Genomic DNA, 56,683 nt, shown 5'->3' with positions numbered 1-56,683 from the left:
TCGCGGCATTATTTTTGATCGTAACGGCGTGCCGCTGGCGTTAAATCGCACCATCTATCAGGCCGAACTGATGCCGGAAAAGGTCGAAAACCTGAAGCAGACCTTACAGGATCTGCGTCCAGTGCTGGATCTGACCGACGACGATATCGATGCGTTTGAAAAAGAGCGCAAACGCTCGCGCCGCTTTACCTCGATTCCGGTCAAAATCGGTTTAAACGAGGTGCAGGTAGCGCGTTTTGCCGTCAATCAATACCGTTTTCCTGGCGTGGAAGTAAAAGGCTATCAGCGCCGCTACTATCCTTACGGCCAGACGCTGACGCACGTGGTGGGCTACGTCTCCAAAATTAACGATCGCGATGTCACGCGCCTCGATCAAGAAGGCAAATGGCCGAACTATGCGGCTACCCATGATATCGGCAAGCTCGGCATCGAGAACTATTACGAAGATGTGCTGCACGGCAAAACCGGTTATGAAGAGGTTGAAGTTAACAACCGTGGCCGCGTCATCCGCCAGTTGCACGAGCAGTCTCCGCAAGCCGGACGCGATATCTATCTGACGGTTGACCTCAAGCTGCAGCAATACATCGAAACCTTACTGACCGGCAGCCGCGCGGCGGTGGTGGTGAGCGATCCGCGCACCGGCGAAATCCTTGCGCTGGTGTCAACGCCGAGCTACGACCCGAACCTGTTTGTCGACGGCATCTCCAGCAAAGATTACAAAGCGCTGTTGAGCGACGAAAACCGTCCGCTGTATAACCGTGCGCTGCAAGCTTCCTATCCACCGGCTTCAACGGTGAAACCTTACGTTGCCGTATCGGCGCTGAGCGCAGGCGTAATCAACCGCAACACTAGCCTGTTTGATCCCGGTTGGTGGCAACTGCCCGGCTCAGAAAAGCGCTATCGTGACTGGAAAAAATGGGGCCACGGCCGCCTGAACGTCACCAAATCGCTGGAAGAATCAGCGGATACCTTCTTCTATCAAGTCGCCTACGATATGGGCATCGATCGCCTGTCGGAGTGGATGACCAAGTTTGGTTACGGCCATCGCACCGGCATTGACCTGCCGCAGGAGAGCGCGGGCAACATGCCCACGCGCGAGTGGAAGCTGAAGCGCTTTAAGAAGCCGTGGTATCAGGGTGATACCATTCCGGTTGGTATCGGCCAGGGTTACTGGACCGCGACGCCGATTCAGATGAACAAAGCGATGATGATTCTGATCAACGACGGCGTGATCAAGGTGCCGCACTTGCTGCGCGCCACGCGTGAAGGCCAAACCATGGTGCCCTATCGCCAGCCGCCGGATGCACCGATTGGCGACATTCACTCAGGCTACTGGGAAATTGCTAAAGACGGCATGTTTGGCGTAGCGAACCGCGCCAACGGTACAGCACACAAGAGTTTTGCCGATGCGCCTTACAAAATCGCCGCTAAATCCGGTACCGCGCAGGTTTACGGTCTGAAAGAAAATGAAGTCTATAACGCGCACAAGATTGCAGAGCGTCTGCGCGACCATAAATTAATGACCGCTTACGCGCCGTACGATAAGCCGCGCGTGGCCGTCACCATGATTCTGGAAAACGGCGGCGCAGGTCCGGCTGTCGGCACCGTGATGCGCCAGATTCTCGACCACATTATGTTAGGCGACAATAATACCGTGCTGCCAGAAGCCGTACCAACGCCGCCCGGCTATGAAGGTGAATAACAATGTCCATGAACGATAGTCCGCAGAAAAGATCGATCTGGACGCGCATCCATATCGACCCGCTGTTTATGCTGATCATTCTCAGCTTGCTGACCTACAGCGCCATCGTCATCTGGAGCGCCAGCGGACAGGATCCCGGCATGACCGAGCGTAAGTTCGGGCAGATCGCTATGGGAATCGTCATCATGCTGGTGCTGGCGCAGGTACCGCCGCGCGTCTATGAAAGCTGGGCGCCCTATCTCTATATCGTCTGCGTGATATTACTGATCGCGGTGGATGCATTTGGCCACATCAGTAAAGGCGCGCAGCGCTGGCTCGATTTGGGTTTTGTGCGCTTCCAGCCCTCGGAGATCGCCAAGATTGCCGTGCCGCTGATGGTGGCGCGCTTTATTAACCGCGATGTCTGCCCGCCGACGCTGAAAAACACCGGCATCGCGCTGGTGCTGATTTTCATGCCAACGCTGCTGGTGGCTGCCCAGCCTGACTTGGGTACGTCGATTCTGATCGCCGCTTCCGGTCTGTTTGTGCTGTTTTTATCCGGTATGAGCTGGAAACTGATTGGTATCGCCGTGCTGCTGGTGGCGGCCTTTATCCCGATTTTGTGGTTCTTCCTGATGCACGATTATCAGCGCGACCGCGTGATGATGCTGCTGGACCCGGAAAGCGATCCGCTTGGCGCCGGTTATCACATCATCCAGTCGAAGATTGCTATCGGTTCCGGTGGCCTGCGCGGCAAAGGCTGGCTGCACGGCACCCAATCGCAGCTGGAATTCCTGCCAGAACGCCACACCGACTTTATTTTTGCCGTGCTGGCAGAAGAACTCGGCCTGGTTGGCGTGTTGTTATTACTGGTACTCTATTTGCTGCTGATCATGCGCGGACTGATTATTGCTGCGCGCGCGCAAACCACCTTTGGCCGCGTGATGGCGGGCGGTTTGATGCTGATTTTATTCGTTTATGTTTTCGTTAACATTGGCATGGTAAGTGGTATCTTACCGGTGGTTGGCGTACCGCTGCCGCTGGTGAGCTACGGCGGATCGGCATTGATTGTGTTAATGGCTGGATTTGGCATTGTGATGTCGATCCATACTCATCGAAAAATGTTATCTAAAAGCGTTTAAGAGGCTGCACATGCGTAAGGACTGGCTTGGGGTTGCACTGGCATCATTGGTACTGGCTGCCTGTTCCACACCGGAACCGCAGAATAATACTGCGCCACCGCAACCGGCCTATAACGGCCCGGTAGTGGAAATTCCTGGCGTGGAACCACGCTATGAACCGATCAACCCTTCCACCAGCCAGGATTACAGCGTCAACGGTAAAAACTACCGCGTGATCAAAGATCCTTCGAACTACAGCGAAGTGGGTTTAGCCACCTGGTACGGTGACGAAGCGCAGGGGAATCGCACTGCTATCGGTGAATCTTACGATCCGGAAGCCATGACCGCCGCGCATCCTACGCTGCCGCTGCCGAGCTATGTGCGCGTCACTAACCTCGCTAACGGTCGCCAGATTGTGGTGCGCGTTAACGATCGCGGTCCTTATACGCCAGGCCGCATTATCGACCTGTCGCGTGCGGCAGGCGATCGCCTGAATATCTCTAACAATACTCGCGTGCGCGTTGATTACATCAAAGTGGCGCCGGATGGCTCAGTTTCTGGTCCCGGCACCATCGGTACCACCGTCGCCAAACAGAGCTACGCCCTGCCTGCGCGTCCGGATCTCGGCGGCGGCATGGTGATGATGGGCGGCAGCGCCAATGCAGCGCCAGCGCCTGCACCGCAAGATGTGCGCGCGGTGGATAACAGCACCTTGCAAAGCAACGACAGCATGGGTGCGCCAGTTCAGAGCAGCGGCTTTCTCGGCGCACCGCAGCCGTTAGCCACGGGTGTGCTGGAAGGCAACGAGCCGGTTGCCGCGCCAGCGGCACCAACCTCTTCCGCGCCATCCGCAGCATCAGCGCCTGCCAGCAGCCAGAATGCCCATGCCGGCAGCGGTTATGTGGTGCAGGTTGGCGCGATTAACGATCCAGCGCGGGCGCGCCAGCTGGCGGAAAGCCTGGGTAAACGTTTTGGCGTACCGGGTGCCGTTGAAGCCAATGGCAACGTCTATCGCATTCAGTTAGGCGGCTATAAAAGCCGTGCCGAAGCCGCCGCCTTGCAGCAGCGTCTGAACACTGAAGCGCAAATGAGCTCATTTATTACCACTGCCCGTCCATCGATGTAACGGACAGTGACATTTCCTGCTGAAACTGATTTGCAAAGCAAGATGTCGCCCGATCGGGCGTTTGCTATAGTTAGGCACTTTTTTCACTCTAAACCCACGGATGTTGTAGTCCTGAACATGAATACGCTGAAACCTTCTCGTTTTCTGAAACGCCTGACAGTGGGATCACTGGTCGCCCTTTCTATCAGCCATGCCGCTTTTGCGGACGATGTTAACCTTAAGACTATGATTCCGGGCGTACCGGACATTGATGCTGAAGCTTATGTGCTGATCGACTATAACTCCGGCAAAGTGCTGGCCGAAAAGAACGCGGATGCACGCCGCGATCCGGCAAGTTTGACCAAAATGATGACCAGCTACGTGATTGGTCAGGCGGTCAAAGCGGGCAAAATCCATAACAATGACATCGTGACCGTGGGCAAAGATGCCTGGGCAACCGGTAATCCTGTATTCAAAGGTTCATCCCTGATGTTCCTGAAACCAGGCGATCGTGTACCGGTTTCTCAGCTGACGCGCGGCATCGTGCTGCAATCAGGTAATGATGCTTGTGTGGCGATGGCGGATTATGTTGCCGGCAGCCAGGACGCGTTCGTTAACCTGATGAACAACTACGTTGGCGCACTGGGCCTGAAAAACACCCATTTCCAGACCGTGCACGGTTTGGATGCGGAAGGCCAATACAGCTCGCCGCGCGATATGGCGTTGATCGGCCAGGCACTGATCCGTGACGTGCCAGATGAGTACGCGGTTTACCGTGAAAAAGATTTCACCTTTAACAACATAAAGCAGACTAACCGTAATGGTTTGCTGTGGGATACCAGCCTGAACGTGGATGGCATCAAAACCGGTCATACGGACGCAGCGGGCTACAACCTGGTTGCCTCTGCAACTGAAGGCCAGATGCGTTTGATCTCGGCGGTGATGGGCGGTCGTACTTATAAAGGCCGTGAAACCGAGAGCAAGAAATTGCTGACGTGGGGCTTCCGCTTCTTCGAAACCGTAGCACCGCTGAAAGCAGGCAAAGAGTTTGCGTCTGAGCCCGTGTGGTTCGGTGACAGCGATCGTGTTCAGTTGGGCGTGGAAAAAGATGCCTATCTGACCATCCCGCGTGGCCGCATGAAAGACCTTAAAGCCAGCTACGTGCTGAACAACACTGAACTGCACGCACCGCTGCAGAAAAATCAGGTGGTGGGCAGCATCAACTTCCAGTTGGATGGCAAAACAGTTGAACAGCGTCCGCTGGTGGTGCTGAACGAAGTGAAAGAAGGCGGTTTCTTCGGCCGCATCATCGATTACATCAAACTGATGTTCCACCACTGGTTTGGCTAAGGCGCGCTTGAAAAAACGCCAATTTGCCCCCAAATAAGCTACTATCTTTGCTCCCGCCTCGGCGGGAGCCTGTTTTTTTAAGCACCGGAGTCAATGTATGAAAACCAAATTGAATGAACTGCTCGAATTCCCTACGCCTTTCACCTACAAAGTGATGGGTTTGGCGCAACCGGAGCTGGTTGATCAAGTGGTTGAAGTGGTGCAGCGCCACGCGCCAGGCGATTACAAACCGGACGTTAAGCCAAGCAGCAAAGGCAACTATCACTCAGTTTCCATTACCATCATCGCTACCCACATTGAGCAGGTTGAAACCCTGTACGAAGAGCTGGGCAACATCGAAATCGTGCGGATGGTGCTGTAATTCTGGCGCTGGCAAAGTCCGCTTTGCCAGCGTTATACTCTGCCTTCCACTCTCTACCGGATCTCTGCTTTGTCAGCTAATACGCTTCTTGTTCGTCAACTCGGCCAGCGCGATTGGCAACCCATCTCCGATGCGATGCATCACTTTACCGATCAACGCGACAGCAACACCGCCGATGAAATCTGGCTGGTGGAACATCATCCAGTGTTTACCCAAGGTCAGGCAGGTAAAGCCGAACATCTGCTGATGCCGGGCGATATTCCAGTGGTGCAAAGCGATCGCGGCGGCCAGGTCACCTATCACGGCCCCGGCCAACAGGTGATGTATGTGCTGATCGACGTGAAACGTCGCAAGATGGGCGTACGCGAGTTAGTGACAGCACTGGAAGAAACGGTGATCGCCACGCTGGCCGACTATGACATCAGCGCGCGTGCGCGACCGGATGCGCCAGGCGTGTACGTGGACGATGACAAGATTTGCTCACTGGGGCTGCGTATCCGTAAAGGCTGCTCGTTTCACGGCCTGGCGCTGAATGTGGCGATGGATCTCGCGCCCTTTCTACGCATCAATCCGTGCGGATATGCCGGAATGCAGATGACGCAGCTCAGTCAGCTGCAGCCGGGCGTCACGCCCGCCGATGTGCGGCCGCGTCTGGTGCAGCATTTCGCCCGTTTAAGCGGATTTACCCAACTGGAATGGCAAAGTGATGCCGCAGTCTGACCTTGACTGTACGTGCGCATTTACAAAATTGTAACTTTTGCACTGGCTAATCGGCTGCTTATGAACAGACGAGATGATATAATTTTTGCCATATTTTCAAAAAAAGTTGAAAGCCTGGTTCTCAGTTTGAGTGAGGAAGCTTTCAAATCGCAATCCCGACCGGAACCTGCAGATTTATGAGTAAACCAATTCAGATGGAACGTGGCGTCAAGTATCGCGATGCCGACAAAATGGCGCTGATCCCGGTGAAAACCGTGATGGTTGAGCGTGAAGAAATTCTGCGTAAGCCGGAATGGATGAAGATCAAACTGCCTGCGGACTCCAGCCGCATTCAGGGCATCAAAGCCGCGATGCGCAAAAACGGTCTGCACTCGGTGTGTGAAGAAGCCTCATGTCCTAACCTTGCAGAGTGTTTTAACCACGGCACCGCGACCTTTATGATCCTCGGCGCGATTTGTACACGTCGCTGCCCATTCTGCGACGTGGCGCATGGTCGTCCGAATATGCCTGACGCTAACGAACCGCTGAAACTGGCACAAACCATCGCCGATATGGCGTTGCGTTATGTGGTGATTACTTCGGTGGACCGCGATGACCTGCGCGACGGCGGTGCTCAGCACTTTGCTGACTGCATCAGCGCTATTCGCGAAAAAAGCCCTACCATCAAAATTGAAACGCTGGTGCCGGACTTCCGTGGTCGTATGGATCGCGCCCTGGAAATTCTCACCGCAACGCCACCGGATGTGTTTAACCACAATCTGGAAAACGTGCCGCGCGTTTACCGTCAGGTTCGTCCGGGCGCTAACTACGATTGGTCACTGAAGCTGCTGGAGCGTTTCAAAGAAGCGCATCCGGATATCCCGACCAAATCGGGTTTGATGGTAGGCCTGGGCGAAACCAATGCCGAAATCGTTGAAGTGATGCGCGATCTGCGTCGCCACGGCGTCACCATGCTGACGCTGGGACAGTATCTGCAGCCGAGCCGTCACCACTTGCCGGTACAGCGCTATGTTAGCCCAGCCGAGTTTGATGAGATGAAAGAAGAAGCGATGGCGATGGGCTTCACCCATGCCGCCTGCGGCCCGTTTGTGCGCTCGTCTTATCATGCTGATATGCAGGCCAAAGGTCTGGAAGTTAAGTAATATTCCTCGCGATTGCGTTCTTAATAGGGCGCAATCGCAAAAATCTCCTTAAAAGTCTTAATCCTTGTCTTAAATCTGTCGCTTTAACCGCTGAGGGCATAAGAGCCTATTTCTTTTTCTCAGTGTATTTTTTTGAAGGTCAGATAATGCAAACATCCTTTCATATAGATGTGCTCGATGCTTCCCGAGTACCCGATGTGTCAGGTCAATCCTCGGGTTCGCGGCAATACAGTGCATCTGAAGAGAGTCTGGATGCGCTGAAAGCGCGTACCACTCCGATCGACAACACCAATCCGTATGTTTCACCCCATGCTTCATGTGCACATGCGTTTTTAGCAACCGCCATTAGCCTTGAACATCGCTATGATGAAATCCATCTGCAATTACCGGTTCGCCTTGACGCTTCTCTTGCTGCTGTTCCCTTAATTTCTCAGACAACACCGGAGAAATCAGAAGAGGTGTCTTATATTGCGGGTTTACAAATCGAATATCCGATATTTCATTCAGAGCCTGAAATCCACTGGAACTTCGATCTGCTTGACGGCGCAAACATTCCCCCCCTTTCTTCCTTTGAATTGTCTCACGTCAGTCTGCAAACATCTGAGATTGAAATAGCTGATTTAGCGGAACTCAATATCATAACCACCGAAATTGCTGCGGTTTTGCTTCCCCTCGCACAAAACGCAATGGAAATGGTCGATATGGAGCTGATGGACTTGGTGATGCAAGAGGATGCAGCGCCGATGGCAATGTTACCCATGTTATCTATCGAAGAGGTGCTTGAGGGTGGATCAATTCAAAACGAATTATCCGCACCTGAATCATGGCAGTATGCTGCGATTGAAGAAAGGGAGACGATCGAGGACGTTAATATCGTCTGGCATTAATTCCAAAACAAAAACCAGACTGGCGACAGTCTGGTTTTTTATCAACGTAATAAATATTTACACTTATTGACGTTCGGCGCAGAGATTACTCTTTGTGGCTGACACGTTCAGCAGGTGCTTCTTCAGCGCTGCTTTTGGATGCGCCGGATTCATCATCTTTCATGGCTTTCTTGAAGCCTTTGATTGCGGAACCCAGATCGCCACCCAGTGAACGTAACTTGTTGGTGCCAAAAAGCAGTACGATGAGCGCACCGATGATCAGCAGTTTGGCAATACTGATACCTTCCATAATTTACCTTTCAACCAATGTGAAAAACGGACCTGACTATTAACGCGCAGTTTATAAACGGCCTCAACTGCAATCTGTAACAGAGTGAGACCGCACGCTTAAATAAAGCGGCTGAGAAAAGCCTGCGTGCGCGGATGTTGCGGATTACCAATCACCTGCTCCGGACTGCCCTGCTCCACTACCACGCCACCATCCATAAACACCACGCGATCGGCCGCCTCACGCGCAAAACCAATTTCATGGGTCACCACAATCATAGTCAGACCTTGATCGGCTAAGGTGCGCATGGTGGCCAGCACTTCGCCGACTAACTCCGGATCGAGTGCCGAAGTCGGTTCATCGAACAGCATCAGCGCCGGTTTAATCGCCAGCGCACGCGCAATTGCTACACGCTGCTGCTGACCACCTGACAGATGACGCGGCCAGGCATCAGCTTTATCACTCAATCCCACAGTTGCCAGCAGTTCACGGGCATGCTGGAGCACGTCCTGCCGCGCAAATTTGTGCACACCAATCGGCGCTTCAATGATGTTTTGCAGCACCGTCATATGCGGATAGAGATTGAACTGCTGAAACACCATGCCGATTTTCTGACGCTGATGAGCAATTTTACGCGCCGACAGGCGATGCAAAATACCGCGCTTCAGCTCATAACCGATCTGGTCGTCACCCACCATAATCGAACCGGCATTCATGTCTTCCAGATGATTAATGCAGCGTAAAAAGGTGGATTTACCCGAACCCGATGGCCCGAGAATCACCACAACTTCTCCCGGAAATACATCGAGATCGATGCCTTTCAACACTTCGTTATCGCCATAACTCTTCTGCACATTACGCGCACGCACCAGCGGCTGAACTTCACTCATACATCCTCCTTCAGACGGTGTGCGACGGCTGGCGCGGCTTCGTTAGCAGCAACACGACGTTTGTTCACCACCGTGCGGGTGGTGCCGCGTGCGTAGTAACGCTCGATGGCGGACTGACCCACGTTGAGAATCGAGGTGATAAACAGGTACCAAATCACTGCAACCATCAGCATCGGAATAATTTCAAAGGTGCGGTTATACACGGCCTGCACCGAGTACAACAGATCGCCCATGGCGATCACACTCACCAGCGACGTCGCTTTGATCATACTGATCAACTGGTTACCGGTTGGCGGGATGATCGAACGCATCGCCTGTGGAATGATTACACGTCGCAGCGCACGGCTGCGGCTCATGCCAAATGCCTGCGTGGTTTCAACCTGACCGTTATCCACTGACAGCAAGCCAGCGCGAATGATCTCGGCCATATAGGCCGCTTCATTAAGCGCCAGTCCGGCAATCGCTGCGGTCAATGGCGTAATCAGATCGTTAGTGTTCCAGCTGGCAAAGGTGATATCCGTCCACGGAATAGTGATCGAGATCGTGGGAAACAGCGTCGACAGGTTGTACCAAAAGATCAGCTGCACCAGCAGCGGCGTACCACGGAAAAACCAGATGTAGAGCGACGACAAGCCGCTCAGCAATTTGTTTTCCGAAAGACGCCACACGCCCAGCAACAGCCCCAGCAGCGTGCCGAGAATCATCGACACCACCGTCAAGCCGAGCGTGACCTGCAGGCCTTTCATCACCGAACCTTCGGTAAACCACTGTAGCACCACGTTCCACTCAAAATTGGGGTTGGTCGCCACCAGCCAGAGGAAGTTTGCGGCAATAACCAGCACCAAAATCCATGAGATCCAGCGCCCATAAGTGGGCGCACTGCGGGCAAAAGCCACATCGCGCTGCTGCACGTCGGCCTTATCCCTGGCTCGCGAATTGTTGGTGACCGGACTCATTTTGCTGCCCCTTGCGCCAGGTTACGTCCCGGTTGCTGCAACACGTTGCCGTCTAACTTCCACTTCTTCATGATGGCCGCGTAGGTGCCGTTACTGAACAGCTCTTTGTAAGCATCCAGCACTACGTTGCCCAGCTCCGATCCTTTCGGTACCACGGTGCCCTGGAAAATGTCTCCAAAGCCGTTTTTCTTGCCTTTGCCCGCCAGCTCCAGCTGACCATTAGCCTGTTCGATGAAGTAAGTCAGCGGCGCCTGCGACGAGAAGAAGGCATCGGAACGTTTTGAGCGTACGGCTAAAATCGACGACGGCTGATCGGTGAAGGATTGCACCACCACCGCCGGTTTACCCGCCGCGACACAGGCATCGGACTGCTTGCGAATCACCTGTTCCGCTGAACCCGCCGCCATCACCGCAATGCGTTTGCCGCAGGTATCTTCCAGACCGTTGATTTTGGATGGATTGCCTTTCTGCACGCCAAACACCACGAACTCTTGCACAAAGTCGATAAAATCGACCTTCTGCTGACGATCCGGATAATCCCCAATCGGCCCAATCGCCATCTGGTAACGGCCGGAATTAATGCCGGTGAGCACGCCCGATAAACCGCTCACTGTGGCATGTTCAATCTTCACACCCAGCAGCTGTGCCAGCGCTTCGGTGAGATCGGCGGAGGCGCCGTCCATTGAGTGCGGACCGTTAACGATCTCGTACGGAGGAAAGGAACCGTTGTTTACCGAGACCATTTTGCCGCTGCTTTTAATCTCTGCTGGCAGACGGTCGTGCAGTGCCTGATCCACTTTTTGCGCCGGAATAGCGCCAGCTGCCTGAGCGAAACAGGCCGTCAGGCCCAATGAAAGCGCGATGGCGGTAGCAATAGTTTTCATCAGTCAGATTCCCCAGCGATCAAAGTGGTTTAAGTTCAGGACGGGCAAAACAGCGATTCTCCAGCACCGGCAGTACGCTGCGTGCATAGGCGATGCGCTGCGGATCGAGATCGGCAAACACCAGCGCGGCCGACTCCGGCGCTTTGGCAATCGCCACGCCCAACGGATCGATCACCAGACTGTTGCCGATATTGCGTGGACCGCATTCGCCCACCGCCACCATGTAGCAGGTGTTTTCCAGCGCACGCGCGGTGGTCAGCAATTCCCAGTGCATCTCTTTCAGCGGACCTTTTACCCACGCCGCTGGCAGCACCAGCACATCGGCGCCGTCAAGCACTAAGCGACGCGCCAGCTCCGGGAAGCGCACGTCGTAGCAGGTCATCAACCCGACTTTCATGCCTGCTACGTCAACCAGCGGCGGAATCTCGCGTCCTGGATTGACGCGCTGCGACTCCTGCATGGCGAAGGCATCGTACAGGTGCAATTTCACGTACTCAGCGATGATTTCGCCGTTGCGAATGGCGATCAGCACGTTGAGCGCCTTCTGCCCTTCGGTCGGCACGTGTACGCTCATCATGGTGGTCAGGTTGTTGCCTTTGCTAACCGCCAGCAACTGCGTGACGAAAGGACCATCCAGCGGCTGCGCCGCCTTCAGCACCAGATCCGGATCGGCGATATCACGCGCCAGCACGCCTTCCGGCAGCACCAGCAGATCCGCGCCGCCCGCCAGCGCCTGGTTCATGAGCCCGATGCAAATATCGGTGTTTTCCTGCCATTCGCGGCTGACGGCAAATTGTCCCATTGCTACTTTCATGGTTATTCTCCTTGCGCCGCAGCCGGGAAAATCGCTTCCGGCGTCAGCAATGTTTGGGTTAGGCCTTGCTGGAACAGCTCATTCGCAAAGTCGGCAATCATCTTTTTGTTAACCGAAAATCCGTTCTGATTCCAGTTGGCGGGTAATTCCTGCGCGGTGCGCCGCAAATCGTCCAGCAGCCACGGCGTGGTGTCGGCGTATTTCTCGCGCTTCTTCATCCACATCTGGTACGAACGATCGATGATGTCGCTCAGCGCCTGAGGCAGCCACGGATGCGCCTCGGCTAAGGCAGGCTTCAGCGCCAATAAATGAATGCCCGGCACATAGCCGACGCGATTAAAGTAGTCGCGCTCGGCTGCGGCAAAATCCACCTGCAGCTGGCGCAGACCTGAATCGGCGAGGAAGAAACCTTCCGGCATAAAGGGCGTAAAGACTGCATCCAACTCGCCCGCCTTCAGCAGTTCAATCAGTGGACGCTCGCCTGGCGCCGGTTCAATTCGGCCCGGGCGACCAAAACCGGCCAGACGATCAACAATCGGATGATCTTCGGTCAAACGACCGGCAAACCAGTACGCATCATCAATCTCCACGCCCGCTTCTCGCAGCACGGTGCGCGTCCAGGTGTTGCCTGAATCCTGCCAGCCGGTTACGCCGATCTTTTTGCCTTTAAGCTGCGCTGGCGTGGTAATCGGGCTGTCGCTGCGCGTGATGATGCAGCGTTGGCGGAAACCGCGCATCAGGAAGTGTGGCAGGCCCAGTAGCGAAGTGTCACCTTTGGCTCGTGCCTGAGCAAAGCGGCTAAATGACACTTCACCGGCGTCGTATTTCTCGCTGGTGGCGAGGTTATCCACCAACGTGCCAACGCGATCGATCTCAAGCGTGAACCCTTCCGGTTTGAGATCGCCGAGTGCCAGCGGTGTGAAGTAATCCCAGTCACGTACCGCCAGTCTGATGGTTACCATAGTTATGCCTTCCCCGTCTGTTCTGCCAGCCCTGCGGCTGTGATTATTTATGCAGCAAATAGTGCTTGAATTTGAGTCTAAAACGCGAATACTAATCTGAACAATCTATTATTTGTTACTGAACAAAGGATTTTCTTATGACGCAAAGTGTGGATTTGGAGTGGCTTAGCCAGCAGATCACGGATGCCTCAGTCAAAGGCATCACGCATGCGGCATCAACACTGATTCGCGATGGGCAGATTGCGGTAGGCATGCAAATGCCAGCGGTACGCGAGTTGGCTGAGCGACTGGGCGTGAGCCCGGCAACGGTTTCCGCTGCCTGGGCGCAACTGAAGAAGCAGAAAGTGCTGGCGGGGAAAGGTCGCAGCGGTGTGTGGGTGAGCGGCAACAGCGTAATGCCGCGTCCGATTCGTTTCGAGAAGATTGGTAATTACGGTGAGAATGTTCAGGCGTCATTGGCGATGGCCTCACCAGATCCAACGCTGTTGCCGGATCTGCGGCAGGCGATGCTGGCTGGCATTGCCTCACCGCAACTGAATAGCTATCAGCGCGAGGCGATTTCACCGCAATTGCAGGATGCCGTAACGCCGCGCTGGCCCTATCCCGCCGAAGCCTGGCTGGCGACCGACGGCGGTTTTGATGCCATGAACCTGATCGTGCAAACCTTGCTGTCACCGGGCGATCGTGTGGTAATTGAAGATCCTACTGCCACGCGATTACTGGATATTTTAGACAACATTGGCGCTGAAATTTTACCATTGCCATGTGATGAACAAGGGCCAATTCCCTCGGCGCTGAGCACGCTGATGCAGAAATCTCCGGCGATGTTTATCTATCAACCACGTACTCATTCAGCCACCGGACACAGCGTGAGTCAACGACGCAGTGCAGAGCTCGCACGCGTGCTGGCGAACAGTAGCACCATCATTGTGGAAGATGATGGCATTGGCGATCTGTCACGCTGGCCGGTGTTTAGCCTCGGCTTCCACTATCCTGAACGCGTGCTGCATGTGCACTCGTTTTCCAAAGCTTATGGACCAGATTTGCGTCTGGCGGTGTTATCAGGCACTGCGGAAATGGTGAAACGCCTGCAAGCGTGGCGCAACTTTGGCGTCAGCTGGACCAGCCGTATTTTGCAGGATGCCGTGGCGTGGATGCTCAACGACGAGCAGACTCAGCAGCGTATTCAGCAGGCCAAAGCCACTTACGCGCAGCGTCGCCAGCAGTTGCTGGCAGCGCTAGCGAAACGCGGTTTGGTGCTGGAGGAGCGCGATGGATTAAGCGTGTGGATTCCAGTGGAATCGGAGCAGTACGCGATGATCACGCTGGCTGCGCGGGGTATCGCCGTGCTGCCCGGTGAACGCTGCAGCATTAACAGCCGGCAATTTATTCGCGTCAGCGCGGCGCTGCTGCCTTTTGCACAACTCGACAGCATCGCCGATGCCATTGTGATTGCCAGCGGACGCGAGTTAAATCTTAACCCAGAGCTTTAATGTGATAGCGCGGGGATTCCACATAGCCTTCGCGCGCATAGAACTGGTTGGCTTTGAGGCGCGATGAGTGGCAATGCACTTCCATGCGATCGCAACCACGTGAACGCGCCAGCTGTTCGGCGTGATTCAAAAGCTGCTGTCCACTGCCCTTGCTGCGTTCGCCTTCGGCAATGCAGAAATAGCTGATGCGGGCAAAATCGCCGGCCAATGCCAGCTGTGGAATAAAGTGCAATGACAGAAAGCCCAGCACCTGATTGCCGTGTTCAGCGACCAACAACGTTTCATCGGGATGACCAATAAGCTGCGCCAAACGCGTATCAATAAATCCTTCCGTCGCGCTATAACCTAATTCGGTTAATAACGCGCTCAATGCAAAACTGTCTTTTGCCTGTGCCTGACGTATGTTCATCCTGCCTCCTCATTTTCCCTGAGCAGTTATATAGCGTTGCCGGATAAAAATCTGCAAGTAAGCATTGGTGTGGCTGTGTTACGGAAGTTATCTGTGAGATGTGCCGCAGAATGTATGTGCAGACAAAGCAGCGAGCTGATTTAAGCATAAAAAAAACCCGCCAGGAGGCGGGTTTTCAGAATTCGAACTGTTAAATTACAGTGCGATAACGTTAGCAGCTGATGGGCCTTTAGCACCGTCAGTGATTTCGAACTCAACGCGCTGACCTTCAGCCAGAGTTTTGAAACCGTTGCTGTTGATTGCAGAGAAGTGTACGAATACATCTTTACTGCCATCTTCTGGAGTAATGAAACCGAAGCCTTTCGACTCATTAAACCACTTTACGTTACCTTTGATCTTAGACATCTATATTACCTTTACATGAAAAAAGGACACTAAACTGTGTCGACGTCTAGTACAGCAATTGCGGTGACATTTGTCCAGTGCGATTTGATGAAAAAGTGATAAATATTGATTTTTTGCATGCCGATCACACTTTCTGCGCGCTGCTAACGCTTAAAACTCAAATCTCAGCCAGGCAAAATAGACATTCCCGTTATTGTAAGTGCCGGGAATATAAGTCATTTGGAAAGTGGCTGGACCATATCCAATTGATGCCAAAGGTAATATCAGTGGAACCGGAATGTATTTCCAGTTATCCCTCGCCGTTACGCCCGCCGTATATCCCGCACCCAAATGGAAGTTTTGATCGCGAAGCGGTCGCCATGTCGCTTCCCAACCGTAACCACCAATTGGCTCCCATTTGTTAAACGAGTCTTTAAACGCCATCAGGTACAGGCCGTGCCAGTTGCCTTTTTCATCCCAGCGTGAAACACCCGCACCCGCGCCCCACGGGCGTTCGTTGTACTTATCGATGTGTTCATCGTCGTAAGTCCAACGGTTATGCCAGGTAATCGCCGGCAGATAAAAATCGTAACTCTGCGGCTGCGACCAGGTTTGCGACACGTTGTCGCTAAAAGTGTTCCAGCCAGATTTGATGGCTTGTGAAGTTGTAACCGCTGATGCTGAAAATGAGACCGATAAGGTCAAAATGCAGCCTAACAAAGCTGCAGAAAAGTGCCGATTCACAACATAATTTCCTGTTAAGTCATGCTGAAAAATTTATTACCCAAAGGCGGATTTTTCAGGTTCCTTTACGACGAGTTTCTAACGTAATTGCCAGGATGATATTAAAAAATGAACTTAATCTCTCCAGGCAAATTCTTGGATGTTGGCGAATTTTACCTCAAGCAGGACGCGAAATTGAAACGTCAGATAAACGGATAGGCATTACCGCGGAATGTACATAAAGTGCAAACCTGCTGTAATGATAACGGCAAGCAACAAGATAGCTTTCAGAGACTTAGCGCAAACAATTCACTTACGGAATAAGTTAATAAAATTTATCAATTGAACTCATCAGACGAATAAGATAAATCTCGATACTCCAGGACGGAGATGGGGAAAAAACTGACATGACTATTCGTTGTAGCCGCTGCGGTTGCGCTAAATTTTTTTACACCTTATCGGACTGCGAAAAGGTCGATTCGACAAATCATCATGGCGCCTGCTGCGCACGATGTCAGAAACCGCTAAATCTGCACGATCTCATTCTGCCTGTCTCGTCCTGTAAAGACAGCGAAAAATCCTATGCTGAATAAAAATTCAGGCACCCGCAGGTGCCTGTCGTTGTCAGAAAATCAGTTTAAAGACGCCTGTAATTGTCAGTAATCCAACGATGAAGATGATGGCGATGACCCACAGAATTATTTTCATTGTTCGCTCCTTCAAGTATGAAAAATAACGTGTCTGTTAACCAGTATAGATGATCATTCTGCCTTCGCTGGGTGCTGCGAGCGTGGTCACAGCCCTATGTTCTCGTTTCGCCTGGCGCAGATTATTTTCTGCGAGACAGGTCGCAGCATTCGCTTTTCTTTCCCCTTATTACCGCACTCAGCGCCCGTCTACAGGCTAAACTTACTTCGCCTGAAGAGGCCTCAATTGTTATCAATGCCTACGTAACAAGGAGATTCTTATGAGCACGATTAATACCAGCATGGGGCGTTACAGCCTTAAGGCAAAGGATTACGGCAACCACATCAGCGGCAGTATTGCGATAAATGATGAAGGTGGCACGCAACTCACCATGCAGGAGTTTGAAGAGCATTATCTTGACGATGTCGTCAACAATGTCATTTATCCGGTCACCGGCGGGAATCGAGAAATTACCCGCGCGTTACGTGATCAAATGGTCAAAGCGGGTTTTGAACAGCCGCACTGAGTTTTTGGGCCACACGTTGTGGCCCTTTACTTCTTTATCGCTGACTTGCGGTTATTACTGGTTTCGTCGCAGGATGCAATATCGTTCATGATAAGGAGATTAACCGCGTGAGTACTCTGCATCTTATTCCCCCTTCCCGCCTTCATCAGTTTGTTCAAGCCATTTGGTTACATGCTGGCAGCAGCGCCGAAGAGGCGCGCCTGGTCGCCGACCACTTAGTGGCCGCAAATCTGGCTGGTCACGATTCACACGGCGTTGGCATGATTCCGAGCTACATGAATTCGCTGGCGCAGGGCTTTTTGCAACTCAACCAACATGCCAGCGTGGCAAAAGACGCCGGTGCGGTGTTGACGCTGCATGGCCATAACGGTTTTGGTCAGGTCGCGGCGTTTGAGGCGATGCAGCTTGGCATTGAGCGCGCAGCCAAACTCGGCATTGCAGCGGTTGGTTTACACCATTCGCACCACATTGGTCGCATCGGCCATTGGGCGGAACAGTGCGCAGCCGCCGGTTTTGTCTCGTTTCACTTCGTCAACGTGATGGGCGATCCCATGGTGGCGCCTTTCAACGGTAGCGATCGTCGTTTTGGTACCAATCCGTTCTGCGCCATTTTCCCGCGTCGCAATGCCAAACCGCTGCTGCTCGATTTCGCCACCAGCGGCATCGCCTTTGGTAAAACGCGGGTGGCGTGGAACAAAGAGCAGCAGGTCGCGCCAGGTTATCTGATTGATCATCAAGGCCAGCCGACCACCGAACCGGGCGTGATGCATCAGGCGCCGTATGGTTCGCTGATGCCGTTTGGTCTGCACAAAGGCTATGCGCTGGCGACCATGTGCGAAATCCTCGGCGGCGCGCTGTCGGGCGGCCGCACCACGCATGATGACACGCTGGTCACCAGTCACGATGCCATTTTCAACTGCATGACCACCATCATCGTTAATCCGGATGCGTTTGATGCGCCCGCAATGCAGGAAGAGGCAGAATCATTCCTCGATTGGGTGAAACAGTCGCCTCAAAGTGGCGATGCACCGATTCAGGTGCCCGGCGAGTGGGAAGAGCAAAACCGCGTGGCACGTGAACGCGATGGTATTCCACTGGATAGCAATAGCTGGGAGCAAATCTGTGACGCGGCGTTACAGGCAGGTATGCCGCAAGAGGAACTCGCGGCCTTCCGCGCCTTAACGCAGTAAACCGCAAGCGGCTGAGGCGTAATGCCTCAGCCTTGATACTTAAATGACGCTGGCAAGCAGTAAGCAACCCACCAAACCGCAAACTGAAATGATGGTTTCCAGCGCCGACCATGAACGGAAAGTTTCGCCGATGGTCAGGTTGAAATACTCCTTAAACAGCCAGAAGCCTGGATCGTTGACGTGAGAGAAAATCACGCTGCCGGAGCCGACCGCAATCACCATCAGTTCCGGGCTGGCGCCGCTGGTGACGATCAACGGTGCGACAATACCGCCAGCCGTAATCGCCGCCACGGTCGCGGAGCCCAGCGCAATACGCAGTACGGCTGCAATCGACCACGCCATGAAAATGGGCGACAGATTGGTTTCATGCATCATGCTGGCGATGTATTTATCGACTCCGCTATCCACCAGCACCTGTTTAAACGCTCCGCCACCGCCAATCACTAACAGCATCATCGCGATGATCTTGATCGAATCGGTGATGGTGCCCATCACTTCATCCATGCTGCGGCCACGGTTCAGACCGAAAGTGAAGATGGCGATCAGCACCGCTATCAAGGTTGCCATGATCGGGTCGCCAAAGAACTCGGCATACGGTAATAACACGTGACCTTTCGGCAGCAGCATTTCCGCCACTGCGCGCAATGCCATCAGCACCACCGGCACCAATGCCGTCCAAACGCTGACGCCAAAGCCAGGCATCTCAGCTTCAGTAAAGGTTTTTGGGTTCCACAAGCCTTCCGGGATCGGCTTATCAATGCCTTTCAGGAAGCGCGCATAAACCGGACCGGCAAGAATAACGGTTGGAATTCCCAGCAGCGTTCCGTACAGCAGCGTTTTACCCATATCGGCGTTGAACAGCGTAGCGATCGCGGTTGGTCCCGGATGCGGTGGCAGGAAACCGTGCGTTACGGAAAGTGCTGCCGCCATCGGTACACCGACGTACAGCAGCGGCACGCGCGCAGAGGCGGCGATACTGAATACCAGCGGCAACATCAGCACAAAGCCCACTTCATAGAACAGCGCAAAGCCGACGGTGAAGCCGGTCAGCACCAGCGCCCACTGAATATGCTTCTCGCCGAACTTAGCGATTAACGTGGTGGCGATGCGCTGCGCCCCGCCGCAATCTGCCAGCAGTTTACCCAGCATCGCGCCGAAGCCCATGATCAGCGCGAGGCTGCCCAAGGTGCCGCCGACACCGGTTTTAATCGAAACGATAACTTTATTGACCGGCATGCCCTGCATCATGCCAACGGCCAGCGCCACCAGAATCAGCGCAATAAATCCGTTCAGTTTGAAACGAATCATCAGCAGCAGCAGTAACGCTACGCCAATCGCCACATAGAGTAATGGCATAATTTTTCTCCACTTTTGCGCGCGGTGAATCACCGGCAGCGGTTTATTTTGGTTATCCCAGAGGACATGAGAATCAACAGCGTGCGCCGCAGGAAAACATCCTGCCGAGCAATGTTACGGGTATCATGTTAAGGGTAACATTGCGTACAAAGCACCTGCCGCAGCGGCGGAATTTCTGTTTTGCGAAGGTGATCAACTTTTTGCCAGCGCGTTATCAGAATGTTTGCAGCGGGAGTGTCACGGCTTTTGGTTACACTAAGGTCTTTACGCCAAACAAGAAGGACATGCAGGTGAGTGAGAATCTGATCGAGTTGTACAGTAATCAACAAACCCTGTTTGGTCGCGGCAGCATTGACCAGCTGATTCCGCTGCTGGCGGCCAATACCCAGCCGACGCTGCTGTTTTGCGGCCGCTCATTCCTTAACGGTCCAGCCTGGGCGCGCCTGGGCGCCGCGCTCAACGATCAGATCATCGGTTACGAGATCGTCAGCCATGAAGCCTCGCCCGATGAGATTGATGGTTGGGTACGACGCTGGCGCGGCCATATTGATCGCGTGGTGGCGATTGGCGGCGGCAGCGTGCTGGATGCGGCCAAAGCCTTCAGCGCGATGATGCAACATCCGCTGAATACCGCACGCTATCTGGAGAAAGTCGGTGATACGCCTGTGCAAGCGGTGACCTTGCCGCTGATCGCCATTCCCACCACGGCGGGCACCGGCAGCGAAGCCACGCAGAACGCGGTGGTGACCGATCAGCAGCACATTCAGGTCAAAGCGTCGCTGCGCCATCCGGTCTTTGTGCCGCAGGTCGCGATTCTCGATCCCGACCTGCTTAAAGGCGCGCCAGACAGCGTGCTGGCAACCTGCGCCATCGATGCCTTCACCCATTTATTCGAAGCCTATCTGTCGCGCAAAGGTAATCTGTTTACCCAACAAACCGCGCTCAATGGGCTGCGACTGTTCTTCAAAGCGTGGCCGGATTTAAACCGTGATGACGAACGTGGTGATGCCGCGCGAGAAGCGATGATGATGGCGTCGTGGTTGGGTGGCGTGTGTCTGAGCAGTGCCGGATTGGGCGTGATCCACGGTATTGCTGGAGAGCTGGGGGCGATCAAACCGTTCCATCACGGCGAAGTGTGCGGACGCTTACTGTTCCCGTTCCTCGATGTGCTGGCGGAAACCGAGCATGTTGAGCAGCAACGTTTGATGGCGCAGCTCGGTCAACAGCTGTTGCCGGACGATCCCGCGCCGCCAGCATTGGCGTTGAAAGCCTGGATCCAGCAGCAGGCGATCGTGCCGTTCTGGTTAGACGGCCCAACGCTGTCAGCCACCGACGTGGACTGGATTGTGTCGCGCGCCAATAGCAAAAACGGTTGGGTCAGCTACGATGCACCCACGTTAACCGAGATGATCGCCGCCGCCTGGCGCATCGTCTAAATGATAACGGGCAGCCAACGCTGCCCTCATGCTCGTCAGTTAAGCGTTTTTCGGTCACCATAAATGGCGACCCTACAATGAATTGGCGCATTTTTCGTAGGGTGCACATTCATGCGCACCTGCATGCATATGGAAATTATCGCTCAGCCACTTTAAACATCGCGATCTCTTGCGCCAACTGCGCCGCTTCATCACGCAGCGCCTGGGTATTTTCGGCGGTTTGCGTCACCAGCATCAGGTTCTGCTGAATACCGCGCTCCATCTGCGATACCGCCAGCGTCACCTCCGCGATACCTTTGCTCTGCTCATCACCTGCCACGCGCATCTCGCTTACCACTTGCTTCACTTTATGCACGTCGGTGACCAGTTGCGAAAGTTGCTGCCCCGCGCCTTCCACCAGCTTACTACCAGCCAATACGTTGCTGTCGGAATCAGCAATCAGCGCTTTAATTTCCTGCGCCGCCGTGGCGCTGCGCTGGGCTAAAGCCCGCACTTCCGATGCCACCACGGCAAAACCGCGTCCCTGCTCACCGGCGCGCGCCGCTTCCACCGCCGCATTCAGCGCAAGGATGTTGGTTTGAAACGCGATGCTATCGATCACCGTCAGAATTTCTGCCACACGGCGCGACGAGGATTGGATAGCGCCCATGGTGCTCACCACTTCGCCCATCACGTCGCTGCTGCTGCGGGCAATCTGCGCGGTCTGTTCGGCGGCAGCATCGGCCAGTCGGGTATTTTCGGCGTTTTGCTGCACGGTCGCGTTGAGCTGCTCCATCGCCGCAGCGCTCTGCTCAAGCGCTGCGGCCTGTTCGGCGATTTTCTCCGACAGCGCGGTGTTACTGTGCGCCAATCCTGATGCATTGGCCGCCACCGTTTCGCCGCTGCCCTGCACGCGAGTAATCACGCCCGCGATCTTATCGACAAAACTGTTGAACGCACCGGCGATATCCGCCAGCTCATCGCGCCCACTTTTGGTCAGGCGGCGGGTTAAATCGCCATCGCCATTGGCAATCTCATCCAGCGCAGCATGCGTGGCCTTCAGGCGCTGGCCAATACGTTTGGTAAACGCCCAGGTTAACAGCAGCAGCACGATCATCGCCGGAATCAGGAAGGTAAAGATGTCACGCATCATGGTACGTGCCAGACCGCTAACCGCACTTTCCGGTGTTACGAGGCCAATCACCCAACCGGTTCCGGGCATGCGGAACAGCGTGACCTGCGCGCTGGTGTGCAAGTAGTCGTCATTGAAATCCGACAGCTGCAACACCTTGCCATCGCCTTTTAACTGAGCGATACGTGCGGCCAACGGTGCCAGCCAGCTGGATTTTTCCGCCAGGCTGCTTAGGGTGGTGAGCGATTTCATATCCTGGCCTGGGTAATAGAGCAGATTGCCCGCGCTATCGAGCGCAAAGGCATAACCGCCAGTCACCTGCCCTTTCTGCTGCATAAAGCCCGCAAGATTGTCCAGTTGCACATCCAGCGTCGCGACACCGGCAAAACGATCTCCCGCCGCGTACGGCACGCTGCAGGTCACCATTTTCACGCCGGATACCGGATCCTGATAAACCTCAGACCAGCCGCAACGATCGCGTGGCCCGTTGCGCACCGCGCTGTACCAACTTTCCTGTTGATAGCCGTTGCCCGCAGGCAGGTTGTAGTCATCGGAGTAGGCCAGCGCGCCATCACTCTGCCGCGCCCAGAAGAAGCTGCGACGCTGCACACCGGCGCTAAAGGCATCCGGCTCCGGCCACACGCCGCCGCCGGCAATGGTTTTATTGCCGCTGCTATTGATGATTTGCGGGAAACTTTGCTGCCACAACGTGGCATCGTGCGGCAACACTTCGGCAAGGCGCGCCATGCTGACGGCTTCGCCTTCAATGCGCACCAGTTGCTGATTTAATTGGCTGACCAGATTGCTACCGGCCTGCTCAATCAGCGTATGGCTGGCCTCGATGACGCGCGGTTGGCCGCGCAACAACAGAACGGAGAACACCACTGCGGTTGTGACGCACAGTAATAGCAGGCCACCCAGCGTCATGCGGGTAGCCAAACGGGTTGGCAACATAATTTATCCTTTCTAACCGACTGCATTAACGATTGAGATAAGAAGTGCCGCTCAGCGGCGAATTGTGCGTTCCGTCACAATCGAATATCGGCAAAGCAAAGAATAAATTCAGCTATAAATGATGATTAGATGACAAACGGCGGTTTGCCGGCCAGCATCTGCTCAATCACCTGTAAAACGCCCTCGTCATTATTACTCGGTGCTTCAAAGCGCGCCGCCTCTTTGACCTTCTGCGGTGCATTCGCCATGGCAAAGCTGAAGCCAGACTGCTGCAGCATTTCGAGGTCGTTACCGCCATCGCCAAACACCAGAATTTCACTGCGTTTGATGCCCCAGCGTTTGCCCAGCAGATCAAGGCCATGACCTTTGTGGTTGCCAGGTACAATCAAATCCACCGATCCATGACCGCTGGATGTGGCGGCAGCCGCACCCTGATGCAGACGCTCAATGTCCGCCATCAGCGGTTCCACGTAATCATCAGACAGATTCAGCGCGAACTTGAACAGCTTATCGCCCGCCACGTCATCGAGGCTGCGAATCGCCTTCAGCCGATGACAATAGTGACGCATTTTCACCAGCCACTTTTCATCCAGGCCTTCGAAGTAGTACGCGCTGTCGCGTCCGCACAGGATGTAACGCAGTTCGGGATAATTACCGTTGTGTAGCGTATCCAGCACCGCATCAATATCCGGGCGGGAGAACTCGCCGCAGAATAACTCTTCATCACGATCGATAATCCACGCGCCGTTCTCCGCCACGAAAGCAATTTCGCTGGCGATCTCAGGGAAGAAGGATTTGAGTTGGTAATACTGGTTGCCGCTGGCTACCACAAACTTGATGCCGCGCTGCTTCATTTCCTGATAGCAGGCGTTAAAACGCGCGCGATTGTACTGTTTATTGTCGTCGAGAAAGGTGCCGTCTTTATCCACCGCCACCATTTTTACCACGGTCATCATCACTCCTTAACGTATCGAAAGGAAAAACGGGTCGCAGAGAGAATAACCTGGTGAGCGGATAAAGCGGAGAGAAACACGGATGGCCGAAGCCATCCGCTGGGGAAGATTAGTTGAAGGCGCCATTGAGCAGAATCGCGGTGATGATGCCGGTTGCTGCGGCCACCAGCACGTAATTACCATCGATATAAGCCCAATGCTCACCACGCGGTGGCTCATACAGACCACGGTCGCGCCAGTCATCTACGCGATAGTGCGGACCACGAAACTCCGGCGGTGCCGGATAGCCGCGGCGGAAGTCATGGCCGCCCCACGCGAAGCGATCGCCGCCACGATGCCCTTCCGGCATCCGATGGTCAGCGTAATGGTCGTGACGATCCGGGCCAGGTCCGCGATCGTGATCGTGGCCACGGTCGTGATTATCACCGCGATCTGGTCCGCGGTCGCCGCCATGATCCGGGCCACGTCCATGGTCCTGATGCTGGTCGCCGCCGTGCGACTGCCAGCGCTGGTCACCCGGGCCGTCTGCCCAAGAGACGCTTGAAAACAGTGTGCTGCATGCAATAAATGACGCAATAAGACTTAGTGTTGTTTTTTTCATGGTGTTGCCTCCAATGATAACGGCGGTTGCTGTACCGTTGAGCATTACTATTGATTAAATGGAGACAGAAAAGCATTTCCAAAACTCTTAAAAACCGGATACTTACAGGAAATTACGTCAACTTATCACTTTCTTAACGATTGTGTATTTTCTGACATTAGCTGGATCGAACGGACGCATGCGCGTTTATTGGGGAGAAAGCGGGGAATATAAAGAAAAACCCGATCGCAAGGATCGGGAGGATAATTCAATTTCCATAAATTGCATAAAGGGGTAAACCCTACAAAAGTGAGGGTAAAACTGAAGCACACAACGCCACATCACTAGCATTGCCGGTAAACAATACCATTTAAAATTGAAAAGTTCTTTTGAAAAGGGCTACTTTTCAGAAAAATACGTAAAAATTAACCGACAAGATGAAATAATATTTTGCGAAACGTTGTTTCAGCTTAAATAAGGTCTGTGCTCTGACCAGACTCAGCGTGACATAAACACGACCGCCGGAAAGCAACATTAACGTCATAATTAAAAAGAAAAATAATGCATAAAATCAATGAATTTTGACCAGGCACTCGCTTTTCATGCTGCATTATGCGATCAGAGTTCAATGTAATTCATCATTCACCCGCCATTATTACGATACAATCCCTTTCCTGCCCCATTAATTCACACCAGTGATTAATATCGCGCTTAATATATTCTCTGTTGCGCAACACGTTAATACTGTGATTTCGACAGCGTCGTTATTTAAGGAAAACGTTTACATGGAAAGAATATTAGTCAGTGCTTGCCTTATGGGATACGCGGTGCGCTATAACGGCAGCGATAAGAAACTTATCTCCGACACCTTAGCGCGCTGGCGCAGTGAACAACGTCTGGTCATCCATTGCCCTGAACTGGCTGCGGGCTTAAATACGCCACGTTTACCCGCAGAAATTCACGGCGGCAGCGCAGAACAGGTATTAACCGGCGCGGCGCGCATCCTTGAATCGGATGGCAGCGATGTCACACAACATTACGTGCTGGCGGCGTGGCTAGCGCTGCGTGCGGCGCAAGACGCGCGCTGTCGCTTTGCCCTGCTCACCGATGGCAGCCCAACCTGCGGCAGCCAGCGCATCTATGACGGCAGCTTTAGCGGCCAGCAGCGGTCCGGTCACGGCGTCGCAGCAGCATTACTGCGTCAGCACGGGATTGAAGTGTTTGCCGAATCACAGCTCACTGAGCTGATTCAGCGGGTCGCTGACGCCGATAAATGTCGCGTCGTCGATGCCGGATGACGCGCTAACGCCGCAGCAGGACGAATTGGTCGACGCACCAGTTCACCGCTGCAATTAGGGCAGCGCTGCGCCAACGATCCTTCCGCGCAGGCAACACAAAAGGTGCATTCAAACGAACAGATGCGTGCATCAAGCGACTCCGGCGGCAGATCTTTATCGCAGCATTCGCAGTTAGGACGTAGTTCCAGCATGATTTCCTCCGGTGAGTTTCAGCCACCATCATCACCGTAATAACACCGCTGCACCAGCCAGTGAACAGACATCAGGCGGACAAATCGGGACATCGTTTGTCTGCTCTCGTCAGGCGCTTAAGCGAACCATCTGACCTAAAAACATTACATTCCCCGAAAGGCGTTCTATAGTTCAATCGCCTTATCTACTAACGAGACACTGTAATGCGTATTAAAGGACTTAATTTAGGCTTCTTTATCGTAATTTTGGCGATTGTCACCTACGCCTTTTTTGATGTGCTGACACCGTATTTTTCTGCCATTTTCTGGGCCGCGATTCTGGCGGTGATCTTCCATCCGCTGAAGTCGCTGTTGCGTCGTAAAATGGGCGATCGTAACGGTCTGGCTGCGTTTGCCACACTGCTGATTATCTGCCTGATTGTGTTCACGCCGCTGGCGCTGATCACCTCTTCGATGGTCGTTGAAGTCAACACGGTATACACCAAGCTGCAGAACAACTCCGCGCAGTTCCCGACGGTGTTTGCCGATCTGCTGCAACATCTGCCTTCGTGGGCGCGTAACTATCTCGCCGATAACAACCTGAACAACGCGCAGGAGATTCAGCAGAAGCTCTCTGGTTTTGCGCTGAAAGGCGGCCAGTACATGGCGGGCAGCGTGTTCCTGATCGGCAAAGGGACCTTCACCTTTACCGTTGGCTTTGGCGTGATGCTCTATCTGCTGTTCTTCCTGCTGAAAGATGGCGCCTGGCTGGTGAATTTGATTCTGGAAGCGCTGCCACTTTCTACCTACGTGAAACATCATCTGATGATGAAGTTCGCAGCGGTGTCGCGCGCCACGGTCAAAGGCACGGTGGTGGTTGCAGTGGTGCAAGGTGTGTTGGGCGGCATCGCCTTCTGGATCACCGGCATTGACGGCAGCTTGCTGTGGGGCACCTTGATGGCGTTCCTGTCGCTGATTCCGGCGGTCGGTTCTGCGATTGTTTGGGTTCCGGCAACTATCTTCTTCTTCGCCACCAGCGCCATCTGGAAAGCCCTGTTCCTGATTGGCTTCTTCGTGGTGGTAGTTGGCTTGGTGGATAACATCCTGCGTCCGCTGCTGGTCGGTAAAGATACCAAAATGCCGGACTATCTGATCCTGATCTCCACGCTGGGCGGCATGGAAGTGTACGGCATCAACGGCTTTGTCATTGGTCCGCTGATCGCTGCGCTGTTCATTGCCTGCTGGAATCTGCTTTCCGGTCGCGATAACCGCGAGAATTCCGAAGAGATCGACGAAGAGTTTATCGAAGAGGGTAAAACCCGCGAGGAAGAGGGCAAAATCCGCGAGTAACTGTTTCAAACGGCTACCGTTTATCGGTAGCCGCATTCCCGCATGAGAATATCGTCCCGCCATTTGCTATCATCGTTGCATTGATTACGGCTTGCGACAAAAGAGAACAACATGTCCATGGAATCCTCCTTAGCGCGTGAAAATCAGGTTCTGTCAGTCTTCGATTTCGACGGCACGCTGACCATTCACGATAGCTTTATCCCCTTTCTACGCTTCAGCTTTGGCAAACGTGCTTTCGCACGCAAAATTGCCCGACTGGCACTGCCAACGCTGCGCTGCATGCGTAAAAAGCTAACGCGTGATGAGTTAAAAGAAGTGTTGATTCACACCTTTTTAACCGGCGTTGAGGAGAAATGGATTCGCCAGCAGGCACAACTTTTCTGCGCGGCCAACTGGAACAAGTTGATGCGTCCAGCCGGACTGTTAGCGGTTGCCGCTGAAGTGAACTCCAGCGCGGAAGTGACCATCTGTTCCGCCTCGCCTGCGATGGTATTAGAACCGTTCGCCGAGCGTCTGGGCATCAACCTGATCGGCACCCAATTAGAAGTCGTCGACGGCATTCTCACCGGAAAGATTACCGGCCACAACTGCCGCTGCGGTCAAAAGGTTAAGCGACTGGAAAGCGTTTACGGCCCGTTGCATAACTATCACCTGCGCGCCTGGGGCGATACGCGCGGTGATTTTGAATTACTGGCCGCCGCGCAGGATCCACACTGGCGTCATTTCCATCCAACGTGGAAAAAACGCCGCGTGCCAATGGAAAAACTGCGCATGCTGCGCCTGGATCCGTAGGGTCGCCATTCATGGCGACCGATTCAGACAGCAAAAAGCCCCGGACCAGCCGGGGCTTTGTTAGCAATGCTTTAAATCAGACGCTCACGCCATGCTGTGAGGCCAGCGCTGACAGGCCGCCTGCGAAGCCCTGACCTACCGCTTTGAATTTCCACTCGTTGCCATTGCGATACAGCTCACCGAACACCATCGCGGTTTCAGTAGACGCATCTTCAGACAGGTCGAAACGGGCGATTTCAGCGCCGTTGTCATTGTTGAAGATACGCATGAAGCTGTTGCTCACCATGCCGAAGTTCTGCTTACGCGCTTCTGCATCATAAATGGTAACCGCAAAGACCAGTTTCTTTACGTCAGCCGGTACTTTAGACAAGGTGATTTTAACCTGCTCGTCATCGCCGTCGCCTGCACCGGTGCGGTTATCGCCCTGATGCTCAACGGAACCACAAGCGCTCTGCTTGTTGTTGAAGAAGATGAAGCTGGCATCGCTCAGCACTTTACCGTCGTCACCGACCATAAACACTGACGCATCGAGGTCGAAGTCCTGACCATCTGTTACACGTGCATCCCAACCCAGACCCGCCATGGCAACATTCATGGTTGGTGCTTCTTTAGTCAGGGAAACGTTACCGCCTTTTACCAGAGAAACTGCCATTTTAAAGCTCCTGCTTTTAATTGGATGATGCGGGCAGCGCGTGGCTGCCCGTGTTAATTAAGATGCGTTAATGCCGTACTGAGCACACACCGAGGCGAGGCCGCCGGCATAACCCTGGCCTACCGCGCGGAATTTCCACTCGGCACCGTTACGGTACAGCTCACCAAACAGCATCGCGGTTTCGGTGGAAGCATCTTCGGTCAAATCGTAACGCGCCACTTCACTGCGATCGTCATCGTTAACCAGGCGGATAAACGCGCCGGAAACCTGGCCGAAGCTCTGACGACGGGTCTGCGCATCATGGATGGTGACCACAAACACGATCTTGTCGACGTCGGCTGGAATCAGATCCAGTTTGATTTTCAGCGATTCATCATCGCCATCGCCTGCACCGGTACGGTTATCACCAGTGTGCGAAACAGAACCGTCGGAAGAGACCAGGTTGTTATAGAAAATGAAGTCAGCATCGCCACGGACTTTGCCGCTGGCGGACAGCAAGAACGCTGACGCATCAAGGTCAAAGTCCTGACCATCGGTGGAACGTGCATCCCAGCCAAGGCCAACGAGGACGTTTTTCATGGTTGGTGCCGCTTTGCTCAGCGAAACGTTACCGCCTTTAGAAAGAGAAACGCTCATTGTAATTACCTCTTGGTTAATGATTTTTAAGACACATTACTGGCAGAAGATCAGCTCTCTTCTTTTTCCTCGGGTTTACCGGGGAACATCACGCTGAGTACGATACCAACCGCTAACACGCCGAGTACCACAAACAGGCTGGCGCTAGCAGAGATGCTGTAGCCGTGATGCCAGATATGATCGGTAGCATTCAGACCCAGTTTCACCGCGATGAAGAACAGCAGCACGATAACGGCTTTTTCGAGGTGAACCAGATACTGTTTCAATGCTTCAAGTACGAAGTACAGCGTACGCAAGCCGAGGATGGCGAACATCATGGCGCTATAAACGATCAGCGGTTCACGGCTTACCGCGATAATTGCCGGCACGGAGTCAAAGGCGAACATCACGTCAGAGAGTTCAACCACCGCCACACACAGCATCAACGGCGTGGCATACAGCGCCGCTTTCTTGCCGCGACCAATCGCTACGTCTTTGTTTTCTGGCTTCTGCAGTTCTTCATCGACTTCTTTCTGATTCAGCAGGAAGGCGTTGCCGCGCATTTTTGGCCAGATTGGGAAGAAGCGCTTCACCATGCGATAAGCAAGATGCTGCGAGTAATCTTCGATCTCGTCGCTGTCGTCGCCGCTTTTCAGCATCATCACTGCGGTCCAGGCTACGATCAGCGCAAACACGATCTCAACGTACGGACCGAGGCTCAGCAAGCCGGTACCAATCGCCACGAAGATGCCACGGAAGACGATGGCACCGATGATGCCCCAATAAAGCACGCGGTGACGGTAGCGGTCCGGAACAGCAAACCACGAGAAGATCGCCATCATGACGAACAGGTTATCGACGGAGAGTACTTTCTCCAGCGCGTAACCGGTGACGAACAGGCTGGCAACTTCTGCGCCGTGATGGATATAGAGGAAGCCGGCGAAACCCATCGCCACAGCCACCCAGAACACCGACCACAGCGCCGCGCTTTTCAGCGAAATCGGCTTGTCGCCGCGGTGCATGAACAGGTCGATAAAAATAGCTCCTACTGACAGCGCGATGAAAACCGCGACTGTTTCAGTTGGGAAGCCAATGTGCGTAGACACCATGATGAACCCTTAAAAGATAAAAAATTACAGACCAAATATTGCTGGATCAAAGCCCAAAGCGACGGCGATCTCGCGCACCGCTTTCTGCTCGTCAGCATCAAAATCACCATCACTCTTACCGACAGCAATACCTACGCGGATCGCCAACTGCGCGGCTTCCGGCTGATCTTTCAACGCCATGATGTACTTCATAGTTTCGCCCTTGCCGATTTCCAGATCGAAATCGAAGCTGCTCACCAGCTTGTTGAAGAACTCAATCACTTCATTGGTATCAAAAACTTTCAATTCTTCGGAGGCGCGCAGAAAACCGATCATCTTCTGCTTCTCTTCCGCGCTTACGCTGCCGTCTGCCACCGCAATGCGTGCGCAAACCGCTACCGTACCCTGCATAAATTTCTTGTTCTTAAAGCGGCTAACCTGTTTGGTTAATTCATCGCGGCCAGAATTAAATGCGCCTTTAACCTTGTTGAAAAAGCTCATAGTGAATCCTCTGTCTGAAATTATTTGGAACCGGCTCGCCAGTTGAATCCCCAACCGAAAGCTTTATCCATATCGGAATGCCCGTTAAAGAACTGATTGATACGCTCGACGCGGATACTGCCGTTCTCATTGACCAGGCGAGCAATCGCACACATGTTGCGGCGATTTTCCCCTTCAGTCATACGCGTTTCAATCGGTGGCTGGTCTGGAATGTGCAGCGTCACTACGCCATCTGTTTTGTCCCAGCTCGCCGCACCTTGATAGATGAAGGCGAAAACCAACACTTCGCGAATCTGACTCCATTCGCGACCGTTGATGTGCAGCCATTCGCCATCGGTCACTTCGCCGGTACGATCGTCGCCCTGCAAGTGTACGAAAGGTTTGGCATGCATGGCGCCAAAATTGCCGCCCAGCGCCTGGATCACACCGCGCGAACCATCTTGCAGCTCAACGAAGGCGCCGAGATCGAGATCCACGCCTTTGTTGCCGCCGAACAATCCGCGCAATCCGCCGCCACCGCTATTCGTTTCACGGTGCCAGTTTAGATTGATGCGGATCTCACCGAAGTTATCGCGCTTGGTCAGGCTAATGGCAGGCTTCTCTTTGGTGAGAGAAACTTTGCTCAGATTGATTTTTGCTGGCGCTGGCGTCGGAGCCGCCTGCGGTGCAGGAGCAGGAGCAGGCGTTGGTGCAGGCGCAGGTTCCGCTATATCCACACCAAAATGTTCCGCCAGCGGCTGCAAGCCGCCGTTGAAACCCTGCGCAATAAAGCGGAATTTCCACTCATTATTGCGACGGTAAAGTTCGCCGAGGATCAATGCCGCTTCCTGACGTCCCACCAGCTCCACGTTACCGCTCAGCAGCACGTTGCCGCCCTGCTCCACCTGAATCGCCAGACGTTGCAAGCCCGACACGTTGCGGCCGCCGTCACAGGTGACGGTGAAGGCCACTTTCTGCACGTCAGGACGCAAGCGGGTGAGATCGACGGAAAAGGCGGAGTTGTGCCCTTCGCTTTTCAGGCTGATGGTGCGGTCATCGTTATCCGGCTGGCCGTAGAACACCATATCGGCATCGCCATTAACTTTGCCGCTGGCGAACAAACGAAAGGCGGAAGCATCAACGGCGGCGCCAGCGAGCACGCGCACCGTCAGCAGATTTGCAGGAACGGGAGCATTGCTCCCCGGCGTCATATTCATTAGCGCACCACTGCGGCAACGATGTCGTTTTGCATCGCATCGATGGTACGACCGGCACTCGCGCGGCCATGCGCCGTGAAGTCCCACAGTCCGCCGTTGCGGTGCAGCGAAGCAATCACGATGCCGGTATGGCTGCCTTGCTCAGTCAGCTCATAGCGCGCCAGCTCTTTGCCGTTTTGATCGACCACGCGGCAGAAGGCATTTTCCACTTCGTTGAAGGTTTGGCCCTGGAAGCTGTTCACGGTGAACGCCAGATACTCAACGTTGGCCGGCAGACGTGACAACTCAACGTTGATCACTTCATCGTCGCCATCGCCTTCGCCGGTACGGTTATCACCGCTGTGTTTAACCGCACCACATTTGGAGGTTAATGCGCGGAACCAGATGGTATCAATGGCATTACCGGATTGATCCAATAATACGCAGCTGGCATCGAGATCGATGGAATCTCCGCCGCCGCCAAATAGCTTGCCTAACAAGCCTTTCTTTTTAATTGGATCCCAGCCTAAGCCGAAATGTAATTTATTCAGCGAAGCGGTTTGTTTGCTGAGTGAGACCGTCTGATTCTTGCTTAATGAAACCATGTCATAATTCCTTCAAACAGGTTTGAAAAGGGTTTTATATTTGCATCAAATTCCATGAGGGCAAAATCATATCATGAGGATATTCATGAACAGCATTAATTTTCACAGCAATTTCATGAAACACAATAAAGCGTTGCAGAAGAACAACTTAAGAGAATCCAACTCAATTAGGCAACGCACTAAACATGACAATTCTTTACATTAAAATTCATAAGGTTACGTTAGGGTAAAAAATCATATTATGATTGACTCGTTTCGAGGTGAGAAATAAACTCGCAAGCCATAACCCAGCCACCAGCCTCTTGCGGAAATAATTAGAAATGTCTCACAAAATTTGGCTAATGGAAGGTTTATCCTCCCAGCGCGATATAATTAATGGCATTACATCTACAGCTAAAAAACATAACTACAACGTGTCGATTTATGCATCACATCGCCAATCGCGTAATGAAATACTTTCTCTGGCGGATCATGCATTAATTGAACCTGGTGATATTAATCAGCGCCTCGAATTTATTCTTTCTACCGTAAAAAAATACGCCATTCAGGCGATCCATACCGGTCGACATGCGCATTGGTTTGAAGCCCATCGCGCCGCTATTGAAGCCAGCGGTGCGCGCTTAACCACCGGCGCACGCGACGTCGCCATGCTGAATCTGGCCGATGACAAAGTTGCTTTTGCCCACCATATGAAAAGCCTGAATTTGCCGGTGGTGCCTTCACTGCGCGTTGATTCACCCGTACAGTTGCGCGAGTTGATCGCTCGCAAGCCCTTTGGTGATCTGCCGCTGTGCGTTAAGCCGGTTACCGGTATTTATGGCATGGGATTCTGGCAGTTTGATGAAAGCGTCTCACCGATGGCGGCGTTCACCCATCCGGATGCGCGCCGGGTGAAAGCCGAATACTACTTACAGGCGCTGGAAGCCGTCGACAGCATGGAGCCGCTGGTCTTGATGCCGTATCTGCCGGGCCCGGAATATTCGGTTGATATGCTGGCGGAAAACGGCAAAGTGCTTGCCGCCGTGGCGCGCCGTAAAGAAGGTGCGCTGCAGTATCTGGAGAACAGCGGCGAAGCCTTTGAGCTGGCGCAAGCCTGCGCCGCCGCGATGGGCGCGGATGGTTTGATCAACGTGCAGACGCGCAATGATGCCAGCGGTAAACCGCTATTACTGGAGATCAATATGCGCCCTTCCGGCGGTATTGGTTACACCCGTTTCAGCGGCGTAAATCTTCCCGGCTTGTTTGCCCTGCGCCAGCTAGGCTTGATCAGTCAGCAGCAGGTGATCGATGACGCCCGCAGCGCCTTCACGCCAGCAACCGTCCGCGCGCTGAGCGACGCGGTGGCGTACAACCCCGTCCTGTCCAACCAGGTTCAATGAGGAATTATCCATGACCACACTTTGGAGCAGGACGCTTTCATGCGGCACGCTGAGCGTCACGCCAACCGGCGGCATCAGCGCCATCGACAATCTGTTTGAGATCGCCGAGCGCCGCAATCCCAAGCGCGCTTTTCTATTCGTCAGTAAAGTGCTTGGCCGCCACATTCCGGTCGCACCGGAGAAAATGCGCGCCGTTTATCGCCAGTTGGCGGAGCAGTTCCCGCCGCTTTCTGACGGCCCGGTGCTGTTTATCGGCATGGCGGAAACCGCCGTTGGTCTGGGCGCAGGCGTATTTGATGAAGTGCGCCAGCGCGTGAGCGAACCGGTGTATCTCACCTCGACGCGCCATCCGCAGCAGGCGGATTTGCTGTGCGAGTTCAAAGAGAATCACAGCCACGCCACCGATCATCTGATTTATCTGCCCGATGATACGCAGCTGCGCCAGCGCGTGCTCAACGCGCGCACGCTGGTGATGATTGATGACGAAGCGACCACCGGCAACACCTTTATTAACCTGCTCGAAGCGCTGCGCAACGACGGCGGCTTAAAGCAGATCGAGCAGGTTATCGCCGTCACGCTCACCGACTGGAGCGGCGATGCGTTACCCGCGCGCTGTCCGGTGCCGGTACGCACCGTATCGTTGGTGCAAGGCGACTGGCACTGGCAGCAGGATCCTGACGCCGCGCTACCGCCGATGCCCGCGGTGGCGCTAAACGACGCCGCCACCGTGCCAATAACCGGCAAACAAAGCTGGGGCCGACTCGGCATGGAAACGCCAGCGGGCGATCTTGGCCCCACGATTCAGGCGCAGCCGGGAGAAAAAATCCTCGTGCTCGGCAGCAGCGAATTTGTCTGGGAGCCCTTCTTGCTGGCCGAACGTCTGGCAGCACAAGGCGCTGAGGTGAAATACAGCTCCACTACGCGCTCGCCGATCGCCACCGGATTTGCCATCGAATCGGCTATCGCCTTTGGCGATAACTACGGTCTCGGCATCGCCAATTTCGTTTACAACGTGGCACATCAGCAGTTTGACCGCATTTTGCTGTGCATCGAAACGCCGGCCGACAGCGTGGATCCGCTGTTAACCACGGCACTGGCCAGGGTTGCGCCACAGGTGGAAGTGATCAGCTATGAATAAACCGGTAATTTTTTCCGACCTCGACGACACGCTATTTCAGACGCGCCGCAAAATGGTGGACGAGCTGGATCTTGAGCCGTTCCGTACTGGCGCGCTCGATCTCAGCCTGCAGCCGCGCAGCTTTATGACCGAAGAGCAGTCGATGCTGGTCGACTGGATGATCGAGCAGGCCGATTTGATCCCGGTCACCGCACGCGGCACCGAAGAGATCGCGCGCGTGCAGATCCCTTTTCGTTCGTGGGCTGTCACTACGCACGGCGCGGTGATCCTTAATCCGCAAGGTGAGGAAGATGCCGCATGGCGCGCGCACATGCTGGAAAAACTGACGCCGTACGGCCCGGCGCTGCTCTCGATGCAGCAGGCGATCACTGACATGATGGCAGAGCGCGACATTAACGGCTGGGCGCGCATCAACTATGAATATGGCGTCACGCCGATCTATCTGGTGATGAAACACCGTGACAGCACGCGCCTCGAAGAGCTTTACGCCATCGCCGATGAAATTGAGCAACGCTTCCCCACCGTCGGCTATTACATCCATCGCAACAGCAACAACGTCGCCTGGCTGCCGAACGTGGTGGAAAAAGGCTTAGCCGTCAGCTACCTGCTGGAAAAACTGCGTAATGAGCGCGGCGTCTTCCCGGTAATTGGCCTCGGCGACAGCCTCAGCGATCACCGCTTTATGAAGCTGTGCAGCTGGTACGGCATTCCACGCCAAAGCCAGTTTGCCGAGCGCATCAACCAATCCATATTCGGAGAACAATCAGATGGTGAATAACCTGCCTTTCTCTGGATCGTACCAAGCCGGCGACGTCGAATTCCTGCTCAAGCCCGTCGAGATCGTCATGACGCCGGTGGAGCAAAAAGAGCAGCTGATCCAATCCGGCGCGCGCCACTATTCCGAGATGTTGAGCCAGGAACCGGAACCGACGCGCTGGCACCTTGAGCTATTTTCCCGCGCGCTTGACGAAGGTGCCGGACGTCTGGCGAAAGAAGTCACCATGCTGGCGCAGACGCTGGCACACCAGTTTGGCGACACGCCGATTGTGCTCACAAGCCTGGTGCGCGCGGGCGTGCCGCTTGGCGTGATGCTGCAACAGGCGCTGCGCGCGATGGGCCGCGAATCCTACCATTACGGCATCAGCATCATCCGCGATCGCGGCATTGATCAGGCCGCGCTGGAGATCATCGAAGCGCGCCACGGCACCAAAGGCATTGTGTTCGTTGATGGCTGGACCGGCAAAGGCGCCATCACCGGCGAGCTGATCCGCAGCCTCGAACATCGTCCCGGCTATCCGGCGCAACCGCGCTTGGTGGTACTGGCCGATCCGTGCGGCAAGGCGTGGCTTTCAGCCAGCGATGATGACTGGCTGATCCCGTTTGGCATTATGGGCGCGCCGGTTTCGGGCTTGATCTCGCGCTCGTTGTGGTCAGAAGAAGGCTTGCACGGCTGCGTGCAGTGCGACCATCTGGCGCAATACGATTGCAGCCAGCAGTTGGTGAACACCGTGGCGGAATACGCGCGCTCGCTGGATGTCAGCGCCCTGCCCGCATGCCAGCAGGATCCACAACATCAGCAGCAGCTGGTGGCGCAAAGTGAAGCGGTGATCGCCATGCTGGCGGCGCGTTATCAGGTGAACAGCATCAACCGCATTAAGCCGGGCATCGCCGAAGCCACGCGCGCCGTGCTGCGTCGCGTGCCGGATCAGGTGCTGGTACGTTCGGTGGACGACCCTGACGTGGCGCTGCTGGTCTATCTTGCCCAACAAAAAGGGCTGACCATCACAGAAGCGGGAGCCGATCTTGGGCAATACCGCGCCGTGACGATAATCAAAAAGGTGCTGTGATGAACGGCCGTCTCTCTCCGTGGCGTTTGGGCGCAACGCTGTATATGCCGGCGGTGCGCAGCGATATCGTCGATGCCATTCTGCACAATAAAATTAGCGGGTTGCGCTCGCTGGTGATCTGCCTGGAAGATGCGGTCAGTGATGCGGATCTGCCGCAGGCGCTGCACAATCTCCAGCAAATCCTGCATGTTTTGAATGCCGAACAGCGCGCCAATGGCAACGCGCAGTGGCCGCTGGTGTTTATCCGTCCGCGTAACAGCGAGATGGGCGCGTGGCTGGTGGAAAACCTCAACCTCAGCGCGATAGACGGTTTGGTGCTGCCGAAATTCACCGCCGATTCCTTGCCTGTGTGGTGGCAGATTCTCGAACCAAGCCATCTGTGCATGATGCCGACGCTGGAAACCGAAGAGGTATTCGACGTGGTGGCGATGCGCGAGTTGGCCCTCACGCTGCAAAACCATGTTTGCCGCGAGCGCGTGATCGCCTTGCGCATCGGCGGTAACGACTTAATGAATGTGCTGTCGCTGCGCCGCTCGCGCCACTTCACGCTCTATGACAGCCCGATGGGTTACACCATCAAAATGCTGGTGGCGGTATTCGCGTCGCGGGATTTTGCGTTGACCGCGCCAGTGTGCGAGCACATCGACGATCAGCAGATTATGGATCAGGAACTGGCGCTGGATATCGCGCACGGTTTGGTGGGCAAAACCGCCATTCACCCAAGCCAGATCGGCAAGATTCAGGACATGCTGATGGTTTCCGCCAGCGATCAGGCGGATGCCTTCCGCATCCTCAACTCAAGCCAGGCGGTATTTAAATCGCAGGGCGCGATGTGCGAACCGGCGACGCATCGCCGCTGGGCCGCCGCCATCCTGGCCCGCGCGCAGGAATATGGCATCGCACCCGATACCCGCGCAGACGGTGCATTGATGCTGGTAACGTGACAAACCCCGTAGGGTGGGCATTCATGCCCACCGCTTTACCACCAAACCACAATCCAAACGCAAGAATTTTCTGACCCTATTTACCTGATATTTAAATACCCTCTGATACTGTCGAAAACCGTTTGCCAGGAGGGCGATACCGACCATTGACCACTAACGCAGGCCTCAATCGACCATGCAACTCAGTACCCGACAGACACGCGTATTCATGCTCGCCTCACTGCTCAGTAGCGGCAAACCGGTAGCCTCCAGCCGCATTCTCGCCTCGCTCGACTGCTCCGAACCCACGCTGACGCGCGCGCTAAAAGAGCTACGTGAATCCTGGTCTGCGGAGATCAAATACAGCCGCCTCACCCACTGCTACCAACTTACTGAACCCGGCAAACTCGACAAGAAAAGCCTGCGCCATATTAATGAAGCGCTCAAACTCAATGCCGAACTGCAACAGAGCGAAACCGTCAGCCGAGTATTTCTGGATAAAGAGAAAAAGAAAGCGGTGTCACTGTCATTGCGTATGTCTGTTTTAAGGAAAATCGATCAGGTTGTAAGGTTGAGTGAAACGACAAGAAGTGATGCGGTAGAGATGCTGGTTGAGAGCGGACTGGATGAGTTGATTGAGAGGTTGATGCTTAAAAAGAACTAATTCAAACGGCAGTAATATTTCAGCAGTGGTTTAATGACGTTTATTGCCACGATAATTACCAACTAACCTCAGTGATGCAAACCTACCTCACTCCCTTAAATGATTAATGGACCTCATCGACCTGGATATTGTCCCCTAACCTCCCAAAACTGTTAGCGTAATCACGTTTCATCGATCGTTATTTTCATCATTAGCATTCACATCATCGTACCACATGATGACTAATACAGAACAGCCTTTCTCCTTTATTAAATTATAAATAAATCATTCAAAATCAATATTTAAAATAAAAATCTCGCAGTAACCGAATCGAGTTAAAGCTCTTTTTAATATCGAGTGTAAAAACTGGTAGAAAATTGGAATCCTGTTTCATAAACTCAAATTGTTAGTTTGATCAACTATCACTCAATGTAATATCATCAGTGCCGTTGATAGGTAGAGACCGCCTTTTTAGGCAGATAGTCCACATTTGCTCGGCTAAGTAAGCAGCGTGAGCAACAACAACTCCCCAATTGAAATCGGTAATTGGGTTAATGGATTAACAATGTTCAGGCGTTACCAGGAAGGTACCCATGACGTTTTCACAACACAACATCACAGCCAATACTCTCGATGCGCTGATGCAGGATACCTGGCTATTGGCGCTCGCGGTCCGCAATGGGCAATCGATCACAATTGATGATGCGCTCTACCAGCGTTGCTTCAATATGATTCAACAGGTTCAGGATCAACTCACTACAGCGGGAGTACCAGCTTCTCTCTGCGAAGAAATCAAATTTGCGCACTGCGTGTTTCTTGACGAACTGATCATGACCATTCCGGAAACTGATATCTCTGCCTGGTGGAAACGCACACCTTTGCAGGGGCACTTTCTCGGGCACCTCAATGGAGGTGAGCATTTCTACGAACGCATTAAAAACCTGCTTCATGAATCAGCAGCAGCTGAAGCCGCCGTTAGCTGTTACTACAGAATGTTGATTTTTGGGTATGCCGGAAAATACCGAACGGAAGATATTGAGGAGCGCCAATCGCTGATGCAGCAGCTAAAAGCGCGGTTGCCGCAGCAGATTGGAGCTGCCGACTCAGCGGTAATTATCCAGCATTCAAAGCATAAAACATCTTTCTGGCAACGTTCTCCATGGCTTATTCGCAGCAGTGTGCTGCTTGCCATTATTGTCGCCACTTTCATCATGAACGGTCATCTGCAATATCTGTTAGTCAAAGGGTAGGCTTCGGGCAAACAAATTTCAGGAAGGAATCTGTAAATGGGCAAAAAGGATTTTGTTATTACGGGCGGCAAGACGCCGGTATATAACCACTATCAACTGAGCATCCAGACGCTGAAAAGTCAGCGTCCCGATATCCTATTGTCGGTGCTGCGTTTTAGCGGTGAAGAGGCATTAAATACGCCGTGGAAGTACAGCATTGAACTCACCAGCGCTACACGCGATATTCCCGCCGATATTCTGATTAACAGCACTGCTCAGCTATTGTTTTATCCTGATGGCCAACCCTGGCAGTCAGTAGAACCTCGCATTTTGCGCGGTGTAGTGACCGCTTTCCAGCAGTGCGAGTCCTCTGCTGACGAAACACGTTATGTGGTAACGCTGGAATCGCGCCTTGCGCTGCTAAAAAACAGCCTGACTTATGCCGTTTACCAGCATAAAAGCGCACCGGGTGCGGTAGAGGATATCCTCAAACGCTGGGAATATTCCTCGCTGGATTATCACTTTCGCCTGAATACGCAGTATCCGATTCGCGATTTCTATATCTCATATGCGGAGAGCGATCTCGCCTTTATTGGGCGTCATCTTTCGCGCATTGGTGTCTTTTATTACTTCACCTGGGATGAAGAAAACCACCGTGATGTGCTGGTCCTCGGTGACAGCGCGCAGGCCTATGGTGCTGAGCAAAGCATCGTCTTTCGCCATCCGTCAGGGTTGTTTGATGGCGGCCAGGAATCACTCTGGGATATTTCAGTTAATCGCCAATCCGTTGCCGCCAGCACACGGCTTAATGATGAGGATTACCGCAATGCGCAAAATGACATGCAGGCGCAAGCGGAAACCGATCCTGATAAACCTGCGCTTACGGGAGAGCTATATCGCTACGGTGAAAACTATCAGTCGCAGGGCAAGGAGTACCAGGCTCTGCCGGAACAGGGACAGTGGTTTGTCAAACGCCGTCAGGAACGCCTGATAACCGAGCAGGTCATCTTTGACGGTTTGAGCAACGGCATGGATATCCGTCCGGGCATGGTGATCTCCCCACAGGGTAAAGAGTGGCCGGATGCGCCGGATGGCCTGCTGGTGGTGTCTACCTCATCAAACCGTATTTCGCGCGATACCGCCTATGTAATTCGCTTTACCGCCGTGCCCGTTCGCTCACAAAGCACTTATCGCCCACCGTTGAAAAGCTGGCCGCACATTGCAGGCACGCTGCTGGCTCGCGTCACCAGCCCGGTAGAAAATGCGCAATATGCAGAACTTGATGAACATGGCCGTTATCGGGTGCGCTTTCAGTTCGATCTGAACGAATCCTGGCAGTCTGGTTTTGAAAGCGTACCGGTGCGGCTGGCAAAGCCTTATGCAGGCAATGTCTATGGCTGGCACTTTCCGCTGATAGCCGGAACGCAGGTGATGATTGCCTTCACCAACGGCGATCCTGACAGGCCTTATATTCTCTGCTCGGTACATGACTCTCGTCATGAAGATCATGTCAATCTCTATAACTATCAACGCAATGTGCTGAGAACTCCGGCGAATAACAAACTCCGATTTGAGGATCGTCGTGGATATGAGCATGTCAAACTGTCGACGGAGTTTGGCGGTAAGAGCCAACTCTCACTCGGACATATCGTCGACAGTTCACGTAGCAAGCGCGGTGAAGGGTTTGAGCTGCGTACAGACAGCACCGGTACGCTGCGAGCCGGTAAGGGCCTTTTCCTGACGGCAGATGCGCAGACCTCTGCAACCGGACCGGTACTGGAAATGACATCGGCAGTAAGCCTGGTCAAAGGTGCGATCAGCCAGATGAGCGACTGGCAGTCGATTACTCAGTCTCACCATAATCTCCAGCCTGATGCCACGCATCTCAGAGCTTATCTGGCCGCCGTCGACCAGCTCAAATCCCCTGCCATGTTGCTGAGTGCACCGGAAGGGATTGGCGTTGTCAGCCCTAAAAGCATTCTGCTGAACTCAGGCAGCACTCTGCATCTGCAAAGCCAGACGGAAACCAGCATTGCCAGTGGCAAACGCATTCAGGTCAACGCCAGCCAGGCGATTTCTTTCTTGTCACAACAGGAAGGGATACGCATGGTATCGGGGCAAGGCCCGCTGACGGTGGAATCGCACGGCGATACCCTGGGACTGACGGCGATGAAAGATATCAGCGTGCAAACCGTTCAGGGTGAACTGCGCCTGACCGCGAAAAACGGCATTGTGCTGGGTTGCGGCGGCGCAACTATCAGGATTACGCCGCAGGGTGATATCCAAATTCATTCACCGGGTAAAACCAGCATCCGTGGCGTCCATGCCTGGAATTCTCCTGCCAGCGAAGAAACAACGCTGCCAGATCTGCCTAAATCCGTGTGCAAAGAGTGCCTGAAAAAGGCGCAGGAAGCCGCGCTTGCTTTCGCGCCAAGGGGATAACCATGACGGATATGAATAAGGGTGCAGGATGGTTGAAACAGGCCACCGCGCTTTGCACTGCTGCCGGACAGGATTATCTCGATGTGCTGGTTGATCAGGCTGGCACAGCACAACCGCTGCAGCAGGCACTGAACCAGATTAACCCGCCGTTATGCTGGTTCGAGCTTTTTGCGAATACGCCGGAAGCGGCAACCCCAGAGTATTCACCGCTGGTGATGCGATTGCATTTTAACGTCAGCAGCCACCAGCGCTGGCTGGAACAGCTGGTGGATCACTTCTCCACCACGCCGCGTTTGACCTTGCTGATATCGCCACTGGCATTCGACCTGCTGAGTAGCCATTTGCAGGCACTGTCACAGGTTCACTGGGAAGAGCAAACCGGTTTGCTGCGCTACTACGACAATCGCGTATTCCCCTCGTTACTTGAGCATGTCCTGACGCCAGAGCAGCAGGCGGCTTTCACCGATATTGCGCTGTTCTGGAGCTGGCGGGATCGAGATGACGAAGTGGTGTGGAAAACCGGTACCTGGAATCCGGGTCGTCAACTTGCTGATGCTCCAGAGATGAATCGTATCAACGATGCACAAGTTGAGCTGATGGGATGTATTAATGATGCCGAGATGTTGATGAAGGAGCAGGCAACTTCAACTCTTTCGCGAGAGGAACACTTTGCGCAATGCCTGGCAATTGCCATCAGAGCAAGCCGGGCGGGATATATAGGCGATCTACTGGACTACAAGGAATAAAGCGAATGAAGAAATGGATATTTAGTACGCTGAGCAAACAGTTAATCTGCGCAATTTTGTTTGTGCAGCTAGCTGGATGCGGGACATTGATGCGCGGAGAAAGTACCGAAGAAGTTTATCGCGGAGTTGATACCGATATACGCAATACCACTAATGCATTCATGTGGTTATTTACTGCTGGAATTTTACCAATTTTCTCAGTTATTTCGATGCCCTTTGATGCAGTGATCGATACACTTTTGTTGCCTGTCGATCTAGCCATGAGCAATTCGCCTAAAGTTTATAAACAACCCTCGGCAAATTATGTCCCAGTTTTTGCCGTCAATATGACGGGTCAACCAGACGTTGATTATACTATTCGAAAAAAAAGCACTGGAGAAATACTTACTCAATCCCGAAGTAGAGTTATTCCTCAGGCTGGTAGCGCATCAGGAAAACTTGATAAAGCATCCCTGATGACAAAGGATAATCCATCTATTCCCCCGGAATCTGTAACGATTAGCTGGGATGCTGGAACAAGGCTTCTACAAGCAGAGACGACGGATATCAGCGACTTCACTGAATCATATACTCCCGATGAATCTCTGCTTAAAGCCGTAAGTGTCATCGCAATATTTTTTCCTTGCAATCGAGTCATGCTGGTTAATTATGACTCTGAATTTTACAACTACGATTTCATTCATAAAAAAGCCATACAAGATGTTTTCCAGAAATTACAGTCATTATCCGAGCGTTCTCAGTGTTCTGCTTCAGGACAGATAACGTTAATGATGGAAGGAGCCTGGAAATGAAAAAGAAAGCATTCGATTGGTTGTATAAAGGATTGTTTTTTATCGTTGCTGCAATACTTTCAGGTTGCTCTCAGGCAAGCGTTGATGATGGCTATACCGCTGGAGACTTGAGCGGTATCAACCATATGGCTGATAGTGGTGTTAATTCGTTTTCGGTAAATGGATATGGAGGGGCGATGACTGGTAACACATGCTGCATCATGCTGCCTGAAAAATGGACACCTGAATTGAAAGCTCGGATTCAATGGGAAGTTGATCCTAATCCTAATGTAATTTTTCCTCCATTAGGAACTGATGAGTTCCGTAAAGCATATGAACAGCATAGAACAAAATATCAACAACACAGCGCCATCATTAATATTCCACAGTATGGCAAGGAGCGCTGTGGATTAACGGTGCACTTTCTGGCTTGTAATCAGGTGAAAGTGACAACCGCATGCTCTGGATACGGTACATCGGGCTACCCGATTAAAGATCCTCTTAACATGAAGGAGCCTGCGACATGTCCCGTGAAATGAATTTAGCACTGCCTTGTTTTGCACCACCGCTGTTCCCTGACAGTGGTCGCCTACTGCTTAGCGAAGCGCAGGTTAATGCCAATTATAAAAAACAGATTCACGAAGAAAATGATTATCGTGCCAGCCTGGCCGAAGAATCAGGTAAGAAAGGCATCATTCCATGCTGTCAGAGCCTACATATCAGCTTTTTTTTCGATGGTACGGGAAATAATGAAGAGAACGATACTCGCGTAGCAAAACCGTCTCATCCAACTAATATCGCCAAATTATTTCATGCTACATATGCCAAAACAGCAGAACCCGATGGATATTTCGCCTATTACATTCCAGGTGTTGGCACACCCTTCCCTAAAATTGGCGAAATGGATTACAGCAATGATGGTCTGGCTTTCGCCGCTGGCGGAGAGGATCGAATTAACTGGGCGATGCTGAGATTGGTGAATGCCTTGACTTATGCCACCACCAAAGGAGCCAAACGCCTTGATGATGGAGTAGCGAAGGGAATGCTGCCCAGCATGCAGGCTCGCGGAGCTTTTTCAGGTGAAGTGAACCGACGTAATGCGATCAACCCCTTGTTAAAGGCGTTGGAAAGTCAGGCAGCCCAAACTCAGCAGCCCCATCTTCTGGGTATTAAGTTGTTTATCTACGGTTTTTCTCGCGGAGCTGCTGAAGCGCGGACCTTTGTGAACTGGTTAACCCAGTTACCCGATCCCAAGCTAAAGAGTGATCACCTGAAACTTGCTGGTTTACCCATCAGTATTGAGTTTCTGGGATTACTGGATACGGTGGCGTCTGTTGGAGCAGCTCACATGATGCCGGGTGCTGCAGGTCATATGGGCTGGGCGGATAATAGTCAGCAATTACCTGATGAGCGTAAATTTCCTGGATTAATTAAATGTTGTCGGCATTTTGTTGCCGCACACGAACAGCGCTTATGTTTCCCTCTTGACTCTGTTCGTCGCCCTGATGGCAGTTACCCGGCCAACACTCAGGAGATCATTTATCCCGGGATGCACTCAGATGTTGGCGGCGGTTATCCTCCAGGGGATCAAGGGAAATCATGCAATGGCACTGGAGAATTATTATCGCAAATTGTTCTTCACGATATGTATGTTGCAGCATTTGAGGCGGGTGCACCATTAGCAGTTTTACCTAAAAGTATCTCTGCACTAATAAAGGACGTTTCACCATCAAGAGCTATGTCTCCTGAATCACAAGGAGAATTCGACTTCAGTAAAACGCTGGTCAGGCGCTTCAACATCTGGCGTCAAACCCTGCTCAACACCACTCTGCAAGGCAGCGAAGAGGCTGGAGATACATCGGAAGGTTATCGCGCCTATCAACTTTCTCAGACACTTGAAAGCGCGCTGATCGATCAGATTGGTTGGATCACCGCCTGGCGCATTGGTCGTTATGCTCACGGCAGCATGCTTCCTCAGGGGGATAAGTTTGCCAACAGTTTCTTTAATAAAGCACCCCAGCTAACTCCTGAAGGGCTTAAAAAAGAAGCAGAAGATCATAAAGCAGCGGTAAAAGCGCTTAACTCACGCCGAACAGAGGCCAAAAAGAGCCGCTTGCCGCTGGACGAAAGTTTGCAGGGTAAACCCGATTTAGATCCTACCAACTCACAATATCAGCTCCGCGAAGCTGCGCGTGAATTCCAGCACGACTACAAACTGTGGCGGCGAGACATCAATGGTGGCTTGATAGATAAAACTGCGCAGATCGTTCTGGATGTGATCCCCAAGCACGCCATCTTCCTGATCAACGGTGACGATGAAGACGCGGAATACGCGCAGATGAAAGCCGATGGCGATCGTCGTTATCCGCAATTGTTTATCGACAAGCTGGGCACCGGCATTCGTACTCAACCGCGTGCTGACTTGTTAGCCCTTTACGATGAACAAATTCACGATTCCCGCGCCTGGTTTATGCAAAGTGCATTGGGGGGACGTGAACCCTGGGGCGGTTATTTCCGCTATCGCATGCTTTACTGCGGCAACCAGACCAATAAGAACCTCCGCCTGATTTCCGTTGAAGGCAAAGTAATCAATGCCGCGCCAACCTCCAGTAACGTCATCTATTTTATCGAGCCGAAAACCGCTTATAACAATGTGACTTATAAAGTGAAGGATATGGCGACCGGTGTCGTTCAAACACTCACTCCACCAGAGGCAACCACCCAACCAGGCGCCATAGTTGCTCTGGCTCGCACCAGTGTAGTTAGCGAACAACACCAGGCCATGATGACCTCTACCATCGATATGCTGAAATCATCGGGAGCGCGAGTGGTATGACACTTAAAAAACTGGTGCGCGTGGGCGATACGCTCAAACCTTACGGTGGTGAAGTGCTCAGCGGGAGTTTTGACGCGTTTGGCAAGCCGGTGGCCTGCGTCAATGACAAAGCGAAATGCATCGAGCACGGCATGACCACCCTTATTCAGGGAGCAACCAACAGCACCGTAAACGGTAAAGCGGTGGCGCTCGATGGGCATAAATGCGCCTGTGGTTGCACGCTGGTCAGTTCCCTGCCGGATATGGATGTCTGCGGATGAATCAACCGCCGGTTTATGCCGATTACGCCACCATTTACCCGGCCCGCTGGCGGCGCTGGTGGGTTGCATTGCCCGTGCTGCTGTTTATATCGACGATGATCACCATGCTGTTGTGGCCGGAGGGAAAGCCGACCCGTTCGCCGCTTTTCTGGTTCTGCGCGCTGGTCTTGCCGCTGCTGTGCTGGTTTCTGGCGGTTACGCTGCGCTGGCTGGTATGGCTGCAATCTAGCGATAACAGCCGCACGCACTATGCAGAAACCTCGCTGGCGCTCGATGCCTGGTGGCGTCAGCGCAGTCAGGCCTTGCCGGTTGAAGCCGTGTTGCTGGTGACGCCAGTTGGAGACGACGCGTCGGAACATCTGGCGCTGTTGTCGCACCCTGCGGACTCTCCACAACCGGGCATCAACGCAGCAGGTTACGCGGAGTTGCGTTGCCCACTGGTGCTAAACAGCACGCGCAATCGCCCAGAAATGCTGGCGGTTTATCTCGCCACTCGCCTGGTGGCGCATGTGCATCAGTCAGGTGATACACGCCCAATCACGCATCTCTGCTGGCTCGGTGATGACCAAAGTCTGCTCGCTTTTCGCGAAACGCTACTGGCAGCGGGCATGACATTGCCAGATGAAACCATTCGACTCAGTGCAATTGATGGTGCAGACAGCGTTATCGATCTCCTCGCCAATACAGCTCCGACTTTGCTGCTGTGTGCCGGAAGCGGCGAAGGATTGTCTGATTGCACCCAGGTTGCCGGAGAAGCCGCCTTTGCCTGGCTCTGCTCGGCGCAGGGGACTGCGTTGATGCATCGTTCGGAGCGCTGGCAACCGGCGTTGGGTGAAACGGCCACTCTGGCCGTCGCACAGCTTTCCCGTTATGCCGGATTAAGCGATACGCCGGATATGGTGATCGCGGCGGATGCCCCCGCCATGGAAGCGTTGCTGGATGGCGGCTGGTCCGCGCTGGATCACGTACTTGCCCCGTGGCTCGGCCATGCCGGGCAAATAACACCGTTTATGTTACGGTCGCTGGCGCTTCTCTCGGCGCTCAACGGCCAGTCCTGCGGCTGGATCACCGCAGAAATGGAATCTCAATACATTACAGGAGTTTGTATTCCCCGTGGAAACCTCCCGCACTAATCCCCGGCACTCGTTGTTCTGGCTGGTTTGTGGCTATTTGCTTGCCGTAACCCTGCTGGTGCTGACTGGCGCAGGACTCTATTACTTCGCAGGCAGCAGCATTGACCTACCGGAAGCTCTGCCGCGCCAGATTGCTTTCTGGTCATTGATGGTCTGGCTGGCGCTGGTGTGGTTCTGTCCACTGTTTATTCTCGCCTGGCGCGGGCTGGTGCGACTCAATGCGCGTGAAGCAACAGGCGCAGCAGATTCGCAGAAACAGCGTCCTGCAGAATATCAGTGGGTGCAGGACATTATTACCCAGATGCGCTACCAGTATCGGTGGCGCTGGCGTAGTCGGGTGCGCATTCTGCTGGTGGTCGGCGATGAGCATCTGGTTGAACAGAGTATCCCAGGCCTGACAACTCAGCACTGGCTTGAGGGGCATAATACCTTGCTGCTCTGGCACGGCAGCCCGCAGGAAGATCCGCTACCCGCGCAGCTACGTGCGCTGCGTAAAATTCGCCGCCAGCTGGCAGATGCGGTGGTGTGGGTCGTGAAAGCCGAAGCGGAAATGACTCAGGATGTGCTGGATACCACGGCTCGCCAGATGCAGAAGCGTTACAGCCTGTTGGGCCAGGATATCCCGCTGTGGCTATGGGAAATTCACGCGCCATCTCTGCATAGCGCCATCGCGCAGGGGATCGGATTTACCATCGCGCAAGGTGATAGTGCGGACGATTACCGTCAGTCACTGGATGATCTTGAGCATCAGTTGGTTGAGCGCGGCATGCAGCAGACTGAGCGTAATCGCCAGCATAGTTTCTTACTGGAACTGGCGCACACGCTGCGCAGCGGTGGATCTGCTCGCCTGACACAAACCTTGTTGCAGCTCTCCACAGGCGCAAGAGCGCTGCCGTTGGCTGGAGTGGTACTCAGCCAGCCGGAGACCATCGGAAGCGCTTCATTGCGAAATGCCTGGCAGCCGGGAAAAGCCTGGCTGGATTTACTGGCGCTACGCTGGCGCAGGCCGGTCACCAACGGTGCTTCATGGCGGAAAACGTTGCTGACGATCTGCTCCTGCCTGCTGATTATGTGGATGGCCTGCCTGGTGTTTTCCTGGATTGCCAATATTCGCCTTATAAAGGCAGATCAGCAGCTTGCCGCAACCGCAACAGATTCCCGTCAGCCGCTGCAGCAGCAACTTTCAGCTTTGCGCGAGCTGCAAAAAGAGATCGAGCGTCTGCAGCATCGTCAGCAATATGGTGCGCCCTGGTATATGCGTTTTGGCCTCAGCCAGAATGACGCACTGTTGGATTCTATGTGGCAACAATGGCAGCAGGCGGCAATGCCGCTACTGCGTGATGCATCCGTCAAGCGCCTGACTACGCTGATGAGCGGCTGGCGCAACCTGCCGCCCGACAGCCTGCTGCGGGCCGATGATGCGAAAAACATGTATGACCTGCTTAAGGCGTACCTGATGCTGGCGCATCCCGAACAATCCGATCCGGCGTTTTTCAGCACCACGCTAATGAAGGTCTGGCAAGTGCGTGATGGCATTCAGGACGCAAGCTGGCGCAATAATGGCGGCGCAATGCTGGCCTTTATGATGACGAATCTGCCTGCGCACCCAGAGTGGCAGTTACAACCGGATATGCGACTGGTCAGCAGTATGCGCTCAGCGCTGCTGCGTCAGATTGGTGCCAGCAATGCGGAAACTTCGCGCTATCAGAAACTCATCGAGCAGGTGTCCCGTGATTATGCTGATATGACGCTCAGTGAGATGGTCAGCGGCACCGACAGCAGCAGGTTGTTCAATACCGATGAAACCGTGCCTGGCGTCTTTACCCGCAAAGCGTGGGAAGAGGCAGTACAACCTGCGATTGAGCAAGCGGCTAAAGTGCGGCGCGATGAAATCGACTGGGTGCTGAGTGATAACAAAACTGCCAGCAACAATGATCTCTCTCCGGAAACGCTGCAAGCGCGGCTGACAGATCGCTATTTCTCCGATTACGCCGGAGCCTGGCTGAAATTTCTCAACAGCCTGCAATGGCAGCGGGCGGAGAGCCTGTCGGAATCGATTGAACAGTTAACCCTGCTGGCCGATATACGCCAGTCACCTCTGATTGCACTGATGAACACGCTGAATGTTCAGGGCCGGACAGGGCAAACTGGCGGTAATCTTACCGATTCGCTGGTGAGCTCTGCAAAGAATCTGCTCAGCAGTGACAAAACCCACGCCATCGCCAGACCGCAAGGTGCAAGTGGCCCAATGGATGACGCTTTTGGCCCCTTGCTGGCGCTGACCGATACCGACGCAGCGGCTAAAGATAGCCTCAGCCTGCCAACATTCCTGACACGTATCACCCGTGTTCGTCTGCGACTGCAGCAGGTAACCAACGCGCCGGATCCGCAGGCCATGATGCAGTCGTTAGCACTGACGGTGTTTCAGGGCAAAGCCGTTGATCTCACTGACACCCGCGATTACGGCAGTTTGATTGCTGCCAGCCTCGGACAGGAGTGGAGCGGGTTTGGTCAGGCGGTATTTGTCGAACCGATGGTTCAGGCGTGGGAGCAGGTGCTCAGCCCCACCGCTGAGAGCATCAACAGCCAGTGGCAGAACGATGTTGTAACGCCGTGGGATCAATCGTTTGCCGACCGCTACCCGTTTGCTAACCGACAAAGCGATGTCTCCTTACCGCATTTAGCGCAGTTTATGCGTACCGACACCGGACGTATCGCGCAGTTCGTCAACAGTCGCCTCGGTGGCCTGCTGCGGCTCGAAGGCGATCGCTGGGTGCCGGATGCCATGAACAGCCAGGGACTGACGTTCGATCCTGCTTTTCTCAGCGCGCTTAATAAACTGACGCACATCGCGAACACCGCATTTGTCCGGGGAGATGTTGAGCTGCATTTCCAGATGATGGCAAAACCTTCCCGCGACATAGTGGAATCGGAGCTGACGGTAGATCGCCAGAAGCTGCAATATTTTAACCAGGAAGAGAGTTGGCAAACGCTGAACTGGCCTGACAACCGCTGGCAACCGCAAACCACGCTGACCTGGCGCAGCACCCATACCGGAACCCGCATTTATGCCGATCACCCTGGAAGCTGGGGCCTGATCCGCCTGCTGGATAAAGCCCGTATCACCGATCTGGGCAGCAACATCTACCGTGTTGTCTGGCCGACGCCGGACGGGCTGGCGCTTAACTACCAGATTCGCACAGAACTTGGCAGTGGTCCGCTGGCGCTTCTCGAGTTGCGTGGATTCCGCCTGCCTGCACGGATATTCATTTCCGATTCGCAGAAGGAAGTTGCGTATCAGGGAGGTGAACAATGAGGGTTCGTTTCGCCCATATGTTGTTGATTTGCCTATCGGCAATGTTGCTGAGCAGTTGTGGAGCCTGGCAAAAAACCAAACAGGGAACCGCGAGCATTGCAGATGCCGTGTTTTATCGCCAGGTCAACACCCTGCACCTGACCTTCACTGCACGTACAGCGATTAATCAGGACGATGCCCAGCAGTCGATGCCCTTGCGCCTGATTATTTTGCAGCTCAGCACGCGTCAAAGTTTCGATAACGCCGAATACAGCAGCCTGCTGGCACAGCCAGATTTGGTGCTGAAAGAGAGTCTGGTGGCGCAGCGGCAGCTCAGCGTCATGCCGGGACAAAGCGTCAGCCTGGATATGCCAATGGAGAAGCAGGCGCAGTTTATCGCAGTCGTGGGCTTGTTCCGCCAGCCGGACCGGGAGCGCGGCACTTGGAAACGGGTGCTGAGCCGTGAGGAGCTTGATCCGGATTCTCCACGCACGATTGAAGTAAGGGATAACACCCTGAATTTGGAATTATTGAAGTAACTATTCAATTTAACGGCAGGAGCCACAAAGTGACGCTATACGATATAAAACCGAAGTTTCAGAATTTATTAAGACCGCTGGTCGTCAGGTTACATGCGCAGAGTATCACCGCGAACCAGGTAACGTTGTTTGCCATGCTCACCTCTGTGGTGCTTGGCGCATTGTTGATGTGTTTCTCCGATCCACGCTTTTTTATCACCCTGCCCGTTTTCCTGTTTTTCCGCATGGCGTTAAACGCCATTGATGGCATGTTAGCTAGGGAATTCAATCAGCAATCCACCCTCGGGGCGATCCTCAACGAGGTGGGTGACATCATCTCCGACGCCGCACTCTACCTCGCTTTTGCGTTTGTTACAGGCATCTCTCCCTGGTGGGTTGTGCTGGTCGTGCTACTTTCCTGGCTGAGCGAATTTTGCGGTGTGATGTGCCAGACGCTGAACGGCATCCGTAGCTACCGTGGTCCGTTGGGCAAAAGTGACCGCGCATTTATCTTTGGTGCTCTCGGCCTGGTGATTGCGCTGTGGCCGCAGTATATCGTTTACGCTGACGCAGTGTTTGCCATCGCCGCCCTGTTATTGTGCTGGACCAGCCTGAATCGCTGCAGCAATGCAATGGAGGCGAAAAATGGCTGATTCCAGACACGTGCTTTATTACTGCCTGGGCGGCATCTTCGCGGTTCTTATTCTGGCGACGCTAATTATTTTTGTGCTGAGAAAGTGCCGCCCGCAACGCAACTGGCTGGAATTGCAGCAGCGCATTAATAGCTGGTGGGTCATTATCTGCCTGTTCTCGTTAGCAATGCTCTCGCCAAAGTGGCTGGCGCTGACCTTTTTCGGCTTCATCAGCTTCCTGTCGTTAAAAGAGTATCTGACGCTAGCACCCACGCGGCGTTCTGACAGTATGCCGCTGCTGTGGATGTATGCCGCGATCCCGGTGCAATATCTCTGGACCGGCATGGCCTGGTACGGCATGTTCATCATTTTTATCCCGGTTTACGTCTTCCTTTTCCTGCCGGCTCGCATGGTGATTGCCGGTGATACCAAAGGTTTTCTGCACTCTGCATCGGTGATGCACTGGGGCATGATGACCACCGTGTTCGCTCTGAGCCACGTTGCCTACCTGATGACCTTACCCGGTGCTGATGCCAGCGCCGGTGCGCTACTGGTGTTCTTCCTCGTTGCGCTGACTGAGCTGAATGATATTGCCCAGTATCTGTGGGGAAAATCGCTGGGCAGGATTCGGGTAACGCCCAAAGTCAGCCCGAATAAGACGCTGGCCGGTCTGCTGGGTGGCATCTTTACCACCATGCTGCTGGCAGTGATTCTTGGCCCACTGCTGACACCGATGAATTATCTCCACTCGCTGGGTGCTGGGTTGATTATTGGTGCAAGCGGCTTTTGCGGCGATGTTGTGATGTCGGCGATCAAGCGTGACTTTGGTGTGAAGGATTCCGGCAAATTGCTGCCCGGACACGGTGGCATTTTGGATCGACTCGATTCACTCATCTACACCGCGCCGCTGTTCTTCCACTTCTATTACTACTTCTACGTGTAGGAGGCGCACATGAACCGAATGCTGCGCTGGATCTTTACCCTTTGCATCGCTTATCCGGTGGTGTGGATCTGGCTGGGTGTCGCCGTTGCCAACCGCAAGAAGCTACCGAAAACAGGCCCGGCGATCATTGTGGCGAACCACAACAGCCATCTGGATGTACTGACGCTGTTCACATTGTTCCCCCTCTCGACACTGGTGAATGTACAGCCGGTTGCTGCGGCTGATTACTTCCTGAAAAACAAAGTGGTGGGTTGGTTTGCGCTCAAGGTGATTGGCATCATCCCGGTATATCGCGGGGCGCATCAGGCTAATCCGTTGCAGGCCTGCGTCGATGCACTGGCGGAAAAGAAAATCGTGATTATTTTCCCGGAAGGCACGCGCGGCGAGCCGGGGAAACTGTCAGAAATTAAATCTGGCCTGTGGCATCTCAGCCAGCAGTGCCCGGATGTGCCCATCATTCCGGTCTATATGCACGGACTGGATCGCTCAATGGGTAAAGGTCAGAAAATACCGGTGCCGTTCTTTATCGATATTTATATCGACGATCCGCTGCGTTATCAGGACAACAAGGCCGAATTTAAAAGCGCGTTATTAAATCGTTTTGTCGAATTACAACAGCAAGCCATAAGGAAATCATCATGAGCCAGGAAGGACGTTTATTTCAGGAAGGATCTTTTTCAACCAGCGACGGTGAATCTCTCTATTTTCGCCACTGGCCCGCGCAGGATGCGCAGAGCAAAAAAGTGATTGTGCTATTTCATCGCGGGCATGAGCACTCAGGTCGTTTGCAGCATGTTGTCGATGAGTTGCTGATGCCGGATGCCCATTTTTACGCCTGGGATGCGCGTGGACACGGACATTCGCCGGGAGAGCGAGGTTACAGTCCAAGCCTGGCTCGCTCAGTGCAGGACGTCGATGAATTTGTTCGCTTTGTCGCTGAACAAGCAAAGGTGAGCATTGAAGATATTGTTGTGATTGCGCAAAGCGTCGGCGCGGTGCTGGTTGCTACCTGGGTGCATGATTATGCGCCTAAAATCCGCGGCATGGTGCTGGCATCTCCAGCGTTTAAGGTGAAGCTGTATGTGCCTTTCGCACGCGCGGGTTTAGGTTTGCTGCAACGTATTCGCGGTCTGTTTTACGTGAACTCTTACGTCAAAGGGAAATTTCTCAGCCACGACCCAGAGCGCATTAGCAGCTTTGAGCAGGATAAACTCATCACCCGTCAGATTGCGGTGAATATTCTGCTGGACCTGTATAAAACAGCGGAGCGCATTGTTTCTGATTCTGCCGCCATCACCGTGCCAACACAGCTGCTGATTTCCGGCGATGATTTTGTGGTGCACATCAAACCGCAGAAAAAATTCTATCAGGGCCTGCGTAGCGCCATTAAAGAGCAGCATATTCTGCCAGGTTTTTATCACGACACGCTGGGTGAAAAGGATCGCCAGCTTGCTTTCGATAAAATGAAGCCGTTTATCGAACAGCTTTACCACGCTGCACCTTACACCTTCGATTACAGCCATGAAGATCAGTGGAGTCCGGGTGCTGATGCGTACCGTGAGTTGCAGGTACCACCTAAGCGCTGCTCACTACAAGGCATGTCCTACGCTTCACTGAGTTTTGGCATGAAAACCATTGGTCGGCTGTCTAAAGGCATGCGCTTGGGATATGAAACCGGCTTTGACTCTGGCAGTACGCTGGATTATGTCTACCGCAACACGCCTGAAGGCACCGGCATTGTTGGCCGTATCATCGACAGGCAGTACCTCAACAGCATTGGCTGGCGCGGCATTCGCATGCGCAAAGAAAATATCCAGCAGGTGATTGCGCAGGCCGTAGCAAAACTGCAAGAGCACAATTTGCCGATTCGCGTGGTCGATATTGCCGCCGGACATGGCCGCTACGTTCTTGATGCGCTGGAGAAACAGCCGGGAATTGAGAGCATCTTGCTGCGCGATTACAGCGATCTGAATGTGGAAAAAGGCCAGGCGATGATTGAAGCGCGTCAATTAGGCCACCTCGCGCAGTTTAAAAAAGGCAATGCCTTTGATTATGACTCGCTAGCCACACTCGCGCCTGCGCCAACGCTGGGCATTGTCTCCGGCCTGTATGAACTGTTCCCGAGCAACCAATTAATCAAAACATCGTTGGCCGGGTTGGCAGCAGCAATTCCGCCGGGCGGCGTGCTGGTTTATACCGGGCAACCGTGGCATCCGCAGTTGAAAACCATTGCATGGACCTTAACCAGCCATCAGAACGGCATTCCCTGGCTGATGCGCGTACGCAGCCAGAAAGAGATGGATACGCTGGTCGAAGAAGCTGGATTTGAGAAGTGCCATCAGCTGATCGATGAGTTTGGAATCTTTACCGTGTCGCTGGCGGTAAGAAAATAGCATGACTGAATCGTTGATGACACAACGCTCTTTTCGCCCCTGGAAACAGGGGCTTTGCTGGCTGATGTTGCTGGGGCCACTGTTTTTTCTCAGCTACGGGCAGGTGAATACCTTCACCGCGACCCGCGATGATGTGGGCAGCCTGGTGTTTGCCTGGGAACGTTCGATCCCATTTATTCCCTGGACTATCGTGCCTTACTGGAGCATCGACCTGCTTTACGGTATTTCACTGTTCATCTGCACTTCAAGACAGGAACTGATGCGTCACGGCTATCGCCTGCTTGCAGCATCGCTGGTGGCGTGTGCAGCGTTTTTACTTTTCCCGCTGAAGTTTACCTTCACGCGCCCGGAAACCCAGGGTGCTTTT

Annotated in this window: 56 protein-coding genes (2 of these 56 cut by a window edge); 36 read left to right on the top strand and 20 right to left on the bottom strand. The window is 53.7% G+C overall.

Going from position 1 to position 56,683, the window contains the following annotated elements; genetic code table 11:
- From mrdA to VIJ98_RS05380, 8 genes are all read left to right on the top strand, one after another.
- A protein-coding gene (mrdA, locus tag VIJ98_RS05415) for a peptidoglycan DD-transpeptidase MrdA (protein ID WP_323272643.1) crosses the window boundary here: on the top strand, positions 1-1,702 show its 3' portion. The gene continues 203 nt to the left of window position 1, outside the view; the window shows 1,702 of its 1,905 coding nt (coding positions 204-1,905); its start codon lies beyond the left edge, outside the window; the stop codon is at positions 1,700-1,702.
- Positions 1,703-1,710: 8 nt separating this feature from the next.
- Positions 1,711-2,823: a peptidoglycan glycosyltransferase MrdB gene (gene mrdB, locus VIJ98_RS05410; protein WP_036648258.1), complete on the top strand. Its 1,113-nt coding sequence runs from the start codon at positions 1,711-1,713 to the stop codon at positions 2,821-2,823.
- A 10-nt stretch (positions 2,824-2,833) separates the two neighbouring features.
- Positions 2,834-3,928 carry an endolytic peptidoglycan transglycosylase RlpA gene (gene rlpA, locus VIJ98_RS05405; protein WP_323272641.1) on the top strand — a complete coding sequence of 365 codons (1,095 nt, stop codon included), beginning with the start codon at positions 2,834-2,836 and terminating at the stop codon, positions 3,926-3,928.
- Positions 3,929-4,045: 117 nt separating this feature from the next.
- Complete coding sequence (gene dacA / locus VIJ98_RS05400; protein ID WP_323272639.1) at positions 4,046-5,257, top strand: D-alanyl-D-alanine carboxypeptidase DacA; 1,212 nt, start codon at positions 4,046-4,048, stop codon at positions 5,255-5,257.
- A gap of 97 nt (positions 5,258-5,354) precedes the next feature.
- Positions 5,355-5,618, top strand: a complete 264-nt coding sequence (ybeD, locus tag VIJ98_RS05395; protein WP_008103691.1) for a DUF493 family protein YbeD — start codon at positions 5,355-5,357, stop codon at positions 5,616-5,618.
- A gap of 69 nt (positions 5,619-5,687) precedes the next feature.
- A complete protein-coding gene (gene lipB / locus VIJ98_RS05390) occupies positions 5,688-6,338 on the top strand; it encodes a lipoyl(octanoyl) transferase LipB (protein WP_323272637.1) in 651 nt (216 codons plus the stop codon).
- A 176-nt stretch (positions 6,339-6,514) separates the two neighbouring features.
- Positions 6,515-7,480 carry a lipoyl synthase gene (gene lipA / locus VIJ98_RS05385; RefSeq protein ID WP_008103696.1) on the top strand — a complete coding sequence of 322 codons (966 nt, stop codon included), beginning with the start codon at positions 6,515-6,517 and terminating at the stop codon, positions 7,478-7,480.
- 146 nt (positions 7,481-7,626) lie between these two features.
- The gene (locus VIJ98_RS05380; protein WP_323272635.1) at positions 7,627-8,367 is read left to right on the top strand and encodes a hypothetical protein; all 741 of its coding nucleotides are present in this window, start codon (positions 7,627-7,629) and stop codon (positions 8,365-8,367) included.
- 85 nt (positions 8,368-8,452) lie between these two features.
- On the opposite strand, the gene tatE is transcribed toward VIJ98_RS05380, so the two are convergent.
- The 6 genes from tatE to VIJ98_RS05350 form a co-directional block, all read right to left on the bottom strand.
- On the bottom strand, positions 8,453-8,656 hold the full coding sequence (tatE, locus tag VIJ98_RS05375) for a twin-arginine translocase subunit TatE (protein ID WP_008103699.1): 204 nt from the start codon (positions 8,654-8,656) through the stop codon (positions 8,453-8,455).
- 98 nt (positions 8,657-8,754) lie between these two features.
- Positions 8,755-9,525: an amino acid ABC transporter ATP-binding protein gene (locus VIJ98_RS05370; protein WP_323272633.1), complete on the bottom strand. Its 771-nt coding sequence runs from the start codon at positions 9,523-9,525 to the stop codon at positions 8,755-8,757.
- Positions 9,522-10,481 carry an amino acid ABC transporter permease gene (locus tag VIJ98_RS05365; RefSeq protein ID WP_154153412.1) on the bottom strand — a complete coding sequence of 320 codons (960 nt, stop codon included), beginning with the start codon at positions 10,479-10,481 and terminating at the stop codon, positions 9,522-9,524. Before VIJ98_RS05365 ends, VIJ98_RS05370 begins: the two co-directional genes overlap by 4 nt.
- Positions 10,478-11,365 carry an ABC transporter substrate-binding protein gene (locus VIJ98_RS05360; protein WP_154191859.1) on the bottom strand — a complete coding sequence of 296 codons (888 nt, stop codon included), beginning with the start codon at positions 11,363-11,365 and terminating at the stop codon, positions 10,478-10,480. Before VIJ98_RS05360 ends, VIJ98_RS05365 begins: the two co-directional genes overlap by 4 nt.
- Positions 11,366-11,384: 19 nt before the next feature.
- The gene (locus VIJ98_RS05355) at positions 11,385-12,179 is read right to left on the bottom strand and encodes a deaminated glutathione amidase (protein ID WP_008103707.1); all 795 of its coding nucleotides are present in this window, start codon (positions 12,177-12,179) and stop codon (positions 11,385-11,387) included.
- Between the two features lie 2 nt (positions 12,180-12,181).
- Entirely contained in the window at positions 12,182-13,141 is a 960-nt protein-coding gene (locus VIJ98_RS05350) for an ABC transporter substrate-binding protein (RefSeq protein WP_323272631.1), read from the bottom strand.
- Positions 13,142-13,278: 137 nt separating this feature from the next.
- Between VIJ98_RS05350 and VIJ98_RS05345 the strand changes: the two genes are divergently transcribed.
- Positions 13,279-14,634: a PLP-dependent aminotransferase family protein gene (locus tag VIJ98_RS05345; RefSeq protein ID WP_061717404.1), complete on the top strand. Its 1,356-nt coding sequence runs from the start codon at positions 13,279-13,281 to the stop codon at positions 14,632-14,634.
- Here the strand turns inward: VIJ98_RS05345 and VIJ98_RS05340 are convergent.
- The 3 genes from VIJ98_RS05340 to pagP all read right to left on the bottom strand — a co-directional run bounded on the left by VIJ98_RS05340 (position 14,618) and on the right by pagP (position 16,171).
- Positions 14,618-15,043, bottom strand: coding sequence for a GNAT family N-acetyltransferase (locus tag VIJ98_RS05340; RefSeq protein WP_154191852.1), 426 nt, complete (start codon positions 15,041-15,043; stop codon positions 14,618-14,620). The genes VIJ98_RS05345 and VIJ98_RS05340 overlap by 17 nt on opposite strands.
- A 195-nt stretch (positions 15,044-15,238) precedes the next feature.
- Complete coding sequence (cspE, locus tag VIJ98_RS05335; protein WP_007890714.1) at positions 15,239-15,448, bottom strand: transcription antiterminator/RNA stability regulator CspE; 210 nt, start codon at positions 15,446-15,448, stop codon at positions 15,239-15,241.
- Positions 15,449-15,598: 150 nt separating this feature from the next.
- A complete protein-coding gene (gene pagP / locus VIJ98_RS05330) occupies positions 15,599-16,171 on the bottom strand; it encodes a lipid IV(A) palmitoyltransferase PagP (RefSeq protein ID WP_407330292.1) in 573 nt (190 codons plus the stop codon).
- Positions 16,172-17,117: 946 nt separating this feature from the next.
- On the opposite strand from pagP, the gene VIJ98_RS05325 reads away from it, so the two are divergent.
- Both VIJ98_RS05325 and VIJ98_RS05320 read left to right on the top strand, forming a co-directional pair.
- Entirely contained in the window at positions 17,118-17,363 is a 246-nt protein-coding gene (locus VIJ98_RS05325; RefSeq protein WP_008103719.1) for a hypothetical protein, read from the top strand.
- A 107-nt stretch (positions 17,364-17,470) separates the two neighbouring features.
- On the top strand, positions 17,471-18,553 hold the full coding sequence (locus VIJ98_RS05320) for a malate/lactate/ureidoglycolate dehydrogenase (RefSeq protein WP_323272629.1): 1,083 nt from the start codon (positions 17,471-17,473) through the stop codon (positions 18,551-18,553).
- A gap of 39 nt (positions 18,554-18,592) precedes the next feature.
- Here VIJ98_RS05320 and gntT read toward each other — a convergent pair whose 3' ends face one another.
- The gene (gene gntT, locus VIJ98_RS05315; RefSeq protein ID WP_061717408.1) at positions 18,593-19,909 is read right to left on the bottom strand and encodes a gluconate transporter; all 1,317 of its coding nucleotides are present in this window, start codon (positions 19,907-19,909) and stop codon (positions 18,593-18,595) included.
- Positions 19,910-20,034: 125 nt separating this feature from the next.
- On the opposite strand from gntT, the gene VIJ98_RS05310 reads away from it, so the two are divergent.
- Positions 20,035-21,345, top strand: coding sequence for an iron-containing alcohol dehydrogenase (locus VIJ98_RS05310; protein WP_323272627.1), 1,311 nt, complete (start codon positions 20,035-20,037; stop codon positions 21,343-21,345).
- Between the two features lie 136 nt (positions 21,346-21,481).
- Here VIJ98_RS05310 and VIJ98_RS05305 read toward each other — a convergent pair whose 3' ends face one another.
- From VIJ98_RS05305 to VIJ98_RS05295, 3 genes are all read right to left on the bottom strand, one after another.
- Positions 21,482-23,410, bottom strand: coding sequence for a methyl-accepting chemotaxis protein (locus tag VIJ98_RS05305; protein WP_323272625.1), 1,929 nt, complete (start codon positions 23,408-23,410; stop codon positions 21,482-21,484).
- A 125-nt stretch (positions 23,411-23,535) separates the two neighbouring features.
- Positions 23,536-24,363 carry a Cof-type HAD-IIB family hydrolase gene (locus tag VIJ98_RS05300; protein WP_323272623.1) on the bottom strand — a complete coding sequence of 276 codons (828 nt, stop codon included), beginning with the start codon at positions 24,361-24,363 and terminating at the stop codon, positions 23,536-23,538.
- Positions 24,364-24,472: 109 nt separating this feature from the next.
- Positions 24,473-24,964 carry an RcnB family protein gene (locus tag VIJ98_RS05295; RefSeq protein ID WP_008103731.1) on the bottom strand — a complete coding sequence of 164 codons (492 nt, stop codon included), beginning with the start codon at positions 24,962-24,964 and terminating at the stop codon, positions 24,473-24,475.
- 764 nt (positions 24,965-25,728) lie between these two features.
- Here VIJ98_RS05295 and VIJ98_RS05290 point away from each other — a divergent pair.
- Complete coding sequence (locus tag VIJ98_RS05290; RefSeq protein ID WP_323272621.1) at positions 25,729-26,241, top strand: DUF523 domain-containing protein; 513 nt, start codon at positions 25,729-25,731, stop codon at positions 26,239-26,241.
- Here the strand turns inward: VIJ98_RS05290 and VIJ98_RS05285 are convergent.
- Positions 26,193-26,432: a DUF1272 domain-containing protein gene (locus VIJ98_RS05285; protein ID WP_323272619.1), complete on the bottom strand. Its 240-nt coding sequence runs from the start codon at positions 26,430-26,432 to the stop codon at positions 26,193-26,195. The genes VIJ98_RS05290 and VIJ98_RS05285 overlap by 49 nt on opposite strands.
- Positions 26,433-26,636: 204 nt before the next feature.
- On the opposite strand from VIJ98_RS05285, the gene VIJ98_RS05280 reads away from it, so the two are divergent.
- Together VIJ98_RS05280 and VIJ98_RS05275 are read left to right on the top strand one after the other, a co-directional pair.
- The gene (locus VIJ98_RS05280; protein WP_008103736.1) at positions 26,637-27,761 is read left to right on the top strand and encodes an AI-2E family transporter; all 1,125 of its coding nucleotides are present in this window, start codon (positions 26,637-26,639) and stop codon (positions 27,759-27,761) included.
- A gap of 111 nt (positions 27,762-27,872) precedes the next feature.
- Positions 27,873-28,553: an HAD family hydrolase gene (locus VIJ98_RS05275; protein ID WP_061717412.1), complete on the top strand. Its 681-nt coding sequence runs from the start codon at positions 27,873-27,875 to the stop codon at positions 28,551-28,553.
- Positions 28,554-28,629: 76 nt separating this feature from the next.
- On the opposite strand, the gene VIJ98_RS05270 is transcribed toward VIJ98_RS05275, so the two are convergent.
- From VIJ98_RS05270 to VIJ98_RS05245, 6 genes are read right to left on the bottom strand one after another with little or no spacing between them, the layout of a single operon-like run.
- Positions 28,630-29,205: a TerD family protein gene (locus VIJ98_RS05270; RefSeq protein WP_258144741.1), complete on the bottom strand. Its 576-nt coding sequence runs from the start codon at positions 29,203-29,205 to the stop codon at positions 28,630-28,632.
- A gap of 57 nt (positions 29,206-29,262) precedes the next feature.
- On the bottom strand, positions 29,263-29,841 hold the full coding sequence (locus VIJ98_RS05265; protein WP_008103744.1) for a TerD family protein: 579 nt from the start codon (positions 29,839-29,841) through the stop codon (positions 29,263-29,265).
- 50 nt (positions 29,842-29,891) lie between these two features.
- Positions 29,892-30,929, bottom strand: a complete 1,038-nt coding sequence (locus tag VIJ98_RS05260; RefSeq protein WP_008103746.1) for a TerC/Alx family metal homeostasis membrane protein — start codon at positions 30,927-30,929, stop codon at positions 29,892-29,894.
- Positions 30,930-30,953: 24 nt separating this feature from the next.
- On the bottom strand, positions 30,954-31,409 hold the full coding sequence (locus VIJ98_RS05255; protein WP_008103747.1) for a tellurite resistance TerB family protein: 456 nt from the start codon (positions 31,407-31,409) through the stop codon (positions 30,954-30,956).
- Between the two features lie 20 nt (positions 31,410-31,429).
- Entirely contained in the window at positions 31,430-32,605 is a 1,176-nt protein-coding gene (locus tag VIJ98_RS05250; RefSeq protein ID WP_323272616.1) for a TerD family protein, read from the bottom strand.
- Positions 32,605-33,189, bottom strand: coding sequence for a TerD family protein (locus tag VIJ98_RS05245; RefSeq protein WP_008103751.1), 585 nt, complete (start codon positions 33,187-33,189; stop codon positions 32,605-32,607). The genes VIJ98_RS05250 and VIJ98_RS05245 overlap by 1 nt, the downstream gene beginning before the upstream one ends.
- Before the next feature lie 320 nt (positions 33,190-33,509).
- Here VIJ98_RS05245 and VIJ98_RS05240 point away from each other — a divergent pair, with 320 nt between their 5' ends.
- The 21 genes from VIJ98_RS05240 to VIJ98_RS05140 form a co-directional block, all read left to right on the top strand.
- Complete coding sequence (locus tag VIJ98_RS05240) at positions 33,510-34,568, top strand: ATP-grasp domain-containing protein (RefSeq protein ID WP_323272614.1); 1,059 nt, start codon at positions 33,510-33,512, stop codon at positions 34,566-34,568.
- Positions 34,569-34,578: 10 nt separating this feature from the next.
- Positions 34,579-35,706: a phosphoribosyltransferase domain-containing protein gene (locus tag VIJ98_RS05235; protein WP_323272612.1), complete on the top strand. Its 1,128-nt coding sequence runs from the start codon at positions 34,579-34,581 to the stop codon at positions 35,704-35,706.
- The gene (locus VIJ98_RS05230; RefSeq protein ID WP_323272610.1) at positions 35,699-36,484 is read left to right on the top strand and encodes a hypothetical protein; all 786 of its coding nucleotides are present in this window, start codon (positions 35,699-35,701) and stop codon (positions 36,482-36,484) included. The genes VIJ98_RS05235 and VIJ98_RS05230 overlap by 8 nt, the downstream gene beginning before the upstream one ends.
- Complete coding sequence (locus VIJ98_RS05225; protein WP_154153460.1) at positions 36,474-37,553, top strand: cysteine protease StiP family protein; 1,080 nt, start codon at positions 36,474-36,476, stop codon at positions 37,551-37,553. The genes VIJ98_RS05230 and VIJ98_RS05225 overlap by 11 nt, the downstream gene beginning before the upstream one ends.
- The gene (locus VIJ98_RS05220; protein ID WP_323272608.1) at positions 37,553-38,497 is read left to right on the top strand and encodes an HpcH/HpaI aldolase/citrate lyase family protein; all 945 of its coding nucleotides are present in this window, start codon (positions 37,553-37,555) and stop codon (positions 38,495-38,497) included. The genes VIJ98_RS05225 and VIJ98_RS05220 overlap by 1 nt, the downstream gene beginning before the upstream one ends.
- A gap of 175 nt (positions 38,498-38,672) precedes the next feature.
- A complete protein-coding gene (locus tag VIJ98_RS05215) occupies positions 38,673-39,140 on the top strand; it encodes a hypothetical protein (RefSeq protein WP_008103765.1) in 468 nt (155 codons plus the stop codon).
- A gap of 572 nt (positions 39,141-39,712) precedes the next feature.
- Positions 39,713-40,369, top strand: a complete 657-nt coding sequence (tssL, locus tag VIJ98_RS05210; RefSeq protein WP_323272606.1) for a type VI secretion system protein TssL, short form — start codon at positions 39,713-39,715, stop codon at positions 40,367-40,369.
- Between the two features lie 36 nt (positions 40,370-40,405).
- Positions 40,406-42,790: a type VI secretion system tip protein VgrG gene (locus VIJ98_RS05205; protein WP_323272604.1), complete on the top strand. Its 2,385-nt coding sequence runs from the start codon at positions 40,406-40,408 to the stop codon at positions 42,788-42,790.
- A gap of 2 nt (positions 42,791-42,792) precedes the next feature.
- The gene (locus VIJ98_RS05200) at positions 42,793-43,536 is read left to right on the top strand and encodes a DUF4123 domain-containing protein (RefSeq protein WP_323272602.1); all 744 of its coding nucleotides are present in this window, start codon (positions 42,793-42,795) and stop codon (positions 43,534-43,536) included.
- Between the two features lie 5 nt (positions 43,537-43,541).
- Positions 43,542-44,327 (top strand): YceK/YidQ family lipoprotein, encoded by a 786-nt coding sequence (locus tag VIJ98_RS05195; RefSeq protein ID WP_323272600.1) that lies wholly within the window; start codon positions 43,542-43,544, stop codon positions 44,325-44,327.
- Positions 44,324-44,845: a DUF3304 domain-containing protein gene (locus tag VIJ98_RS05190; RefSeq protein WP_323272599.1), complete on the top strand. Its 522-nt coding sequence runs from the start codon at positions 44,324-44,326 to the stop codon at positions 44,843-44,845. Before VIJ98_RS05195 ends, VIJ98_RS05190 begins: the two co-directional genes overlap by 4 nt.
- Complete coding sequence (locus tag VIJ98_RS05185; protein ID WP_323272597.1) at positions 44,830-47,142, top strand: DUF2235 domain-containing protein; 2,313 nt, start codon at positions 44,830-44,832, stop codon at positions 47,140-47,142. The genes VIJ98_RS05190 and VIJ98_RS05185 overlap by 16 nt, the downstream gene beginning before the upstream one ends.
- Positions 47,139-47,402 carry a PAAR domain-containing protein gene (locus VIJ98_RS05180; protein ID WP_323272595.1) on the top strand — a complete coding sequence of 88 codons (264 nt, stop codon included), beginning with the start codon at positions 47,139-47,141 and terminating at the stop codon, positions 47,400-47,402. Before VIJ98_RS05185 ends, VIJ98_RS05180 begins: the two co-directional genes overlap by 4 nt.
- Entirely contained in the window at positions 47,399-48,535 is a 1,137-nt protein-coding gene (locus VIJ98_RS05175) for a hypothetical protein (RefSeq protein WP_323272593.1), read from the top strand. Before VIJ98_RS05180 ends, VIJ98_RS05175 begins: the two co-directional genes overlap by 4 nt.
- Positions 48,516-51,851: an ImcF-related family protein gene (locus tag VIJ98_RS05170; protein ID WP_323272591.1), complete on the top strand. Its 3,336-nt coding sequence runs from the start codon at positions 48,516-48,518 to the stop codon at positions 51,849-51,851. The genes VIJ98_RS05175 and VIJ98_RS05170 overlap by 20 nt, the downstream gene beginning before the upstream one ends.
- Positions 51,848-52,369, top strand: a complete 522-nt coding sequence (tssJ, locus tag VIJ98_RS05165) for a type VI secretion system lipoprotein TssJ (RefSeq protein WP_323272589.1) — start codon at positions 51,848-51,850, stop codon at positions 52,367-52,369. Before VIJ98_RS05170 ends, tssJ begins: the two co-directional genes overlap by 4 nt.
- Positions 52,370-52,398: 29 nt before the next feature.
- A complete protein-coding gene (locus tag VIJ98_RS05160) occupies positions 52,399-53,001 on the top strand; it encodes a CDP-alcohol phosphatidyltransferase family protein (RefSeq protein WP_323272587.1) in 603 nt (200 codons plus the stop codon).
- Positions 52,994-53,923 carry a phosphatidate cytidylyltransferase gene (locus VIJ98_RS05155; RefSeq protein ID WP_323272585.1) on the top strand — a complete coding sequence of 310 codons (930 nt, stop codon included), beginning with the start codon at positions 52,994-52,996 and terminating at the stop codon, positions 53,921-53,923. The genes VIJ98_RS05160 and VIJ98_RS05155 overlap by 8 nt, the downstream gene beginning before the upstream one ends.
- Positions 53,924-53,932: 9 nt before the next feature.
- Complete coding sequence (locus tag VIJ98_RS05150) at positions 53,933-54,565, top strand: lysophospholipid acyltransferase family protein (protein ID WP_008103789.1); 633 nt, start codon at positions 53,933-53,935, stop codon at positions 54,563-54,565.
- The gene (locus tag VIJ98_RS05145; RefSeq protein ID WP_323272583.1) at positions 54,562-56,316 is read left to right on the top strand and encodes a bifunctional alpha/beta hydrolase/class I SAM-dependent methyltransferase; all 1,755 of its coding nucleotides are present in this window, start codon (positions 54,562-54,564) and stop codon (positions 56,314-56,316) included. Before VIJ98_RS05150 ends, VIJ98_RS05145 begins: the two co-directional genes overlap by 4 nt.
- Position 56,317: 1 nt before the next feature.
- Positions 56,318-56,683 carry the 5' end (the start) of a phosphatase PAP2/dual specificity phosphatase family protein gene (locus VIJ98_RS05140; protein ID WP_323272581.1) on the top strand. The gene runs 954 nt beyond the window's last position, so the window shows 366 of its 1,320 coding nt (coding positions 1-366); its start codon is at positions 56,318-56,320; its stop codon lies off the right edge, out of view.

Origin of the sequence: Pantoea sp. S18 (assembly GCF_045689705.1) — a bacterium.
Taxonomy (GTDB): domain Bacteria; phylum Pseudomonadota; class Gammaproteobacteria; order Enterobacterales; family Enterobacteriaceae; genus Pantoea; species Pantoea symbiotica.
The sequence above is the reverse complement of the archived record's forward strand: the minus strand, read 5'-3'. Positions and strand labels throughout refer to the sequence as shown.

Excerpts from the sequence above, each read along its gene's own strand:
- mrdB (WP_036648258.1), top strand. The coding sequence starts at position 1,711 with ATGAACGATAGTCCGCAGAAAAGATCGATCTGGACGCGCATCCATATC.
- rlpA (WP_323272641.1), top strand. The coding sequence starts at position 2,834 with ATGCGTAAGGACTGGCTTGGGGTTGCACTGGCATCATTGGTACTGGCT.
- dacA (WP_323272639.1), top strand. The coding sequence starts at position 4,046 with ATGAATACGCTGAAACCTTCTCGTTTTCTGAAACGCCTGACAGTGGGA.
- ybeD (WP_008103691.1), top strand. The coding sequence starts at position 5,355 with ATGAAAACCAAATTGAATGAACTGCTCGAATTCCCTACGCCTTTCACC.
- lipA (WP_008103696.1), top strand. The coding sequence starts at position 6,515 with ATGAGTAAACCAATTCAGATGGAACGTGGCGTCAAGTATCGCGATGCC.
- VIJ98_RS05380 (WP_323272635.1), top strand. The coding sequence starts at position 7,627 with ATGCAAACATCCTTTCATATAGATGTGCTCGATGCTTCCCGAGTACCC.
- tatE (WP_008103699.1), bottom strand. The coding sequence starts at position 8,656 with ATGGAAGGTATCAGTATTGCCAAACTGCTGATCATCGGTGCGCTCATC.
- VIJ98_RS05370 (WP_323272633.1), bottom strand. The coding sequence starts at position 9,525 with ATGAGTGAAGTTCAGCCGCTGGTGCGTGCGCGTAATGTGCAGAAGAGT.
- VIJ98_RS05365 (WP_154153412.1), bottom strand. The coding sequence starts at position 10,481 with ATGAGTCCGGTCACCAACAATTCGCGAGCCAGGGATAAGGCCGACGTG.
- VIJ98_RS05360 (WP_154191859.1), bottom strand. The coding sequence starts at position 11,365 with ATGAAAACTATTGCTACCGCCATCGCGCTTTCATTGGGCCTGACGGCC.
- VIJ98_RS05355 (WP_008103707.1), bottom strand. The coding sequence starts at position 12,179 with ATGAAAGTAGCAATGGGACAATTTGCCGTCAGCCGCGAATGGCAGGAA.
- VIJ98_RS05350 (WP_323272631.1), bottom strand. The coding sequence starts at position 13,141 with ATGGTAACCATCAGACTGGCGGTACGTGACTGGGATTACTTCACACCG.
- VIJ98_RS05345 (WP_061717404.1), top strand. The coding sequence starts at position 13,279 with ATGACGCAAAGTGTGGATTTGGAGTGGCTTAGCCAGCAGATCACGGAT.
- VIJ98_RS05340 (WP_154191852.1), bottom strand. The coding sequence starts at position 15,043 with ATGAACATACGTCAGGCACAGGCAAAAGACAGTTTTGCATTGAGCGCG.
- cspE (WP_007890714.1), bottom strand. The coding sequence starts at position 15,448 with ATGTCTAAGATCAAAGGTAACGTAAAGTGGTTTAATGAGTCGAAAGGC.
- VIJ98_RS05325 (WP_008103719.1), top strand. The coding sequence starts at position 17,118 with ATGAGCACGATTAATACCAGCATGGGGCGTTACAGCCTTAAGGCAAAG.
- gntT (WP_061717408.1), bottom strand. The coding sequence starts at position 19,909 with ATGCCATTACTCTATGTGGCGATTGGCGTAGCGTTACTGCTGCTGCTG.
- VIJ98_RS05310 (WP_323272627.1), top strand. The coding sequence starts at position 20,035 with ATGTTAAGGGTAACATTGCGTACAAAGCACCTGCCGCAGCGGCGGAAT.
- VIJ98_RS05305 (WP_323272625.1), bottom strand. The coding sequence starts at position 23,410 with ATGTTGCCAACCCGTTTGGCTACCCGCATGACGCTGGGTGGCCTGCTA.
- VIJ98_RS05300 (WP_323272623.1), bottom strand. The coding sequence starts at position 24,363 with ATGACCGTGGTAAAAATGGTGGCGGTGGATAAAGACGGCACCTTTCTC.
- VIJ98_RS05295 (WP_008103731.1), bottom strand. The coding sequence starts at position 24,964 with ATGAAAAAAACAACACTAAGTCTTATTGCGTCATTTATTGCATGCAGC.
- VIJ98_RS05290 (WP_323272621.1), top strand. The coding sequence starts at position 25,729 with ATGGAAAGAATATTAGTCAGTGCTTGCCTTATGGGATACGCGGTGCGC.
- VIJ98_RS05285 (WP_323272619.1), bottom strand. The coding sequence starts at position 26,432 with ATGCTGGAACTACGTCCTAACTGCGAATGCTGCGATAAAGATCTGCCG.
- VIJ98_RS05280 (WP_008103736.1), top strand. The coding sequence starts at position 26,637 with ATGCGTATTAAAGGACTTAATTTAGGCTTCTTTATCGTAATTTTGGCG.
- VIJ98_RS05275 (WP_061717412.1), top strand. The coding sequence starts at position 27,873 with ATGTCCATGGAATCCTCCTTAGCGCGTGAAAATCAGGTTCTGTCAGTC.
- VIJ98_RS05270 (WP_258144741.1), bottom strand. The coding sequence starts at position 29,205 with ATGGCAGTTTCTCTGGTAAAAGGCGGTAACGTTTCCCTGACTAAAGAA.
- VIJ98_RS05265 (WP_008103744.1), bottom strand. The coding sequence starts at position 29,841 with ATGAGCGTTTCTCTTTCTAAAGGCGGTAACGTTTCGCTGAGCAAAGCG.
- VIJ98_RS05260 (WP_008103746.1), bottom strand. The coding sequence starts at position 30,929 with ATGGTGTCTACGCACATTGGCTTCCCAACTGAAACAGTCGCGGTTTTC.
- VIJ98_RS05255 (WP_008103747.1), bottom strand. The coding sequence starts at position 31,409 with ATGAGCTTTTTCAACAAGGTTAAAGGCGCATTTAATTCTGGCCGCGAT.
- VIJ98_RS05250 (WP_323272616.1), bottom strand. The coding sequence starts at position 32,605 with ATGAATATGACGCCGGGGAGCAATGCTCCCGTTCCTGCAAATCTGCTG.
- VIJ98_RS05245 (WP_008103751.1), bottom strand. The coding sequence starts at position 33,189 with ATGGTTTCATTAAGCAAGAATCAGACGGTCTCACTCAGCAAACAAACC.
- VIJ98_RS05240 (WP_323272614.1), top strand. The coding sequence starts at position 33,510 with ATGTCTCACAAAATTTGGCTAATGGAAGGTTTATCCTCCCAGCGCGAT.
- VIJ98_RS05235 (WP_323272612.1), top strand. The coding sequence starts at position 34,579 with ATGACCACACTTTGGAGCAGGACGCTTTCATGCGGCACGCTGAGCGTC.
- VIJ98_RS05230 (WP_323272610.1), top strand. The coding sequence starts at position 35,699 with ATGAATAAACCGGTAATTTTTTCCGACCTCGACGACACGCTATTTCAG.
- VIJ98_RS05225 (WP_154153460.1), top strand. The coding sequence starts at position 36,474 with ATGGTGAATAACCTGCCTTTCTCTGGATCGTACCAAGCCGGCGACGTC.
- VIJ98_RS05220 (WP_323272608.1), top strand. The coding sequence starts at position 37,553 with ATGAACGGCCGTCTCTCTCCGTGGCGTTTGGGCGCAACGCTGTATATG.
- VIJ98_RS05215 (WP_008103765.1), top strand. The coding sequence starts at position 38,673 with ATGCAACTCAGTACCCGACAGACACGCGTATTCATGCTCGCCTCACTG.
- tssL (WP_323272606.1), top strand. The coding sequence starts at position 39,713 with ATGACGTTTTCACAACACAACATCACAGCCAATACTCTCGATGCGCTG.
- VIJ98_RS05205 (WP_323272604.1), top strand. The coding sequence starts at position 40,406 with ATGGGCAAAAAGGATTTTGTTATTACGGGCGGCAAGACGCCGGTATAT.
- VIJ98_RS05200 (WP_323272602.1), top strand. The coding sequence starts at position 42,793 with ATGACGGATATGAATAAGGGTGCAGGATGGTTGAAACAGGCCACCGCG.
- VIJ98_RS05195 (WP_323272600.1), top strand. The coding sequence starts at position 43,542 with ATGAAGAAATGGATATTTAGTACGCTGAGCAAACAGTTAATCTGCGCA.
- VIJ98_RS05190 (WP_323272599.1), top strand. The coding sequence starts at position 44,324 with ATGAAAAAGAAAGCATTCGATTGGTTGTATAAAGGATTGTTTTTTATC.
- VIJ98_RS05185 (WP_323272597.1), top strand. The coding sequence starts at position 44,830 with ATGTCCCGTGAAATGAATTTAGCACTGCCTTGTTTTGCACCACCGCTG.
- VIJ98_RS05180 (WP_323272595.1), top strand. The coding sequence starts at position 47,139 with ATGACACTTAAAAAACTGGTGCGCGTGGGCGATACGCTCAAACCTTAC.
- VIJ98_RS05175 (WP_323272593.1), top strand. The coding sequence starts at position 47,399 with ATGAATCAACCGCCGGTTTATGCCGATTACGCCACCATTTACCCGGCC.
- tssJ (WP_323272589.1), top strand. The coding sequence starts at position 51,848 with ATGAGGGTTCGTTTCGCCCATATGTTGTTGATTTGCCTATCGGCAATG.
- VIJ98_RS05155 (WP_323272585.1), top strand. The coding sequence starts at position 52,994 with ATGGCTGATTCCAGACACGTGCTTTATTACTGCCTGGGCGGCATCTTC.
- VIJ98_RS05150 (WP_008103789.1), top strand. The coding sequence starts at position 53,933 with ATGAACCGAATGCTGCGCTGGATCTTTACCCTTTGCATCGCTTATCCG.
- VIJ98_RS05145 (WP_323272583.1), top strand. The coding sequence starts at position 54,562 with ATGAGCCAGGAAGGACGTTTATTTCAGGAAGGATCTTTTTCAACCAGC.